Origin of the sequence: Brenneria populi, assembly GCF_036016195.1 — a bacterium.
GTDB lineage: Bacteria > Pseudomonadota > Gammaproteobacteria > Enterobacterales > Enterobacteriaceae > Brenneria > Brenneria populi.
In genome coordinates, this window is sequence record NZ_JAYWTM010000004.1 from 402,367 (window position 1) to 460,037 (window position 57,671).

General features: G+C 56.2%; 49 protein-coding genes, 1 other RNA gene and 1 other annotated feature (1 of these 51 running past the window's edge). Of the genes, 18 read left to right on the forward strand and 32 right to left on the reverse strand.

Going from position 1 to position 57,671, the window contains the following annotated elements; all coding sequences use genetic code 11:
- The 6 genes from VSX58_RS06660 to VSX58_RS06685 all read left to right on the forward strand — a co-directional run.
- Positions 1 to 129: the end of a 5-oxoprolinase subunit PxpA gene (locus tag VSX58_RS06660; protein WP_327617407.1), read on the forward strand. 657 nt of this gene lie to the left of the window's left edge; only the last 129 of its 786 coding nucleotides appear in the window; the start codon falls outside the window, past its left edge; it ends in the stop codon at positions 127 to 129.
- Positions 130 to 149: 20 nt separating this feature from the next.
- Positions 150 to 398: an acetyl-CoA carboxylase gene (locus VSX58_RS06665; protein ID WP_327617408.1), complete on the forward strand. Its 249-nt coding sequence runs from the start codon at positions 150 to 152 to the stop codon at positions 396 to 398.
- 23 nt (positions 399 to 421) lie between these two features.
- The gene (locus tag VSX58_RS06670) at positions 422 to 1,810 is read left to right on the forward strand and encodes an acetyl-CoA carboxylase biotin carboxylase subunit (RefSeq protein WP_327617409.1); all 1,389 of its coding nucleotides are present in this window, start codon (positions 422 to 424) and stop codon (positions 1,808 to 1,810) included.
- A gap of 1 nt (position 1,811) precedes the next feature.
- Positions 1,812 to 2,693, forward strand: a complete 882-nt coding sequence (locus tag VSX58_RS06675) for a 5-oxoprolinase subunit B family protein (RefSeq protein WP_327617410.1) — start codon at positions 1,812 to 1,814, stop codon at positions 2,691 to 2,693.
- Positions 2,683 to 3,660, forward strand: coding sequence for a 5-oxoprolinase subunit C family protein (locus tag VSX58_RS06680; RefSeq protein ID WP_327617411.1), 978 nt, complete (start codon positions 2,683 to 2,685; stop codon positions 3,658 to 3,660). Before VSX58_RS06675 ends, VSX58_RS06680 begins: the two co-directional genes overlap by 11 nt.
- Positions 3,661 to 3,804: 144 nt before the next feature.
- Positions 3,805 to 5,109, forward strand: coding sequence for a purine-cytosine permease family protein (locus VSX58_RS06685; RefSeq protein WP_327617412.1), 1,305 nt, complete (start codon positions 3,805 to 3,807; stop codon positions 5,107 to 5,109).
- A 42-nt stretch (positions 5,110 to 5,151) separates the two neighbouring features.
- Here VSX58_RS06685 and ushA read toward each other — a convergent pair whose 3' ends face one another.
- Positions 5,152 to 6,804 (reverse strand): bifunctional UDP-sugar hydrolase/5'-nucleotidase UshA, encoded by a 1,653-nt coding sequence (gene ushA / locus VSX58_RS06690; RefSeq protein WP_327617413.1) that lies wholly within the window; start codon positions 6,802 to 6,804, stop codon positions 5,152 to 5,154.
- A gap of 345 nt (positions 6,805 to 7,149) precedes the next feature.
- Positions 7,150 to 7,416, reverse strand: coding sequence for a hypothetical protein (locus tag VSX58_RS06695; protein WP_327617414.1), 267 nt, complete (start codon positions 7,414 to 7,416; stop codon positions 7,150 to 7,152).
- A 27-nt stretch (positions 7,417 to 7,443) separates the two neighbouring features.
- On the opposite strand from VSX58_RS06695, the gene ybaL reads away from it, so the two are divergent.
- Entirely contained in the window at positions 7,444 to 9,129 is a 1,686-nt protein-coding gene (gene ybaL / locus VSX58_RS06700; protein ID WP_327617415.1) for a YbaL family putative K(+) efflux transporter, read from the forward strand.
- A gap of 127 nt (positions 9,130 to 9,256) precedes the next feature.
- Here ybaL and VSX58_RS06705 read toward each other — a convergent pair whose 3' ends face one another.
- The 15 genes from VSX58_RS06705 to VSX58_RS06775 form a co-directional block, all read right to left on the reverse strand.
- Positions 9,257 to 10,258, reverse strand: coding sequence for a glycosyl hydrolase family 8 (locus VSX58_RS06705; RefSeq protein ID WP_327617416.1), 1,002 nt, complete (start codon positions 10,256 to 10,258; stop codon positions 9,257 to 9,259).
- Positions 10,259 to 10,275: 17 nt separating this feature from the next.
- Positions 10,276 to 10,770, reverse strand: coding sequence for a cellulose biosynthesis protein BcsD (gene bcsD / locus VSX58_RS06710; protein ID WP_327617417.1), 495 nt, complete (start codon positions 10,768 to 10,770; stop codon positions 10,276 to 10,278).
- A 2-nt stretch (positions 10,771 to 10,772) separates the two neighbouring features.
- Positions 10,773 to 14,723: a cellulose biosynthesis protein BcsC gene (locus VSX58_RS06715; protein ID WP_407654857.1), complete on the reverse strand. Its 3,951-nt coding sequence runs from the start codon at positions 14,721 to 14,723 to the stop codon at positions 10,773 to 10,775.
- 27 nt (positions 14,724 to 14,750) lie between these two features.
- The gene (gene bcsB / locus VSX58_RS06720) at positions 14,751 to 17,225 is read right to left on the reverse strand and encodes a cellulose biosynthesis cyclic di-GMP-binding regulatory protein BcsB (RefSeq protein WP_327617419.1); all 2,475 of its coding nucleotides are present in this window, start codon (positions 17,223 to 17,225) and stop codon (positions 14,751 to 14,753) included.
- The gene (gene bcsA, locus VSX58_RS06725) at positions 17,222 to 19,336 is read right to left on the reverse strand and encodes a UDP-forming cellulose synthase catalytic subunit (RefSeq protein WP_327617420.1); all 2,115 of its coding nucleotides are present in this window, start codon (positions 19,334 to 19,336) and stop codon (positions 17,222 to 17,224) included. Before bcsA ends, bcsB begins: the two co-directional genes overlap by 4 nt.
- A gap of 24 nt (positions 19,337 to 19,360) precedes the next feature.
- Entirely contained in the window at positions 19,361 to 20,164 is an 804-nt protein-coding gene (bcsQ, locus tag VSX58_RS06730; protein WP_327612750.1) for a cellulose biosynthesis protein BcsQ, read from the reverse strand.
- The gene (locus tag VSX58_RS06735; RefSeq protein WP_327617421.1) at positions 20,155 to 20,658 is read right to left on the reverse strand and encodes a hypothetical protein; all 504 of its coding nucleotides are present in this window, start codon (positions 20,656 to 20,658) and stop codon (positions 20,155 to 20,157) included. The genes bcsQ and VSX58_RS06735 overlap by 10 nt, the downstream gene beginning before the upstream one ends.
- 212 nt (positions 20,659 to 20,870) lie before the next feature.
- The gene (gene hemH / locus VSX58_RS06740; RefSeq protein ID WP_327617422.1) at positions 20,871 to 21,851 is read right to left on the reverse strand and encodes a ferrochelatase; all 981 of its coding nucleotides are present in this window, start codon (positions 21,849 to 21,851) and stop codon (positions 20,871 to 20,873) included.
- Between the two features lie 279 nt (positions 21,852 to 22,130).
- A complete protein-coding gene (gene adk / locus VSX58_RS06745; protein WP_327612747.1) occupies positions 22,131 to 22,775 on the reverse strand; it encodes an adenylate kinase in 645 nt (214 codons plus the stop codon).
- A 258-nt stretch (positions 22,776 to 23,033) separates the two neighbouring features.
- Positions 23,034 to 24,917 (reverse strand): molecular chaperone HtpG, encoded by a 1,884-nt coding sequence (gene htpG / locus VSX58_RS06750; RefSeq protein WP_327617541.1) that lies wholly within the window; start codon positions 24,915 to 24,917, stop codon positions 23,034 to 23,036.
- Between the two features lie 177 nt (positions 24,918 to 25,094).
- Positions 25,095 to 25,700, reverse strand: coding sequence for a recombination mediator RecR (gene recR, locus VSX58_RS06755; protein WP_327612746.1), 606 nt, complete (start codon positions 25,698 to 25,700; stop codon positions 25,095 to 25,097).
- A complete protein-coding gene (locus VSX58_RS06760; protein WP_327612745.1) occupies positions 25,700 to 26,029 on the reverse strand; it encodes a YbaB/EbfC family nucleoid-associated protein in 330 nt (109 codons plus the stop codon). The genes recR and VSX58_RS06760 overlap by 1 nt, the downstream gene beginning before the upstream one ends.
- A 40-nt stretch (positions 26,030 to 26,069) precedes the next feature.
- Positions 26,070 to 28,091 carry a DNA polymerase III subunit gamma/tau gene (dnaX, locus tag VSX58_RS06765; protein WP_327617423.1) on the reverse strand — a complete coding sequence of 674 codons (2,022 nt, stop codon included), beginning with the start codon at positions 28,089 to 28,091 and terminating at the stop codon, positions 26,070 to 26,072.
- Positions 26,673 to 26,737 (reverse strand) — a sequence feature (DnaX frameshifting element). (Overlaps the previous gene by 65 nt.)
- 74 nt (positions 28,092 to 28,165) lie before the next feature.
- The gene (gene apt / locus VSX58_RS06770) at positions 28,166 to 28,717 is read right to left on the reverse strand and encodes an adenine phosphoribosyltransferase (protein ID WP_327617542.1); all 552 of its coding nucleotides are present in this window, start codon (positions 28,715 to 28,717) and stop codon (positions 28,166 to 28,168) included.
- 187 nt (positions 28,718 to 28,904) lie between these two features.
- Positions 28,905 to 29,273 carry a DUF454 family protein gene (locus VSX58_RS06775; protein WP_327617543.1) on the reverse strand — a complete coding sequence of 123 codons (369 nt, stop codon included), beginning with the start codon at positions 29,271 to 29,273 and terminating at the stop codon, positions 28,905 to 28,907.
- A gap of 265 nt (positions 29,274 to 29,538) precedes the next feature.
- Between VSX58_RS06775 and priC the strand changes: the two genes are divergently transcribed.
- Both priC and rsmS read left to right on the forward strand, forming a co-directional pair.
- Positions 29,539 to 30,075 carry a primosomal replication protein gene (gene priC, locus VSX58_RS06780; protein WP_327617424.1) on the forward strand — a complete coding sequence of 179 codons (537 nt, stop codon included), beginning with the start codon at positions 29,539 to 29,541 and terminating at the stop codon, positions 30,073 to 30,075.
- Between the two features lie 68 nt (positions 30,076 to 30,143).
- Positions 30,144 to 30,314, forward strand: a complete 171-nt coding sequence (gene rsmS, locus VSX58_RS06785; RefSeq protein ID WP_327617425.1) for a pleiotropic regulatory protein RsmS — start codon at positions 30,144 to 30,146, stop codon at positions 30,312 to 30,314.
- Between the two features lie 24 nt (positions 30,315 to 30,338).
- Here the strand turns inward: rsmS and acrR are convergent, their stop codons facing one another.
- Entirely contained in the window at positions 30,339 to 30,977 is a 639-nt protein-coding gene (gene acrR / locus VSX58_RS06790; RefSeq protein ID WP_327617426.1) for a multidrug efflux transporter transcriptional repressor AcrR, read from the reverse strand.
- 141 nt (positions 30,978 to 31,118) lie between these two features.
- Here acrR and VSX58_RS06795 point away from each other — a divergent pair, with 141 nt between their 5' ends.
- From VSX58_RS06795 to VSX58_RS06820, 6 genes are all read left to right on the forward strand, one after another.
- Complete coding sequence (locus VSX58_RS06795) at positions 31,119 to 32,312, forward strand: efflux RND transporter periplasmic adaptor subunit (protein ID WP_327617427.1); 1,194 nt, start codon at positions 31,119 to 31,121, stop codon at positions 32,310 to 32,312.
- A gap of 16 nt (positions 32,313 to 32,328) precedes the next feature.
- Positions 32,329 to 35,463: an efflux RND transporter permease subunit gene (locus VSX58_RS06800; RefSeq protein ID WP_327617428.1), complete on the forward strand. Its 3,135-nt coding sequence runs from the start codon at positions 32,329 to 32,331 to the stop codon at positions 35,461 to 35,463.
- A gap of 206 nt (positions 35,464 to 35,669) precedes the next feature.
- Positions 35,670 to 35,918, forward strand: a complete 249-nt coding sequence (locus VSX58_RS06805) for a type B 50S ribosomal protein L31 (RefSeq protein WP_327617429.1) — start codon at positions 35,670 to 35,672, stop codon at positions 35,916 to 35,918.
- Between the two features lie 199 nt (positions 35,919 to 36,117).
- Positions 36,118 to 36,261 (forward strand): type B 50S ribosomal protein L36, encoded by a 144-nt coding sequence (ykgO, locus tag VSX58_RS06810; protein ID WP_239781878.1) that lies wholly within the window; start codon positions 36,118 to 36,120, stop codon positions 36,259 to 36,261.
- Between the two features lie 573 nt (positions 36,262 to 36,834).
- Positions 36,835 to 37,203, forward strand: coding sequence for an Hha toxicity modulator TomB (gene tomB / locus VSX58_RS06815; protein WP_327617430.1), 369 nt, complete (start codon positions 36,835 to 36,837; stop codon positions 37,201 to 37,203).
- Between the two features lie 58 nt (positions 37,204 to 37,261).
- Positions 37,262 to 37,465 (forward strand): HHA domain-containing protein, encoded by a 204-nt coding sequence (locus VSX58_RS06820; protein WP_009114000.1) that lies wholly within the window; start codon positions 37,262 to 37,264, stop codon positions 37,463 to 37,465.
- A 516-nt stretch (positions 37,466 to 37,981) separates the two neighbouring features.
- Here the strand turns inward: VSX58_RS06820 and ffs are convergent.
- An RNA gene (ffs, locus tag VSX58_RS06825) (signal recognition particle sRNA small type) lies at positions 37,982 to 38,078 on the reverse strand.
- 162 nt (positions 38,079 to 38,240) lie between these two features.
- On the opposite strand from ffs, the gene VSX58_RS06830 reads away from it, so the two are divergent.
- A complete protein-coding gene (locus tag VSX58_RS06830) occupies positions 38,241 to 38,561 on the forward strand; it encodes an MGMT family protein (RefSeq protein WP_327617432.1) in 321 nt (106 codons plus the stop codon).
- 26 nt (positions 38,562 to 38,587) lie between these two features.
- On the opposite strand, the gene VSX58_RS06835 is transcribed toward VSX58_RS06830, so the two are convergent.
- Positions 38,588 to 39,142, reverse strand: a complete 555-nt coding sequence (locus VSX58_RS06835) for a YbaY family lipoprotein (protein WP_327617433.1) — start codon at positions 39,140 to 39,142, stop codon at positions 38,588 to 38,590.
- 382 nt (positions 39,143 to 39,524) lie between these two features.
- On the opposite strand from VSX58_RS06835, the gene tesB reads away from it, so the two are divergent.
- The gene (gene tesB / locus VSX58_RS06840) at positions 39,525 to 40,388 is read left to right on the forward strand and encodes an acyl-CoA thioesterase II (protein ID WP_327617434.1); all 864 of its coding nucleotides are present in this window, start codon (positions 39,525 to 39,527) and stop codon (positions 40,386 to 40,388) included.
- A 104-nt stretch (positions 40,389 to 40,492) separates the two neighbouring features.
- On the opposite strand, the gene amtB is transcribed toward tesB, so the two are convergent.
- The 5 genes from amtB to VSX58_RS06865 all read right to left on the reverse strand — a co-directional run bounded on the left by amtB (position 40,493) and on the right by VSX58_RS06865 (position 46,699).
- Complete coding sequence (gene amtB, locus VSX58_RS06845) at positions 40,493 to 41,779, reverse strand: ammonium transporter AmtB (RefSeq protein WP_327612732.1); 1,287 nt, start codon at positions 41,777 to 41,779, stop codon at positions 40,493 to 40,495.
- 36 nt (positions 41,780 to 41,815) lie between these two features.
- Entirely contained in the window at positions 41,816 to 42,154 is a 339-nt protein-coding gene (glnK, locus tag VSX58_RS06850; protein WP_002208627.1) for a P-II family nitrogen regulator, read from the reverse strand.
- A gap of 324 nt (positions 42,155 to 42,478) precedes the next feature.
- A complete protein-coding gene (locus tag VSX58_RS06855) occupies positions 42,479 to 44,260 on the reverse strand; it encodes a SmdB family multidrug efflux ABC transporter permease/ATP-binding protein (RefSeq protein WP_327617435.1) in 1,782 nt (593 codons plus the stop codon).
- Positions 44,253 to 46,022: a SmdA family multidrug ABC transporter permease/ATP-binding protein gene (locus tag VSX58_RS06860; protein WP_327617436.1), complete on the reverse strand. Its 1,770-nt coding sequence runs from the start codon at positions 46,020 to 46,022 to the stop codon at positions 44,253 to 44,255. Before VSX58_RS06860 ends, VSX58_RS06855 begins: the two co-directional genes overlap by 8 nt.
- Before the next feature lie 206 nt (positions 46,023 to 46,228).
- A complete protein-coding gene (locus VSX58_RS06865) occupies positions 46,229 to 46,699 on the reverse strand; it encodes an Lrp/AsnC family transcriptional regulator (RefSeq protein WP_327617437.1) in 471 nt (156 codons plus the stop codon).
- 340 nt (positions 46,700 to 47,039) lie between these two features.
- Between VSX58_RS06865 and queC the strand changes: the two genes are divergently transcribed.
- On the forward strand, positions 47,040 to 47,735 hold the full coding sequence (gene queC, locus VSX58_RS06870; protein ID WP_327617438.1) for a 7-cyano-7-deazaguanine synthase QueC: 696 nt from the start codon (positions 47,040 to 47,042) through the stop codon (positions 47,733 to 47,735).
- Positions 47,736 to 47,991: 256 nt separating this feature from the next.
- Here the strand turns inward: queC and VSX58_RS06875 are convergent, their stop codons facing one another.
- The 7 genes from VSX58_RS06875 to tig form a co-directional block, all read right to left on the reverse strand.
- Positions 47,992 to 48,354, reverse strand: coding sequence for a ComEA family DNA-binding protein (locus VSX58_RS06875; protein WP_327617439.1), 363 nt, complete (start codon positions 48,352 to 48,354; stop codon positions 47,992 to 47,994).
- Positions 48,355 to 48,492: 138 nt separating this feature from the next.
- Positions 48,493 to 50,373 (reverse strand): peptidylprolyl isomerase, encoded by a 1,881-nt coding sequence (gene ppiD / locus VSX58_RS06880; RefSeq protein ID WP_327617440.1) that lies wholly within the window; start codon positions 50,371 to 50,373, stop codon positions 48,493 to 48,495.
- 315 nt (positions 50,374 to 50,688) lie between these two features.
- A complete protein-coding gene (gene hupB, locus VSX58_RS06885) occupies positions 50,689 to 50,961 on the reverse strand; it encodes a nucleoid-associated protein HU-beta (RefSeq protein ID WP_005976031.1) in 273 nt (90 codons plus the stop codon).
- Between the two features lie 196 nt (positions 50,962 to 51,157).
- Positions 51,158 to 53,524: an endopeptidase La gene (gene lon, locus VSX58_RS06890; RefSeq protein ID WP_327612725.1), complete on the reverse strand. Its 2,367-nt coding sequence runs from the start codon at positions 53,522 to 53,524 to the stop codon at positions 51,158 to 51,160.
- A gap of 191 nt (positions 53,525 to 53,715) precedes the next feature.
- Entirely contained in the window at positions 53,716 to 54,990 is a 1,275-nt protein-coding gene (gene clpX / locus VSX58_RS06895; RefSeq protein WP_327617442.1) for an ATP-dependent protease ATP-binding subunit ClpX, read from the reverse strand.
- Positions 54,991 to 55,152: 162 nt separating this feature from the next.
- Positions 55,153 to 55,773 (reverse strand): ATP-dependent Clp endopeptidase proteolytic subunit ClpP, encoded by a 621-nt coding sequence (gene clpP, locus VSX58_RS06900; RefSeq protein WP_327612723.1) that lies wholly within the window; start codon positions 55,771 to 55,773, stop codon positions 55,153 to 55,155.
- 405 nt (positions 55,774 to 56,178) lie between these two features.
- On the reverse strand, positions 56,179 to 57,483 hold the full coding sequence (gene tig / locus VSX58_RS06905; RefSeq protein ID WP_327617443.1) for a trigger factor: 1,305 nt from the start codon (positions 57,481 to 57,483) through the stop codon (positions 56,179 to 56,181).
- Positions 57,484 to 57,671: the final 188 nt, after the last annotated feature.

A 57,671-nucleotide genomic window follows, 5' to 3' on the forward strand; every position in this document is an offset into this window, starting at 1 on the left:
GATTCAGTTTGTATTCATAGCGATACGCCGGGGGCGCTGGCATTAATAAAATCCATACGCGAACAGCTTAATAGCGCGGATATTCATGTTAAATCGCCAGCCAGAATAGTTTCTTATCCAACAGAGTAAAAAATTAAGGAAATACTGCAATGAAAGAGTATGAGGTATGTTCTCCTTTACCCGGTATTTTTTACCGCCGCCCCGCGCCGGACGCGGCCGTCTTTATTGAGGAAAAAGATATTGTTAATGAAAATACGGTCATTGGTTTAATTGAAGTCATGAAACAATTCAGCGAAGTTTACGCCGAACAGGCCGGACAATTAATTTCTTTTAATATCAACAACGGCGATGCTGTCGAACCCGGGCAGGTAATAGCCATCATAAAAACCAATATATAACGGCAGCGATGCAGGAGGTAGAGATGGAAACGCCGATAAAAAAACTACTTATCGCCAACCGTGGCGAAATAGCGGTAAGAATTATCCACGCGGCTAAAAGCCTGGGGATCCCAACCGTGGCGGCATGCAGCGACGCGGATGCCGACTCTCTGCCCGCCCGCCTGGCCGACGAGGTCTATATTCTTGGGCCGGCGCGCGCCGACAAAAGCTATTTGAACGCGGATGCGCTGCTCCGGGGCGCCCGCCTCTGCGGCGCCGACGCCATTCATCCGGGGTATGGCTTCCTGGCGGAAAATGCCGACTTCGCTCAAGCGGTGGAACAAGCCGGACTGCGCTTTATCGGCCCGACGCCGCAGACCATCCGCATGATGGGAGATAAAGCCGTCGCCCGGCGCACCGCTCAAGCGGCCGGGGTTGCCGTGGTGCCCGGATCCACCGCCGCGCTGGGTAACATTGATGAGGCGCTGCGCTGCGCCGAAGAGGTGGGTTATCCGCTGCTGATTAAAGCGGCGGCCGGCGGCGGCGGACGCGGTATCCGCGTTGTCGCCGACGCGATGGAACTGGTTCGCGATCTTCCCATCGCGCAGAGCGAATCCAAGGCCGCCTTCGGCTGCGGCGATGTCTATCTGGAACGTTTTATTCCGCATGCCCGGCATATTGAGGTGCAAATACTCGGCGACGGCGAGCGGGTCATCCATCTCTATGAGCGCGAGTGTTCGCTGCAACGGCGGCGACAGAAGATATTTGAGGAGGCCCCCTCGCCGGCGCTCTCTCCCGCTCAGCGCGAGGCCATTTGCCACAGCGCCCTGCAGCTGGCGCAACGGCTGAATTACCGCGGGGCGGGAACCCTGGAATACCTGTTCGATGAAGAGAGCGGCGAATACTATTTTATTGAAATGAATACCCGCATCCAGGTGGAGCACCCGGTGACGGAGATGGTCACGGGCGTCGATCTGGTGCAATGGATGCTGCGTATCGCGCAGGGAGAAAAACTCAGCCTGCGTCAGCAAGATATCGCGCTTAGCGGCAACGCCTGCGAAATGCGCATCAATGCCGAAGATCCGGAGCGCAACTTTTTCCCCTGCCCCGGCGTGGTGGAAAAGCTGCTGTGGCCGCAGGGAGACGGCATCCGCATCGATAGCCATCTCTTCAGCGGTTACCGTATCCCGCCCTATTACGATTCTCTGTTGGCAAAACTGGTGGCGCACGGCGGCGATCGTCAGCAAATGCTGGCGCGTGCGGAGCTGGCGCTGCGGCAATTGCGCCTGACGGGGGTAACCACCACGCAATCGCTTCATCAGTGGCTGATCGCCGACCCCAGGGTGCGCGCCGGGCAGTTTGATACCCACGCGCTGGAAGCGTGGCTGCAAGCGCGCGCACAAACCAAGACGCCGATTTTCCGGGAGGCCTGACATGGAAAACAGCGCAATCCGTTATAGCTTCGGCGGCGACGAGCATCTTTTCGCTGAAATTGACGAATCGATGTCGCTGTCCGCGTTCTTTCGCGGCCTGGCGATCACCCGCGCCGTCGAACAGCGGGCGATCCCCGGCATCCTGGATATCTGCCTGGCGAACGCCTCTTTTCAGATTCGCTTTAACCCGGATGTGGTTGCGCCGGGGGATCTGCTGGAAACGGTCCAAAAGGCGGAAAACCAGGCGCAGACGGTAAGCAGGCTTGAGACGCGCATCATCGAAATTCCGGTGCTATACAACGACCCGTGGACGCGCGAAACGCTGATGCGCTTTCGCGATCGTCATCAGGAGCCGGGTATGACCGATCTGGAGTACGCCGCCAGCATCAATGGTTATCAGGATATCGACGCCTTTATCGAGGCCCACAGCGGCACGCCCTGGTTTGTGTCGATGGTCGGGTTTGTCGCCGGCCTGCCGTTTATGTTCCAGATGGTCGAACAGGAAAAACAGATTCAGGTGCCCAAATATCTGCGCCCGCGCACCGATACGCCGCGCCTGTCGCTGGGACACGGCGGCTGTTTCGGCTGTATTTACTCGGTGCGCGGCGCCGGCGGTTACCAGCTGTTCGGCGTGACCCCCGCCCCCATTTATGACCCGCGGCAGAGTCTGGACTATTTGCGCGAATCGCTGGTGTTTTTCCGCGCCGGGGACATCGTGCAGTTCAAGCCTATCGACCCGCAGCGCTATGAGCGGGATAGACAGGCGGTCGAAGCCGGAACCTTTGACCTGCGTATCCGCCCCGTCACCTTTGAGCTGGATAAATTCGTCGCCGATCCCCTTGACTATAAGCGCTACCTTCAGGAGGTGCTGTATGCAGATTAACGTCCTCAAACCCGGACTGGCGACCTCCGTACAGGATACGGGGCGCGAAGGCTATTACCATCTCGGTATCCCGCCCTCCGGCGCGCTGGATCAATACTCCCTGCGCATGGCGAACCTGCTGGTAGGCAACCCGGCATCCGCCGCCGCGCTAGAAATCACGCTGCTGGGGCCGGAACTGGAGTTTACCGACGCGGGGCTGGCCGCCCTCTGCGGGGCGCAGATGAAACCGCAGTTGGACGGTGTGGAGGTGCCCATGCATACCGTCTTTAGCGTCAAGGCCGGGCAGGTTCTGCGCGTTGGCTACGCCGCGGCGGGCTGCCGCAGCTATCTGGCCGTCGCCGGCGGCATCGACGTTCCCGCCGCGCTGGGGAGCCGCTCGACTTACACGCTGGGCGCGTTGGGCGGGCACCTGGGGCGCCGCCTGGCGGCGAACGATGCGCTTCCCGTCGGCGCGCCGGGGAAAAAAAACCAACCGGGGGCCAGCGTGCCTGAAGATTATCTGCCGACGTTCGGCAAGGATATCGCGCTACGTATGGTGCCCGGGCTGTATATCCATCGCCTCACCCCGGAGGCGGAGGCGCGTTTTTTCGCCGATAGCTGGTCGGTATCGACCGAGGCGGACCGCATCGGCTATCGGCTGAAAGGCGGCGCTCCGCTGGCCTTCCGTCCCCGCACGCCGCCGTTTGGCGCCGGCTCCGACCCCTCCAATATCGTCGATGCCTGCTATCCCATCGGTTCGATACAGGTGCCCGGCGGACTGGAGCCGATAGTCCTGTTGCGCGATGCGGTTTCCGGCGGCGGTTATATGACGCTGGGTACGGTCATCAGCGCCGACCTGGATATCATCGGACAGCTGCAGCCCAATAATCGCGTACGTTTTATTCCGATCTCGCTAAAAGAAGCAATGGAAGCGCGGCGGCAATATCGCCGGCGCCTGGATCGCCTTGAACATTTCCTGGCGAACTGAATCTACACGCACCGAACGTCTCTCCCATTGGTTTTGGCATGCGTCGATACGGCGGGCCTGACCGCTCCAATGCCGATGGCGACGTTCTCAATCGGGCGCGCACCGCCGTTCGGCAAGGCGCGGCCCGGTTTCTGGAGGTATGCAATGGCTGATTTATCGCAAATTGAAGACGCGCATAACGTCACATCCGCCGAAACGGTCACCGACGCGGAGCGCATGGGGAAACTCTCCCTGACGATGGCCTGGTGGGCCGTATGCAGCGCCCTATTTTATATCGTGGTCGGGGCATCGCTGGCGCAGAGCTATGGCGCCAAGAACGCCATTATCGGCATGGCGCTGTCGGTCATCAGCTATGGCCTGGTAAACGCGGCGATTAGCCGTTTTGCCGTCCGCAGCGGTTTATCGGTCGCGCTCTTCTCCAATCAGCTATTCGGACACCTCGGCTCCGCGCTCGCTACGCTGATTTTCTTTTCGACCGCCATCTACTACGCGGTGTTTGAAGGGGCGGTGATCGCCTACGCCATCAATCATCTCTTCCCGCAGCTGGCCTACTACTGGGCGGCGCTAATCGTAGTGTTATACAGCGTGCCGCTGATTTTCGGCAGCGTACAGCACTGGCTGGATAAATTTAACGGCATTTTGCTGCCCTTCTATCTAATCGGCCTGCTGATCACCGTATTGGTCGCCGTCAACCACTATGGCTATCAGCCGCAATGGCTGAATTTCGGTCCCGAATCTCCGCCGGCCTACGGGTGGTGGAACTGCTTCACCTACTATATGGGGGTGTGGATCCTGATGATGTATACCTTCGATTATGCCCGTTTCGGCAAACGGCAAGACGGCGATTATCATGCGCGGTTTAACTTCGGCATGCCGTTCTACCTGATTACCTTTCTGCTTAACGGCGTGGCGGGCATTTATCTGGTCAGCAGTTTTCAACAGCAGGGCGGCGTGAGCGAGGTCGCGGTGGTGGTGGCGATACTGAATCTGCTGGGATTATGGGGATTGCTGTTCGTGTGGATCACGCAGACGCGCATTAACACCGCCAATTATTATCTGGCGACGGTAAATATGCAGGTATTCTTCGATCGATTATTTCGCATCCGTTATCGAAAGATCGTCTGGGCGTGCATCGTCGGCGCGGTGGTGTATCTATTGATGCTGGCGGATATTTTCGCCTACATACTGCAAGCGTTGGCGTATCAGGGCGTGTTTGTCGTGGCGTGGGTCGGCGTGGCGCTGGGGCATATTTTTTCCGGCGCGCGGACGCCCCCGCGGCATACCGAACGGACGTTCAATGTTTCCGGGCTTAGCGCCTGGTTTGGCAGCGTGGCCGCCGGCATCGCGCTGATGCATAGCGGCGAAGCGGCGCAATCCTTTTCCGCGCCCGTTACCTTCGCCGTCGCCTTACTCCTGTACAGTTTCTGGCCGCGTCAGAAACCAGCGTAAATCAAGCGGACCGGGCAAGCCCGGTCCTGTCTGCTGGGGCGGTTACTTATAAACAATCTCGCCTTTCGGCTCGTAGGCTTTGGCATCCAGCGGCGAGTGCTTCTCGATATACTGTTTCAGCACGTCCGCATCGATAAAGCCGGTGTTCACATAGCCGGGGAGGCTGTCGATGCGCGGATACGCATCGCCGCCCATGGCGTTAAAGTTCAGCGTCGACATGCGATAAACCTTATCCGCCTGCAAGGGTTCGCCTTTAATTTTGACATCCTGCACGCCTTTGCCGTCCGCCGTCAGGCTGACGTTAAGCAACTGCGCATAGCCGCCGGAATCCACCACTTTGTTCGCCACAACGGCCAGGTACTTCTCGACCTCGCTGCCTTTCATATCGACGTAGACCAGCGTATTGGCGAACGGCTGCACTTTCAGCACGTCTTTATAGGTAATATCGCCGGGCTCGATCGAATCACGAATGCCGCCGCCGCTCATAACGGCAAAGTCGGCGTTCGCGCGCTCAAGCTGCGCGGTCAACAGTAAACGGGCCAGGTTGGTCTGACGGAAGCGAACCTGCTTGCGATCGCCGTCCAGATTGCCGACGACGCTGCCCACCTTCACTTCAAGCTGCTGGTGTCCTTTCTCTTGGAACGGCGTCAGCATTTTCATCATCGAAGAATCCTGGGCGATCTCCTGGGTATAGAAGACCCGCTCGGTTTTGCCGTCCGCCGTTTCGACCTTCTTCTTCAGGTTGACCGGGATCAGCTGATAGTGTTCAAGCTTCAGTTCGCCGTTGCGGAAGGTGAAATCCGCGCGGCCGACATATTTGCCCCATTCGTGAGCCTGAACGATCCAGACGCCGTTCTGGCGATCCGGCGCGCAGGGCGTGCCCGGCACATAATCCGCCTGTTTTTTATTCTCGCTGGCCATGCAGACCGGATCCTGCGAGTGCCCGCCGACGATCATATCCAGATAACCGGCGGGAATGCTGCGCGCCATTTCAACATCGCCAGGCGCATTGGAGCCGTGATTGCCGTTGTCATAGTGGCCCATATGCGTCGCGGCGATAATCACATCGGGCTTTTCGTTTTTGCGCAACGCCTCGACGACCAGCTTCACTTCCTGCGCCGGCTTACGAAACTCCATATCGGTGAAATACTCAGGATTGCCCAATTTGGCCGTATCGTCGGTGGTCAGGCCGATAACGGCGATTTTAACCCCTTGTTTGTCAAATAGCGCGTATGGCTTGAATAACCGTTGATTGGTGCTCTTTTGATAAATGTTGGCGGAAAGCAGCGGGAAATTCGCCCATTTTTCCTGCTGCCTCAGTACGGAAAGCGGGTTGTCGAACTCATGGTTGCCCAGCGCCATCGCATCGTAACCCACCATGCTCATGCCGCGGAAATCGGGTTCGGCGTCCTGTAAATCCGATTCGGGCACCCCGGTGTTGATATCCCCTCCGGACAGCAGCAGCACGCTGCCGCCCTCGGCGGCGACCTCCTGGCGAATCTTATCGACCAGGGTTTTTTGCGCCGCCAAGCCATACTCGCCATGATCGTTATGCCAGAAATGGCCATGATGATCGTTAGTATGAAGAATGGTGATGGAATAAGTTTTATCCTTCTCCCAGGCCATGGCGCCGTACGGCGCCGACACCAGGGATACCGCCAACGCGCAGCCCAGCGCCCGTGTGGAAAAACGCATGAAAAATCTCCATGGATTAAAAATACTATGCGGAAACTTTACCTGAGCGGAGCGGTAAAGCCAATGGGAAGCCGGCGGCGGCGTCGCCATCGTTCCGCCACCAACGATTTATAGTAGGGGAACATGATGAACAAATCATAATGGCGGATTCATTGCCTGTCTTCAGGCTGTCACGAACTTTTCATAATATGGAAACTTCATCCGAATAACCCTGTATCAGGCCTTTTATTCCCGCTTTTCTACGCTTTTCAAACGGCTGCTGGCGTTTTTTTGCTCGCCGGTCGCAATAATCAGCGGGCAAACGCGTTAAGATATCGGCTTGGCGTTGTTAATTACGCATGTTTATCAATGCTTATCTGAAGAAACCATGGCGAAATCTGTGTCATCATGAGAATAGGCTGATAAGCCAATATTTTTAGCAAAATACCTATTTTTCCCAAGCAACATTTCTCCATATACAATAGAATTTAACCATATAGGTTTCAAAGAGCAGGAAGGCGACAGCTGAACGCCCCACTCGCCGGGAACGAATTTTTCCAGCAGGCCAAGCGTCGGGAAATCTGCAACTCTGCGATTTGAAATACGAAAGGGATAAGAAGTCCGCTCGTTCACGTTTCATTCAGGGTAAAAGGAGTCGGGATGCATGCTGCAACACCTCTAATTTCAACGATTGCCGGGGGGCTTGTTCTCGCCTTCCTTCTTGGTATTCTGGCGAACCGCCTGCGCATCTCTCCCCTTGTCGGCTACCTGGTCGCCGGCGTGCTGGTCGGGCCTTTTACCCCGGGATTTGTCGCCGATACCTCACTGGCGCCGGAATTGGCCGAACTCGGCGTCATTTTGTTGATGTTTGGCGTGGGGTTGCACTTTTCCCTGAAAGACCTCATGGCGGTGAAATCGATCGCCATTCCCGGCGCCATCGCCCAGATCGCGGTGGCGACGCTGCTCGGCATCGGACTCTCCACCATGCTGGGCTGGAGCCTGCCGAACGGCCTGGTCTTCGGCCTCTGCCTTTCAACGGCCAGTACCGTCGTCTTGCTACGGGCGCTGGAAGAGCGACAGCTTATCGACAGCCAGCGCGGCCAAATCGCCATCGGCTGGCTGATCGTGGAAGATCTGGCGATGGTGCTGACGCTGGTTCTGCTGCCCGCCTTCGGCGATATGATCGGTTCGGAACACGCCGATACCGGCAAGCTACTGCGCGACCTGGCGTGGACCATCGGTAAAGTCATCGCGTTCATCACGCTGATGATTGTCGTGGGCCGCCGTTTAGTTCCCTGGGTGCTGGCCAAAAGCGCCAGCACCGGCTCCCGCGAGCTATTTACGCTGGCCGTGCTCGCCATGGCGCTGGGCATCGCCTTTGGCGCGGTGAAGCTGTTTGACGTCTCCTTCGCGCTGGGCGCGTTCTTTGCCGGCGTGGTGCTGAACGAGTCCGAACTCAGCCAGCGCGCCGCGCACGATACGCTGCCGCTGCGCGATGCCTTCGCCGTACTGTTCTTCGTCTCCGTCGGCATGCTGTTCGACCCGATGATTCTGATTAACGATCCGCTTGCGGTGCTGGTTACGCTGGCGATCATCGTTTTCGGCAAATCGGCCGCCGCGTTTGCGCTGGTGCGACTTTTCGGCCACTCCAAACGGACGGCGCTGACCATTTCCGCCAGCCTGGCGCAAATCGGGGAGTTCGCCTTTATTCTCGCCGGTCTGGGGATCGCGCTGGGCTTACTCTCCGAAGAGGGGCGCAGCCTGGTATTGGCCGGCGCGATCCTCTCCATCATGCTTAACCCGATTCTCTTTACCCTCCTCGAACGCTATTTGGCTAAAAATGAGACCATTGAAGAACAGATAGTGGAAGAGGCGATCGAAGAGGAGAAGCAAATCCCCGTCGATATGTGCAACCACGCGCTTTTGGTCGGCTATGGACGGGTCGGCAGCCTGATCGGCGCCAAACTTCATCAGGAAGGCATCCCGGTCGTGGTGATAGAAAATTCGCGCGCGCGCGTCGATGCGCTGCGTGAACAGGGCATCAAGGCGGTGCTCGGCAACGCCGCGAAGCCGGAGATTATGGAAATCGCCCGGCTGGACTGCGCCCGCTGGCTATTGCTGACCATCCCTAACGGCTATGAAGCCGGGGAAATCGTCGCCGCGGCGCGTGAAAAACGCGCCGATTTGGAAATTATCGCCCGCGCGCATTATGACGACGAGGTCAGCTACATTACCGAACACGGCGCCAATCAGGTCGTCATGGGCGAGCGGGAGATCGCCAACAGCATGATTACCCTGCTCAAGCTTGAAGACGCGCCGGCGGCGCCTCAGGAATGTCCGATCTGATATGCCAAAGGCGGGCTGCCGCCCGCCTTTGCATAATGTCTTCCCCCGGATTAACGGCAAAAAACGCCACGACGTCCTACCGCTGCGGATATGGAGATGACGCAGAGAGAAAAGCGCCAGCCTTCGGCTAACGAATCGCCCACCAGGCCAGCTGATGCAGACTGGCCGAATAGTAATCCTCCTGCGGCTGTAATTGGTCGCTCACCTGACCATTCTGCCCCAGCGTAATATCGCGGATCGCCATCATTCCTCCGCTAAGCGGATATTCGGCCCGTTCGCCGCTGACCACATCGATCCACGCCGGCGTCTTTTCGCGTTCAAAACGCTGCCAGTAGAGGCTAAACGGCGCCAGCGCGCGATTATCGGCGTGCGCCCAGCGCAGATAAAGCGGAATGCGCACCGCGTCGAAGCCAAAGCGCGCCGGCCAGCCTTCGGCCGGCGTCAGCTTACCGTTAATATTCAGCGCCACCCAATCGACGGGCAGCCGCGGCCGGCCGAAGGCCATCTGCTCCAGCAGACGCAGCGCGTCCCGCTGCAGGTCTTGCCACACTTTTAAATGGCTGTCGCGATAGAAGGCCTGCCAGGCCGGAAACAGGAAATAGGACGGATTGAGCACGATGGAGCTGGTGTGATTAAAGCCGCTCATGCCGGGCAGCATCACCCGATAGCCGGCGAAAGAGATCACCGTGTTTTTGATCAGCGCCGCCTGAATGCGGCGCGATTCGACGCGGTAATCCGCCAACTGCCATTTATCAGCGGCCAGCAGCAGCGCCCAGGCAATCAGCGTATCGCCGTCGGAGGCATTGTTTTTATCGCTGACTTTCTCCGCGGCGGCCGGATCGTAACGCCAACAGAACAGACCGCTGCTCGGCTGATACAGTGTGGTTTTGGTCCAGCGCCACAGGCTGTCGAAGGCTGCCCGATCGTCATTGAACACCGCCAGCAGCAGGGTAAAGCCCTGCCCTTCGGTATGGCTAATGTTATGGTTGCCGGTATCCGCCACCCGGCCTTCCGGCAGAACAAAACGCTGTTTGAACTGACTCCAGCCGCTATCCTGCGCCCACGCGTTGCAGGACAGCACCCCCAATAACAGTAATAACGAAACGCCTTTCATCCAATACCTGGGCATACCCATCGCTCCTAGCGTTACAAGCCGTTTTTATAAAGAAAGAGTAACGTGTCTCCTGGTAGGCTCCCCGGCTGCCAACGCACGGCGACATAGGGATGCCCGCCCTGGGATTGCAGCCATTCGCCGTAAACGCCCTCCAGCACGCAGGCGAAGGCCCGGCGCCAGCTCTGCTCTTCGTTTTGCCGCTGTTCCGACGCCAGCGCCGTCGGCCACGCCTGGTGCAGCAGCGTTAATGCCTGCGCGTCAGGCTCGAGCCTGACGCACCCCCAGTCGAATTCCGCCAGCCGCTGGTTGATGCGATCTTCCAGCTCGCCCAGCGTCAGGCTGGCGGCAAGGGGATAGCGTCGGGCGAACTGCTTGCCGGCCAGGCGCAGAAAGGCGCAGGCGTCGTTCTCGTCCGCATCGGAAAAAATAGCGGAGAAAACCACCTGCAACAGATCCTGCCAGCCCGGCTTTTGCTGCCTGTACTGATAATACTCAAGCTGCTGCGCCGCGGGGTCATACGCTTGCATAGTTATTTCCCATCCAGTAGGTATCTGAAATAGACCAGGGCGGTACTCTCGGAGTAATCGCCGAAGGTATCGTAACCGGCCTGGCCGCCGATGATCATGTTTTTATTGAGCTTATAGCTGCCCTCGGCTTTCAGGTTATAGCCGATCCCGCTCTGGCTCTTGCCGGCATACCAGGCCTCCGAACCATAGCCTGCGGCGACCAGCGCCTCCAGGTCGGACTGCAGATCCGCATTGTTCGGGAAGTAGGCGCTCTCTTTTTGCGAGTATGACTGATAACCGACTGAGCCGCCGAGTTTATAGCTCCAGCTATCGTACTGCTGGCTATACTCCACCGGGAACGACACGCTGATGTAGTCCTGCGGGCTGAAGTAGCCGCCCTGGCCGTAGCTGAAATAGCTCAGGTTTTTGGAAAAATCCATATAGCTGACGTTAACGCCCAGCTTAAGCTCCCGATCGTCATAGCGGTAAGGGCGGATATACACCCCCGATGAGGTAGTCAGCCCCTTGTTGCTGGCGACGTTATCGCCGAGATAGCTGTAATAGCCCAGCCCGGTATAGAAGCCGGCGTCGCCGTTGTCGTAGCCGAGATTGACGCTGCCGCCGTTGCGCGTGACCGCGCCCCATTTTTTGCCCTTGTACTTATCATAGGCGCCGACGTACGACAGCAGGCTGTCGGTCACCGGGCGCCGCTCGGCGTTCAGGGTCAGCGTGGTGTAGTCGCTGAGCTTCGGCGACCACTGCGCGCCGCCGACCAACGAACTCATATCCTGCCCCAGCGGCGTGGTGCCGATATCCGCCTTATAGCTGTCGCCGGCCAGCGCCAGATTAAGCTCTACGCCGTTGGCTTTTTGCGCGCCGGGCGAGCCGGCGTTATAGCTATCGGGGTCAAGGTTAATGATTTCGGAATACGCCTCACAGCTGGTACTGGTCGAGGCGCCGCAGGTATTGGCGTTGTAGAGTGTCTGCATATACTGCTGGAGCTCGCCGAACGTCATCGTTGAGCTCAGGCCGCTGAGTGATAAGGTATTTAACGCATCGGTCACTACCTTTTTAGCCGCCTCCGCCCGCTCCAGCGCGCCGGTGCCGAAACGGTTGCTGGTGGTGCCGGTCGGCGTGCCGGCGTTCAGCGTTACCGGCGTCACGCTAAAACTCAGGCGCGACGTGTCGAAAGGCACGCCGGAGAGCGTAAGCGGCGCTTTCGCCTCCGTCAGTTTGCTCAACCCGTTCTCCCCGTCGCGTCCGCGCACGCTGACGTTGCCCTGCGCCCAGCTGGCCTCGCGCCCCTGCACCTCATCAAGCAGGCGATCCACCTGACGCAGCGTCGCGTCCTGCGCGCTGTCGGCGGCGGTCGGCGTCGCGCCGGCGCGCAGATCATAGCGGCTATCCGCCTGACGCTGGGACAGTTGCCAGGGCAGCACCATACCGTAGGCCGACGGACTGCGGCCGGTGCGGCTCTGCTGGTTAATAAACGGATTGTCGGTGATCGGCAGCCCGGCAATCGTCGCGCTGCCGTCGGCGCCCTGCAGGCCGATCATCTTCCCTTTAGCCGAACGCAGCAGCGCCAGCGCCTGTTGACGATCGCCTTGCGCCTGCGCCACGCGCGCCGCCAGCAGCAGACGCTCCGGCGTACGCTCCCCGGTCATGCCGGCCATCAGCGTCTTAGCCCGCGCCACATCGTTATTGGCCAGCGCGACATTCACCGCGCCTTCGCGCGCCTGCTGATTTTGCGCGTCGCGCTGCAGCAGGTAATCATAGACCTGGCCGGCCTCGCGATTCATTTTGCCGGACTGATAGAGCCGGCCCATCGCCAGCATCAGGTCGTCGTTGCGGGGATCCTGCTGCAGGGCGACGATCAGCTTGTCGTAGGCAAGCGCGTACTGCCCCTGTTCGCGCAGCCTATCCGCCTCGTTGATCGTAGATCCGGTGCGCAAGCGGCTGATATCCACCGGCGAACTACGGCTCTGGATGGCGGGATTATTCAGCCAGGCGTCGGCCTCCGCGCTCAGCCCCGCCTGATTCAGTACGTTAAGCTGGGCGGCATAGTCGCCGACGCTGCCCTGCACGCCGTTTTGCATATTGCGCCGCACCAGCTGTACCGCGCCGGCGCTATCGCCGGCCTGCTGCAGCGCCAGCGCCAGATTACCGAGATCCGCCGGCGCGTCGGGCGGCGTTTGCGCCAGCTCATTCAGAAGCGCGGCCGCCGCCGCGCGGTTGCCCTGCGCCAGATAACCGCGCGCCTGCGTCATGTTCTGATTGAACTGCACGCGTCTGGCCAGCGTCGCCATCTCTCTGGTTCGCCGGGCGGGCGCGACGCGCTCCATCAGCGCGCCGGCCTCCGCCCAGCGTTGGTTTTCGGCGGCGAACAGGGCGGCCACGTACAGACTTTCGCCGGCGGCGCCCGGCTGACCGAGCGGCGCGATAACGCCCTCCGCCTGCGCGTCATTGCCCTGCCGTTGCAGAATACGCGCCATATCCAGCCGCACCCAGGGGTTGTCGGGCTGCCTCTGCCGCGCCTGCTGCAACAGCGCTAGCGCGCGTTCGGCGCTGCCGGACTGCATGGCCAGCGCAGCGTCGCGCCGCAGAGGCTCGACGCTGACGGCGCCCGCGGCGCTCTGCGGCCGCAGATTGTCGGGCAGGCTTTGCCACACCTGCTGCGCTTCGGCCGTTTTTTTCTGCTGCTGCAGACTGTAATACAGGCCGAGACGCGCATCGTTATTGCCCGCCGACGCGGTGAGAATGTCCCGGTAGCGCTGTTCCGCCGCCGCCGCGTCCCCCTTGCGCCGCAGCAGATCGGCGCTGAACAGCCGGGCGGAGATGCCCCGTTCGCCGCTCTGCCGTTCGAGCGGTTCGCTCAGCGCCAGCGCCTCATCAAGCGAGCCGCCGGCCGCGGTCATTTTCGCCTTATTAAGCTCGGCATAAAAACGCGCGTCCTGCGCCAGCTCCACCCAGCGTTCGCGGTTCGCCCCGCCGATATTTATCGCCTGATTGAGGTAATTTTCCGCGCCGATAAAGTCTTCGTTGCGCAGGGCGATAAAGCCCAGACCGGCCAGCGCATCGGCATCCTGCGGTTTTTGCGCCAGCAGCGCGTCGAACTGGCTCTTCGCCGAGCGCAGGTCGCCGCGCTGTAGCGCCGCATACGCCTGCCCGAGACCGATGCCGGCCAAATGGCGTTCATAATGCGCAGGGACTTCCCGATCGCCGGGGTTGCGCCGCTGATAGTCGCGATAAAGGGGTTCATCGCCGGCCTGCGGCGTCATCCACAGCAGAGCCTGCTTCAACGCGGGATCGGCGCCGGCGACGTTCTGCGCCGCCAGCGCGGCCAGGCGGTTGACGCCCTCGCGCCGGGTAGTTTCGTCATAGGTCAGTATGCGCGCCAGCGCCAGTTGCACCGCCCTGTCGCCGGGATGCGCGCTCAACCAGCGTTGCAGACCGCTAATGGCCTCCGGGCGCGACGCGGGCAGGCCGGCCAGGGTCTGATAGTATTCGACCGCCAGGCTATCCAGCGGCTGCTCCCCCTTAAACAGGGCGCGATAGCTGTTGACGGCACCGGTCAGATTGCCCTGGGCCGCCAGCTGACGGGCGCGGGCCAACTGAGCGGGAGGAATCGACGTCAGGGCGCGCGCTCTATCCAACTCGTCGAGCCTGCTGTCGCCGGGCGACAGGGCCACCAGCTTCTGGCGCCAGGATTGCGCCGCCGCCGCGTCGCCGTTCTGCTGGGCGTACAGCGCCAGCAGGTAGAGCGCTTCGGTGTTCTTCGGCTCGACTTCCAGAATTTTATGCAGCGCCTCGTTGGCCAGGTCGCCATGGGCCTTTTCGTGCCAGTACGCCGCCTGATCCAGCAGCGCCTTAATCGCCTGACCGTTCTCCGCCGCCGAAGCCGCAACCGGCAGCATGACGATGCCTGCCATCGTCAGACAGCGCGCTCTCCACCCCATTTTTCGCTTCATTTTCATCATTCCAGGTACCTGCGCGTAGGCTGATTAAACCGACCCGTCGGGCGTATTGCTTTTATTCTGCCGGGCTAAACGCCGTTGCGCATGGCGGCTCAGCAGCCGGTACAGCGGAATACCGAGCAGCACGGAAACCAGCGCGGCGAGCAACGATAGGATCACCGCATGCTGATTGGCATACCAGACCACCATCAGATACCAGGGCATCTGTCCGTCAGGATAGCGCGAACTGACGCTGAAACTCCTCACCCCGCCATCGGATGTGATTACCGCCATATCTCCGCGAATGCCGGCATTAATCGCCGCCGAGTTCAGATCGTTATCGATCTGTTCAAGCTGCCTGTCGCTGCTGCCGGTAGCCACCACCACCAGGCGATTCGACGACCAGGGAGACGGAAAGCTGAGAAAACCGCGCCACTCGCCGATTGAAGAGAGATAACGGTCGGCGGCCAGATATTGCGATGACCACTGGCCGGATAAATAGCGCGCGAGTTTGTCGCGCATCGAGGGCGTTTTCAAAGCGAGCCGCTGACCATCAATATGATAAGGAGAAGCGCTCAGCAATTGGTTCATCAGTTCGCTCTGGGTTAACGAGGCGACGATCAGCACATCGCTGTCGGCCAGCGCGGAAACATTGTTCTGCAGCCCCAGATTCACCCGTATATGACTGACGGCGAGGCCGGTCGCGTTGCCGGCGCGCGCGGCCAGATTGAGCAGAGTGCCGATCTCCGCCGCGTCGGGCTCTTCGGCCAGCACCACCTGAGTCTGGGAAAAGTCGGCCATCTTGCTGAACGGAAAAGCCGCCCCGACGTAATAGGAGAGGTTGGGCAGCATGGAAAAATGGTGAGAACCGCTGAGATCTATCGTGGAACCGCCGTCTATCGTGCTTTTAATGTTGCCGCTGCGCAGCACGGCGCACGGGGTGCCCGGTTTGTGCTTGATGTTGTGGTACAGCTCCATCTGGTTATCGCCATAAATCAGATAGGGCGCCAGCGCCAGCTCATAGCTTTCCTGGCGGGTATCCCCGCCCAGCCGATGCCACGCCGACTCCAGCAGACCCATTTTATTCACCGGCAGGTTGCGTAAAAAGGTGCCGTTCAGCGAAACGTTCAGCAGCGATGCGTCTTCGTCGATCCAGCTTTCGGTCGGGAAACGGTAATTGATGCGCACCGGAATATTTTGCCCGTCCCACATAAACAGATCGGGCGCGGCGCGGAAATTGATATGAATACTGTCATGATACAGCCCCTCGGCGATCAGATCGCCCGGTTCGCCCACCAGCTCGCGAAAGGTAACCGGGCGTTCGGTATTGATCCAGCGCGGCGCATCGTAAAGCTGGCGCGGCGGAATGCTCTGGCTCTGCACCAGCAGACGATCCTGACCGGCGGGAAGGCCCGCGCTCGTCAGCCGGTAAGCCGCCTGGCGCAGCTCATCTCCGTTGCGCCCGGTCACCAGCAGGAGCTTATAAATCGGATTAAGCGGGTTATCCATGACCCGGATCGCCGCGCCGTCGTCGGCCGGAATGGTCAGATCGGCGACCGTTTCCCCGGCCAGGGCGAAGATGATGGCGTTATTCTCCGGCAGCGCGTTCTGATAAACCGGGAAGTCAATATTGCGGTAATTGGCGCGGATGCCGAGGAAAGAAGCGACGATCGTCGCCGCGGTAATGGCCTGCGCCGAAGGCTTGGCGCCGAACACCACCGGAATGGCGCTTTTCCCCATCACCATCGGATCGAAGAAAGGACGCGGGAAATAGCCCAGATCTTTATCAATATTCAGCAGTTGATTAGTCAGCTCAATACGGGTTTCCGGCAGGATGCCGAGCTGGTAGCGGTTTTCATCGCCCGCTTCGCACAGTGAATCGGTCGGGGTATGAACGCTAAAGCTCAGGTTGTTATTGCTGACCACCATCGCCGCCGGGATATCCAGTTCATAGGTATTCTCGGCGGACGACGCGCCCGCCAGCGGTATAGCGCCCAGCGGCTGGCCGTTGAGCATCAGATAGAGCTGATTCCCTTCCTTCGCCAACATGGCCGAAGCGCTGAACGTCAGATAGAGCTTCGCCTGAGTCACCACCTGACCGTAAGGCAAAGTGAAGCGGACTCCGGACTGCATCTGCCCGCCTCTCAGGGTTAGCCCGTTGCGCTGCCCCATGTCGGCGATGCTGATCGCATAGTTATCGATCTGGCTTAGCCGCTTCTCGCCCGCCCCGTCGCCGTTCTGCGCAGCCGGCGCGAGCGGCGTCGGCGACGCGGCCGCCGCGGCGTTCTGCCGCTGCTCGTCCGGCGCTAACGGCGCTTGCGGAGCGGCCGGATCGTTATTAAGCGGCGGCAGCGGCGGGAGATCGAGCGGCAGAACAGAGGCCTCGGCGGAGGTTGAGGCGGGCAACGCCGTCGGCTGCCGGGCCGACAACGGCGGCATCGCCGCCAGCCCGCAAATAACCAGCAATACGCGGCACAGCCGCGACGGCCGCGCTCCGATAAACAGCAGTCGAGGGCCCATCATACCGCGTCACCCTGCGCATCATCGGTTTTAGCCGCCGCGTTGACGGGCTTCTTGCGGCGTTTGTCGCCGCGCATAGCGAACCAAAACAGTTCCAGCACGCAGCGAACGATCCCCAGCAGCGATTTGAGCGGCTTATCCTGCGGATAAGGCGGATTCAACCAGGCATCGGCCCGGGTCAGCACCACCCGCACCAGTTCCCGCCGCTTCGATAGCGGCATGTCTTCAAACTTCAGCTGCAAAATCTCATCGCTGGCGTCGATAACCTGCACCGGAATACAAACCGCGCCGGAGTGCAGCAGCAGTTCGACCTCTTCTATCTGGTCGGTCTTATAACGCTGGTCGGGCGTAACCAGACGCACGCCGCCCATGGAAAGGTTCAGCGTATGCGTGCGCAGAGAAATGCCGCTGGCAAAATGCACAATAGCCGGAATATTGGCATCGATACGGATAGTCTGACGCACCTGACGGGTTTCCCGCGCGGTGGCGACGGCCGCCAGCAGAATCAGCACATTGAAACTGGCCCAGAATATATTGAGGAAAATAACCTCTGGGCTCATGCCGCTATAGTGCTCCAACAGGGTGCGCGCGCTTCCCCAAATAATCCCGAGAACCAGCAGAATAATGACGATGATATGCGGCCGAACGATATTGAAGTCAAAGTAGCCCTCCTCCAGCAGCCGCCCTTTATCGGTAACGTTGAACTTGCCGCGTTTGGGGGAAAACAGCGTGACCAGCGTCGGAATGATGATATGGAACATGATCACCGTATCGTAGATCTCCCCCCAGAACGAATAGCGGTGGCGCCCGTTGATGCGCGAGCTGGCGTAGATCGACAAAACCAGATGCGGCACAACGTAGGCGAAGATCATGGACGCGGAGGAAGCGATAATATTCTGGTTAAACAGCAGGTAGGCCAGCGGGGCGGTAACGAAAACCAGACGCGGCAAGCCGTACTGATAATAGAGCATGGAGTTGAGATAGCAGATGCGCTGCTGCCACTTCAGCCCGCGCCCCAGCAGCGGATTATCCACGCGGAAAATCTGCGTCATGCCGCGCGCCCAGCGGGTGCGCTGAATGATATGCAGCGCCAGACGCTCCGTGGCCAGCCCGGCGGCGAGCGGAATGGCCAGAAACGCGGCGTGCCAGCCGCGGCGCTGCAGCTTGAGCGATGTGTGGGCATCCTCGGTGACCGTTTCGACCGCGAATCCGCCGATATCTTCCAGCGCGCGGCGGCGAATCACCGCGCAGGAACCGCTGAACGACGTGGCGTCCCAGTTATCGTTGCCCTGCTGAATCGGGCCATAGAACAGGTCGTTTTCGCCGGGGACGTTACGGGCGACGGAGAGATTGCGCTCGAACGGATCCGGCGAATAGAAGTAGTGCGGCGTTTGAATCAGCGCCAGCTTCGGATCGGTCAGGAAACCGCCCAGCGTAGCCTGCAGAAACGCGCGCGTGGCGACATGGTCGCAATCGAAAATACAGATCAGCTCCCCCTGGGTCAGGGTCATGGCATGATTCAGGTTGCCCGCCTTGGCGTGCTTATTATCGTTGCGGGTAATGTAGCCGACGCCGGCGTCGGCGGCAAACACCGCGAACTCGCTGCGTTTGCCGTCGTCCAGCAGATAAACTTTGATTTTATCCCTTGGGTAATCAATACATTGCGCGGCAAGCACCGTATCGCGCACCACGCTCAGGCTTTCGTTGTAGGTAGGGATATAGACATCGACCGTCGGCCACAGTCGGGTATCCGACGGCAGAGGTTCGATAGTGCGCTGCAGAGGCCAGCTGGTTTGCACATAGCTGAGAAGCATCATCACCCAGGCGTATAGCTCGGCGAGAAATAGCCCGGTGCCCAGTATCGTTTCAATGACAGAGTTAAAATAGAGCGTCTCGGTCGCGCGCCAGTAGATATAGCGCGAGGACATTAAAAAACACATCACCATGATGATGATATTGATTTTGCGGCTGCGCGAACGCCCGAGCAAGAAAACGGTGGCGATAGAAATTAGCCCGAAAACAAACTGCTTATCGCTATCCATCGGCGTGATGATAATAACCAGAATGAGCGGCGACAGCAGCAGTACCAGCAATGGAAAAAGAAATTTATTCATTTTTTTGCTTGCCTGACGAGATAATTAGTAAAGATGGTGTTGCGGCGCTGAATAAAACTCCCCGCCGCCGACATTGACCTCAAGAATGGCCGCGACTTTTTTACTAATCAGATCGATATCGAAGGCGGCGGCGGACACCGGGCTGAATTGATGAATAGACTGCTGCGACGCGTTGGCTTCCGGCACGCACTCATCACGGTGAATAGAGCCGAGCAGCCTATCCCCCAGGCGCTGTTCGAGAAACAGCGTGACGTCGCGGCTAAGCGAGCGACGCATATCGCTCTGATTTACAATGTAATATTCCCGCTCTTTGCTATTAAGGGGAGAGCCAAGAAACTGATGGTTTTCCATCTGCGGCAGCAGCGAAAGCGAGGCGGTATCCGCCAGCATGACCACGATGTGCATATCCGCCAGCTCGCGGGTCGCCTGCAGCGCCGGCGCCGGGCCGGGAGGGAAATCGGCGATCACCACCATATCGGGGTAGCCCAGCACGCTGTTTAAACCGCGCTGGATAAAATATTCGTCATTGCCGATCGCCTGTTCGAAGGCCGTCCGCTGTTCCTGCGTGGTTTCGCCATAGGGCAAAACGAATAGGTTGGAGTGCGCCTTAAGGATAAACTGCCCCCAGTCGGATGCGGAAGTGGCCTGCGCCACGTATCCGCGCCCGTCCGACATCGGCACGCCGAAATGCAAACGCAGGGCATTTTGTACGTCAAAATCGACGGCCAGCACTTTGAGACCGCTGCTGGCCAGCGTCCATGCCAGATTGGCTACCACCGTGGTTTTCCCTACGCCCCCCTTGGGGGAGCACACACAAACTAGCGGCATAATGCAATGGTCTCTAACAGTGATTTCAGCGGAGTATTGCGCCGTTTGTCATTTTCATCCACGGACGCGCTTTTTTGTCTGAACAGGCCGCGAAAACGCGGTGATTCATCGGCGTTGCGGGGGGCGTCGACGGTTGCCGTCGATGCCGGAGCCGGGGTCGGCGCGGGCTGGCTCGGCGCTGCGGTTGGTTCGGCGGAGGCGGCGGGCTGGGGGGCGGCAGGGCGGCTGGCCGACAGCTGCTGGCTTACAGCCTGGAGCAGAGAGGCGGAGCGAAACTCCTCCTTCTTCGCCGGAACCGGCCTGGTCGGAGGGCCGCCTGTTCTTTGCCGAGCCGCGTCATCGGCGGCGTCGGCGCCATTCGCGCCGGCGACCTGCTCCAGAATCGCCCATTTTTGCGAAGGCCGGAATCCATCGCTTTCGGAGGTGTCTTTATAATCAACCTGCTCCAGATTCAGCTTTTCCTTGAATTGCTTAATATCGTCATAACTATTCATACACCATCCAGAGAAGCATATATTACCTAATCATTAATGCCGTATGCATTATGCGCAAGGAGGGAATATGGCCGACCTGATATTTTTCCGAGGTTTTATTTTTTCAACCTTTGCAAAAATACATAATCCCACACTATCTAAAATTTAGCACACAATGCTGAAAACATCAGCGATTCAGTGACGTAATAATGCTGAATTTTTTCTTTATAAATTTATTTTTTTTCCAGCGAACGCATCCCCTTCTCCACCAGACTCTCCAGTAGATCGATATGCGGCCGATCGTCGTTTAGCGCCGGAATATAGGCGTACGACTCCCCGCCCGCGTGCAGAAAGATCTCTTTATTCTGCTCCTGGATCTCCTCCAGCGTTTCCAGACAGTCCGCGGCAAAGCCGGGACACATAATCTGAACGTGCTTCACGCCCTGCCCCGGCAAATCTTTCAGCGTCTCGTCCGTATAGGGAGTCAGCCAGGGCTCGCGGCCAAAGCGCGACTGGAAGGTCACCAGCGCCTTCTCTGGCGCCAGACCCAGCGCCGCAATCAACGCCCTGCTCGTCGCCATACAGCGCTGCGGATAATCATCGCCTTCGCTGGCATAACGAACCGGGATGCCGTGAAAAGAGAGCACCAGCCGGTCCGGCTCGCCGCGCTCGGCGAATGAGCGCTCCACCCGGGCTTTCAGCGCGGCGATATAGCCCGGGTCTTCGGCATAATCCCGAATAAAATGAATGGCGGGCAGCTGGCGATAGCGCGCCAGCGCTCTGGACAGCCCATCCCAGACCGACGCCGTCGTCGAACAGGAGTACTGCGGATACATCGGCAAAACAACCAGCTGCGTAACGCCCTGAGCCAGCAGTTTATCCAGCGCCTCCCCCAGGCTGGGCGAGCCATAGCTCATCCCCAGCTCAACCGGAATACCGGGGATGCGGCTCGCCAGCGCCCGCTGCTGGCGGCGGCTGATAACCAGCAGCGGCGAACCGTCCTCCATCCAGATGGAGCGATAAAGTTTCGCCACGCGCGGCGCGCGCCTGGGCAGAATCACGCCCCGCAGCAGCGGCTGCCACAGCAGGCGCGAGGTATCCACCACGCGCCTATCGCTTAAAAATTCCGCCAGATAGCGCTTCACCGCGCGTGGGGTCGGCGCATCGGGCGTACCGAGATTCACCATCAACACGCCATACTTCTGTTGCGTCATTACTGCTTTCCTCTTATGGGCAAGCCGGTTGTCCCGCGGCTATCTGTATGATTAGATTTTCTATTGTAGCGAAAAACAGGGGATAAAAATTGAAAGATAGCGACATTGAAATCAATGTTATCAATAGGGAAAAACAAAGACTGTAACGAAAAGACGGGCGGCGCGACGGCAATGAGGGGTTAAGAGAGGAAGCGGCCGCTTGATTGTATGAGATAAAGCATCTGCGGGGGGCGCCGCACTGCATTTCGACGCCCCCGCTAGCGCGCTCGGCTGGGAGGGTTAGCCCAGGATCGTTGCCAACTCGGCGCGAATCTCCGCCACTTTGCGCGTTCCGTCCACCTTCACGTAGCGAGTACGGCCGATCTCCGCTTCCTTCTGGTAATAGGATACCAGCGGCGCGGTCTGCTGATGGTACTCCACCAGACGTTTACGGACCGTCTCTTCCCGATCGTCTTTACGCGTGACCAGCTCTTCGCCGGTTACATCGTCTTTGCCCTCCGCCTGCGGAGGATTAAATTTCACATGGTAGACGCGGCCGGAGGCCGGATGCACGCGACGGCCGACGATACGCTCGACGATCAGCTCATCGGGCACCGCAAACTCGATAACGTAATCCACATCGATGCCGGCTTCCTTCATCGCATCAGCCTGGGGAATCGTACGCGGAAAGCCATCCAGCAGAAAACCGTTGCGGCAATCTTCCTGAGTAATACGCTCTTTCACCAGGGCAATAACCAGTTCATCGGTAACCAGTTTGCCGGCATCCATGATCTCCTTGGCCTGTTTCCCCAGTTCGCTACCGGCCTTTACCGCCGCACGCAGCATGTCGCCGGTAGAAATCTGCGGAATACCGTATTTTTCCATGATGAATTGAGCTTGAGTCCCCTTGCCTGCGCCCGGAGCGCCCAGCAGAATAATACGCATCGCGTAAATCCCCTTGAGTATTTATAAAATAAATTTGAAAAACGCTAAACCATACCATTCCGCACCATTATCCTCAAGGAACGGGCTCGTTTCAGCCTGGCGACGGCAAAAGAAAAGCGCGGTTTACCGGCCGCGAAGCGCGGCGAAAAATGTTCGGCGACGCGGAGAAATGGCTATGGAGGGTGCGGGAATTGAGGAAAAACAGCGGAAGAACCGCCCCGGCCCAGGCGCGCGCCATAAGCCGGGAGCGGATGCGAATCAGGCGCTCAGCAGCTGATTCATACGGCGGATAAACTGGTTTGGATCGTCCAGCGTGCCGCGTTCGGCCAGCAAAGCCTGATCCAGCAGCAGTTCAACCCATTCGGCGAACCGCGCATCGTCGCTGACGTCGGACGCGCGTTTAACCAGCGCGTGCTCCGGGTTCAGTTCGAAAATATATTTCACTTCCGGCGCCTGCTGCCCGGCGGCGGCGAACAGCTTCGCCATCTGGGTGCTCATTTCGTTGGCGTCGGTGGTGACGATCGCCGGCGTATCGGTCAAACGGTGCGTCAGACGCACCTCCTTCACCCGATCGCCCAGCAGCTTTTTCACCCGCTCAACAAAAGGCTCCAGCGCTTTTTCGGCTTCTTTCTGCGCGTCATTTTCTTCATCGACCAGTTTGTCCAGCGATTCATCCGCCTTGCTGACCGACTGGAATTGCTTACCGTCAAACTCCGTCAGGTAGCTCATCATCCATTCATCGATGCGATCGGAAAGCAGCAGCACCTCAATGCCTTTTTTGCGGAACAGCTCCAGGTGCGGGCTGCTCTTCGCCGCGGCATAGCTATCGGCGGTGATGTAATAGATCTTCTCCTGCCCTTCCACCATACGGCCGACATATTCTTCCAGCGATACGGTCTGCGCGGAGCTATCATTATGCGTGCTGGCGAAACGCAGCAGCTTGGCGATCGCTTCGCGGTTGGCGGTATCTTCGGCCGGTCCCTCTTTCAGCACCAGACCGAACTGCTGCCAGAATTTCTGATATTTTTCCGTATCGTCTTTCGCCAGTTTCTCCAGCATCTGCAGTACGCGTTTGGTCAGCGCGTTGCGCAGATTCTGCGTCACGCGGCTGTCTTGCAGGATTTCGCGGGAGACGTTCAGCGGAAGATCGTTGGAGTCGATCAGCCCGCGCACAAAACGCAGGTAGTTCGGCATAAACTGTTCGGCGTCATCCATGATGAATACGCGCTGTACATACAGCTTCAGACCGTGCTTATGATCGCGATTCCACATATCCCACGGCGCCTGGGAGGGAATGTACAGCAGGCTGGTATACTCCTGTTTCCCTTCAACGCGGTTGTGGCTCCAGGCCAGCGGGTCGGTAAAATCGTGGGCGATGTGTTTGTAGAACTCGGTATACTCCTCATCGCTGACTTCGGATTTACTGCGCGTCCACAGCGCCTGGGCTTTGTTGATCTTTTCCCAGCTTACCGTGGCTTCGCCGCCTTCCTCTTCGCTTTCATGGCGCGTTTCGATCTCGACCGGCAGGGCGATATGGTCGGAGTATTTGCTGATGATGGAGCGTACCCGCCACTCGTCAAGAAACTCATCCTCGCCTTCGCGCAGGTGCAGGGTAATTTCGGTACCGCGATCTTCTTTGGTGATGTCGGCAATGGTGTAATCGCCTTCGCCGGCGGACTCCCAGAATACCCCTTGATCGGGTTCTGCGCCCGCGGCACGGGTGCGTACGGTGACTTTATCGGCAACGATAAACGCCGAGTAGAACCCGACGCCGAACTGGCCGATCAGCTGGCTGTCTTTTACCTGATCGGAGCCCATCGACTCCAAAAAGGCTTTGGTGCCCGATTTGGCGATAGTGCCGAGGTTGTCGATCACCTCGTCGCGGGTCATGCCGATGCCGTTATCGGAAATGGTCAGAGTACGTTTTTCTTTATCGGTGGAAACGCGCACGCGCAGTTCGCCGTCGCCCGCGTACAGCTCCGGCGCGGACAGCGCGCGAAAACGTAATTTATCTGCCGCATCGGAGGCGTTGGAGATCAGCTCACGTAAAAAGATTTCTTTATTGGAATACAGTGAATGGATCATCAAGTGCAGCAGCTGCTTTACTTCAGACTGGAATCCGCGGGTTTCTTGGCCTTTCATACTCATTGGTGCTTACCTCAATCCTAATATTATTCAGGCTGATTAAACTGACGATGAGCATGAGATGGGGATAGGCGGCGACGATTTCAAGGGGCAGGAAAAGACCGAACGGAGAAAAAGCGTAAAGAAATGAAGCGATAGAGGGGCCGTCGGGCAGAAGCCCCGGCGGCCGCGGCATCAGAATTTGAAAGGCTGGCGCCCCGCCAGCGAGTGGGACAGCGTGGTGCCGTCCACCATTTCCAGTTCGCCGCCGACGGGCACCCCGTGGGCGATGCGGCTGGCCATAACCCCGTACTGCGCGCACAGTTCGGCGATATAGTTGGCGGTGGCTTCGCCTTCCACCGTCGGATTGGTGGCCAGAATCACTTCGCTGATGGATTCGCTTTCCAGGCGCTCTTCCAGCCGGCCCAAACCGATATCATCCGGACCGATGCCGTCCAGCGGCGACAGATGCCCCATCAGCACAAAATAGCGCCCGGAGAACTGTCCGGTCTGTTCGATGGCATGAATATCCGCCGGGCTCTCCACCACGCAAATCTGCCCCGATTGCTGACGCCTGGGGTTCGCACAGATGGAGCACACCTCCTGCTCGGTGAAAGTGCGGCAGTCGGCGCAGTGGCCGATTTCAGACATCGCCCGGGTCAGCGCCTGCGCCAGGCGCATGCCCCCGCTGCGATCGCGCTGCAACAGGTGAAAAACCATGCGTTGGGCCGATTTCGGCCCAACGCCCGGCAAACAGCGCAGCGCTTCAAGAAGCGCTTCGAGAAGCGGACTGGTTTGCATCAGAACGGCATCTTAAAGCCCGGCGGCAGCTGCATGCCGCTGGAGACCGACGCCATTTTTTCTTTCTGCGTTTCGGCGATACGGCGGGCGGCGTCGTTAAATGCAGCGGCGATCAAATCCTCCAGCATCTCTTTGTCGTCTTCCATCAGGCTGGGATCAATCTCCACCCGGCGGCAGTTATGCGAGCCGTTGATGGTGATTTTGACCAGCCCCGCGCCCGACTCCCCGGTGACCTCCAGATTGGCAATCTCTTCCTGCATCTGCTGCATTTTTTCCTGCATCTGCTGAGCCTGCTTCATCAGATTGCCGATTCCACCTTTACCAAACATAATTTTCTCTCTATCGCTTCGGGCTGCGCACTCGCAGCGGTTAAACAGGGCGGATACTTTCTTCGTCCAGTTCCGCATCAAAGAAACGCCGCAGCGTCTGAATCGTATTATCCGTCATAATCGACCGGCGCGCCTGCGCCAGCTTTTCTTCATAAATCGCCTGACGCCACTCCAGCGGCGTCAGCGCCGACGGGTCGTCATCTTCCGTCACCAACAGTTCAATAGGACTGCCGTAGTGCGCGGCCAACGCGTCTGCTAGGGTTTTCTGCGCCGCCGGTGAATTGAGGTGGCGCTGGGAAGAACGCAGATGCAGATGTATTTTACCGGCTTGCGGACACTCCCTGAAGGCGTTTAACGCCAGCTGTTGTACCAGTTTCGGCAGCGTCAGGCGATTAATTTCAGCCGCCCACTCGTCGCGCTCCAGCGACTCTTCCGCTAAACGGGCCGCCAGCTCAGGCGTTTTTTCATGCTCCAGCGCGGAACGCAGCGCCTTCGGCGTGGCGACGTCGGCCTTGACCTCTTCTACTTTATTCTGCGCCCGCCAGCGATAGGCCTCCGGTTTTTTCGCCGCCGCAGCGTCGTCTTGCGAACTCTTCCGCCGGACGCCGCGCTCGGTTACCGAGGCCAGCCGTTCAAGCGCCGAGTTTGCCGGCCGCGTTTTATTGGACGCCGCCGGTTCAGCTTTTTTTGGCGGGGTTGCCCCCTGTTTTCGCAGCAGTTGACTACGCGCCTGTAAAAGCTGCGAGGTGGCGTCGGAAAGCCCGCCATCAGACGGCGCCGCCCGTTGGTCAAAAGCGGCGGCGCGCTCGTCGGGATAAGGAGGGCCGCCCGCGTCTTCTTCGCGCACGGGCGAACGCGGCGGCGCGGCGCTTGATGAAAGGACCGATTGCGCCGACGCCATACCGGCCGGCGCGGGTTGCGGCGCGACATCAGTCTGCGCCGCGGGCAAAACCGGCGCCGGCGCTTCGATAACCTGCTTCGGGTGGAAAGCCAGCGCGCGCAGCAGCGTCATCTCAACGCCCATGCGGCGATCCGGCGCGTAAGGAAGCTCTTTACGGCCGATCAGCAGCGTCTGGTAATAGAGCTGCACATCCGCGGGCGGCAGTGCTCTGGCCAGATCCCGCAAACGGGCTTCCACCGCCGCATAGTCATTGCTCAGCGCACTCGGCAGCAACTGCACCATCGCAACGCGATGCAACAGCGTCAGGGTTTCGACCAACAGCGACTCCCAGTCAACGCCGCGCGCCGCCGCCTGATCGAGCAGAGACATCACCTTGGCGCCGTCGGCCTGCACCAGGGCTTCAATCATCGCCAGCGGCTGTTCATCATCCAGCGTGCCCAACATCTGGCTGACCGAGGCGGTCGTCACCTGCCCCTGCCCCATGGCGATCGCCTGATCGGCGAGGCTTAGCGCGTCGCGCAGGCTGCCGTCGGCGGCGCGGGCCAGCAACTGCAGCGCCCGGGGCTCGCTCGCCAGATTTTCCGCCTGCAACACCTTCTCTAAGTGCGCCCGGATTTGCTCGACATCCAGCGCCTTAAGATGGAATTGCAGGCAGCGCGACAGAATCGTCACCGGCAGTTTTTGCGGATCGGTGGTGGCCAGCAGGAATTTTACGTGCGGCGGCGGCTCTTCTAGCGTCTTCAGCAGCGCATTAAAACTGTGGCGGGACAACATGTGAACTTCATCGATGAGATACACTTTGAAACGCCCGCGCGCCGGGGCGTACTGCACGTTATCCAGCAGGTCGCGGGTATCTTCAACCTTGGTGCGCGAAGCCGCATCAATTTCGATTAAGTCGACAAAGCGCCCCTGCTCGATTTCACGACAGTTATCGCACTGCCCGCAGGGCGTCGCCGTCACCCCTTGTTTACAGTTGAGCCCTTTCGCCAACAGGCGGGCGATGGTGGTTTTCCCGACGCCGCGCGTGCCGGAAAACAGATAGGCGTGATGGATTCTGCCTAGGGAAAGGCCATTGGCTAATGCGGTCAGGACATGCTCCTGACCGACGACATCAGCAAAGGTTTGGGGACGCCACTTACGGGCAAGAACCTGATAGCTCATCAATACCGCAACAGTCGAGTTATTGAGGAGGCCATGCTAACACAGCCGCGCGGGTATCCGCGAGACCGTTATGATTAATGACCGGGGAAGTCAACCAGGCTATGGCAGCTTACGCCCAGGGCTTCCAGACGCTGGACGCCGCCCAGATCGAACAGATTGATCACAAATGCGGCGTCGGTTACCGTTCCGCCTAAACGACGAATCAGCTTTACCGTGGCCTCGACCGTTCCGCCGGTCGCCAGCAGGTCGTCGATCACCAGCACATTATCATCGACCCCGATCGCATCCGAGTGAATTTCCAGGGAGTCCGAGCCATATTCCAGTTCATAGCTTTCGCTGATGGTCGGAGGCGGCAGCTTGCCCGGTTTACGCACCGGCACAAACCCGACGCCCAGCGCCAGAGCCACCGGCGCGCCGAACAAAAAGCCGCGCGCCTCGGTGCCCGCCACTTTAGTAATGCCGCTATCGCGATAACGGTTTGCCAGCATCTCAATACTGGCCGCATAGGCTGGTGCATTTTCCAGCAAACTTGTCACATCACGGAACAGTATGCCCGCCTTCGGATAATCGGGAATGCTTTTGATGCTGTTTTTAATCAATTCTGACTGCTGCGCAGTTGAGGTCATCATATCTGTGCCTGATAAAACGTACTGATAATACAAATGCCGGCCGCGACCAACCTATTACGGCCCGGCATTACCTGAGACGAAATGCCCGCGTCTGCAACAGGAAAGCGGCGGTCCGCGCACGAAAACGCTCAAATCTAGTCAAACTGGCCATTAAATGCAACAGTCCCTACGATTCGGCGGGTAATTATCGATCCGGTTCGACGACGGGCAGACGCAGCATAAAGGTCAGCAGAATCGTCATAATGACCAATAAGAGCACTCTTATCCAGATAATCTTAATCAGCCAGAGCGAGAGGGAAAAAGTCAGTAAAATCACGACGACGGCTTTCCATTTCGCCCCCGGAGGCAAAGCCCGATGCCGCTGCCAGTGACGCAGATATCCGCCGAACCAGGAGCGATAAAGCAACCAGTGGTGGAAGCGCGGCGACGAGCGGGCAAAGCACCAGGCCGCCAATAATAAAAAAGGCGTGGTCGGCAACAACGGCAATACCACGCCTAGCGTCGCCAAAACAACAGCGCCCCACCCCATGACAATCAGCAATGCGCGATACATATTCACCTTTAGCCAATCACTCTTATTGGGCAAATAAAGCGTCACCCGGCGTTGATACTCTAACATCAATAGCGACGGCTTGTTAATCGCGGCTATCATTACCTATGGCAAGCCGGCGCCCCCTGACGCATCGATATTGATTGGGTATGAATTGCCGTTGGATGGTCATATCAGCGGAAGGAGCAAAGCGCATCATATTTTAATATGATTAACGCATCGTCCTGAAAAACAGATGGCCGCATTTCGGCAATCAATAAGGAACAGTGTGAATACTCACAAACTATTGCTGGCGCTTGAACAACAGATTGATGCTCTGGCCAAAGCGAGCGAACCGCTGGCGGATAAACCCGTTGCGCAGTCGCGCTTCGATCGGCAGCTGTTTAGCTGCTATGGCACGAGATTAAAAGACTATTTCAATGAAGTGACCCGGAATTTGCAATCCATCCGCCAGTTGGTCTCCGAGCAACGCACCGATCGCGTTGCGTTCATGGCGGAAAAACTGGTGCGGCAAATTACGGCGCTGCAACGCGAACTGGCGACCCAACCCCTGCGACGCCGGGAACAGACGGTAGAGGCCGCGCCGCAGGATCTTTATCACCGACTGGCGGAACATCAGGATTATGAGCGGCGTTTGCTATCAATGATTCATGACAGAGAGAGCCTGCTCAACGATCAAACAAGCCTCAGTGAACAGCGGCGGCTGCAAAGAGAGTTGGCGGCGCTTGAAGGACGACTAGCGCGCTGCCGTCAGGCGCTGGCGCGTCTGGAGCGCGCGATCGAACGTAAAGAACAGGGGTTTTAGATTTCGCTGATATGCCTTGATCCTCTGCGAAATCTGAAGAAATGCGTACGTGAACAGAGGGGACAGCTATGTCGCTAGAAAATGCGGATCCAGAAATCAAACTGGCGGTCGACCTTATTATGCTATTGGAAGATAACGACATCGAACCGCAAATTGCGCTGGCCGCGCTGGAAATAGTGCGCCGGGACTTCCAGAAAAAAGCGCGGCAAAAAGACGGCGCCGAAACGGCGAAGAAGTAGGCGACGGGGACGAAGGCATCCTCCTCAGTTTGCGCAGCGCAACGATTTGCTGCAATGCAGCATATCAATAAAGGCGTCAACCAGTTCGGGGGCGTCTTGATTAAGATCGAAACTTTCCGGCATGAATAACCAATTTTCCATCAAACCGGTAAAATAAGCGCGTAACGTAATAGCCGCGCGGCGGGGATGGATATCTTCAGGCAGCAACCCCATGCCGATACAACGAATTAAATAAGCTTCAATCTCAGCATAGCAACCGAGATAGTATTCTTTACGCGCATTGAGCGACGGCAGCATTTCACCGACAAACTCGCATTTATGACAGATAATTTCCATCATCGAGCGCCACTGCCTATCGCTTACCGTTAAACGAAGCATATAAATCAATAATTCGCGCATCACGCGGAGTGGATTATCAGGAAATTTTGTCTGATACTCTATTTCAAAATCGCTGAGCTTCGACTCGGCCTGTATCCATATTTCATCAAACAGTTTGGCTTTATTTTTAAAGTGCCAATAAATGGCGCCGCGGGTCACCCCCGCCGCCATGGCGATATCGGCCAGCGATGTCGCGGACACGCCGCGCTCTGAGAATACGCTTAACGCAGCGTTAAGTATCTGTTGTCTGGTCTCTTGGGCTTGTTGTTTGGTTTTTCGTGCCATATCGCTGTATTTAAAAGAAAGTATGATTTACATACATTCGAGTATGTATGTACCATAGCATGAAGATAAAATTATCGCAGCAATGGGTTTTAAAGCGCGTGATCCATTGGTCAATTCAAATCGGATACTTGAGGTTTATCTATGAACAAAAACAGAGGGCTAACGCCTCTGGCGGCAGTTCTGATGCTTTCTGGCGGCTTAATTCTCGCAGGATGTGATAATAGCGGAGAACAACAATCCGGAGCGCAGCAATCAGCACCCGAAGTCGGTATTGTGACATTGAAAACCCAGGCGTTTAACGTAACGACGGATTTGCCAGGTCGCACCAGCGCCTATCGGATTGCGGAAGTCCGCCCTCAGGTCGGCGGTATTATCCTGAAACGCAACTTTGTCGAAGGCAGCGACATTCAGGCCGGTTCATCGTTGTATCAAATTGATCCCGCGCCTTATCAGGCTGACTATAACAGCGCCAAAGGCTCATTGGCCCAGGCTCAGGCCAGCGCTGAAATTGCCAGGCTGACGGTTAACCGTTACAAACCATTGCTGGGAACCAACTACGTCAGCAAGCAGGATTACGATCAGGCCGTTGCGACATCCCGCCAGGCGGATGCCAGCGTACAGGCGGCGCAGGCCTCGGTGGATAACGCAAAAATCAACCTTGCCTATACCAAAGTTATCGCCCCGATCTCCGGCCGCGTGGGCAAATCCACGGTGACCGAAGGCGCGCTGGTTTCCAGCGGTCAAGCCACCGCGTTAACCACGGTACAGCAGCTCGATCCGATTTACGTCGATGTAACCCAGTCAAGCAACGATTTCCTGCGGCTGAAAAAAGAGCTGGAAAACGGCACGCTGAAACAGAGCGAAGGCAAGGCTAACGTCCGCCTGCTGTTGGAAAACGGTGCCGAATATGCTCAGCCGGGCACGCTGGAATTTTCCGACGTCACCGTAGACGAAACGACCGGCTCTATTACCCTGCGGGCTATTTTCCCCAATCCGCAGCATGACCTTTTACCCGGCATGTTCGTCCGCGCCCGTCTGGATTCCGGCGTGCAGAACGACGCGCTGCTGGTTCCGCAAATGGGCATTACCCGTAATGCGCGTGGAGAGGCAACCGCAATGGTCATCGGCGAAGGCGATAAGGTCGAGGTGCGCAACGTGACCACATCGCAAGCGGTCGGCAATAAATGGCTGGTCGTCGACGGTTTGAAAGCGGGCGATCGCATCATCGTCACCGGTTTGCAAAAAATTAAGCCTGGCATACCGGTAACAGGCAAAGAAGTCGCTCAAGAGAACGAGCAGCCCCAGCAATCGCAGACTGAACCCGCGAAGTCTTAACAGGAGCCGGTAATTCATGGCTAAGTTTTTTATAGATAGACCCATTTTTGCATGGGTAATCGCCATTGTGGTGATGTTGGCCGGCGCGCTGTCGATTGTGCAATTGCCTATCGCGCAATATCCGACAATCGCGCCTCCGGCAATCGAAATTACGGCAACCTACCCGGGTGCGGATGCGTCAACGCTGCAGGACTCCGTGACGCAGGTTATCGAACAAAATATGAACGGCATCGATAATCTGATGTATATGTCGTCCAGCAGCGACTCATCGGGTACGGTTCAGATTACGCTGACCTTTGAGGCGGGAACCAACCCCGATATTGCCCAGGTTCAGGTACAGAACAAACTTCAGTTGGCGACGCCGTTGCTGCCGCAGGAAGTTCAACAGCAAGGCGTGCAGGTTCAGAAGTCGAGCAGCAGCTTTTTGATGGTGGCCGCCTTCATCAGCAGCAGTAGCGAAATGACGCAGCAGGATATCGCCGACTATGTGGCCGCCAATGTGCAAGACCCGATCAGCCGTACCAACGGCGTCGGTGATGTGCAGCTCTTCGGCGCGCAATATGCCATGCGTATCTGGCTGGATCCGAACAAACTGAATAACTATCAGTTGACGACCGGCGACGTGACTACCGCCATCACGGTACAAAATAACCAGATTGCCTCCGGTCAGCTTGGCGGAACGCCGCCGGTCGCCGGGCAGCAGTTGAACGCCTCGATCATCGCGCAAACGCGGCTGAAATCGCCGGAAGAGTTCTCCCAAATTCTCCTGAAGGTGAACGCAGACGGTTCGCAGGTACGCCTGAAAGATGTGGCGCGCGTCGAGCTCGGCGCGGAAAGTTATGACGTTATCGCCCGCTATAACGGCCAGCCGGCGGCCGGTATCGGGATTAAGCTGGCGACCGGCGCCAACGCGTTGGATACCGCTTCGGCGGTGAAAAGCGAGTTATCCCGGTTGCAAGAGTTTTTCCCTAGCGGGCTGAGCGTGGTTTACCCCTACGACACGACGCCATTCGTTAAAATCTCCATTAACGAGGTGGTGAAAACGCTGATAGAAGCTATCGTGCTGGTATTCCTGGTGATGTACCTCTTCCTGCAGAACTTCCGCGCGACGCTGATTCCAACCATCGCCGTGCCTGTCGTGCTGCTGGGTACTTTCGCCATCATTGCGGCTTTCGGTTACTCCATCAACACCCTGACCATGTTTGGGATGGTGCTCGCCATCGGCCTATTGGTGGATGACGCCATCGTGGTGGTGGAGAACGTCGAGCGCGTAATGGTGGAGGACGGGCTTCCGCCTAAAGAGGCCACCAAAAAATCGATGGAGCAGATACAGGGCGCCCTGGTCGGGATAGCGCTGGTTCTCTCTGCGGTGTTTGTGCCGATGGCCTTTACCGGCGGTTCAACCGGCGCCATTTACCGTCAGTTCTCCATCACCATCGTTTCCGCGATGGCGCTCTCGGTCATGGTCGCCTTGATTTTAACCCCGGCGCTTTGCGCCACGCTGTTAAAACCGATCGCCAAGGGCGACCACGGCGAGAAAAAAGGGTTCTTCGGCTGGTTTAACCGGCTGTTTGAGAAGAGTACGCACCACTACACCGACAGCATCGCCAACATTCTGCGCAGCACGGGCCGATATCTGGTGGTCTATCTGCTGATTGTCGTCGGACTGGCGTTTCTGTTCACGCGTTTGCCCAGTTCCTTCCTGCCCGAAGAGGATCAGGGGGTTCTGCTCAATCTCGTGCAGCTCCCCGCCGGGGCGACACAGGAAAATACGCAGAAAGTGTTGGATACGTTGACCAAACATTATCTGGAAAATGAGAAAAATACCGTCAACTCGGTCTTTACCGTCAATGGCTTCGGCTTCTCAGGCCGCGGACAGAACGCCGGTCTGGCGTTCGCCAGTCTGAAAGACTGGAGTGAGCGCGAAGGCTCCGAAAACAAAGTCGCCGCTATCGCCGCTCGCGCCAACGCCGCTTTTAGCAAGATTAAAGAGGGTATTGTTATCGCGACCAACGTTCCGGCGATTATCGAATTGGGAACGGCGACAGGTTTTGACTTCCAGTTAATCGATCAGGCTAACCTTGGGCATGAAAAACTGACCCAGGCGCGTAATCAACTGTTGGGCATGGCTGCGCAGCGGCCGGATATGCTGGTTCAGGTTCGCCCGAACGGTCTGGAAGATACCCCGCAGTTCCGGCTTGATATCGACCATGAAAAAGCACAGGCGCTGGGCGTCTCGCTGTCGGATATCAATGCCACGCTGGCAACGGTGCTGGGCGGAACCTATGTAAACGACTTTACCGACCGCGGCCGGGTGAAGAAAGTGTACGTGCAGGGGGATGCGAAGTTCCGCATGCTGCCAGACGACATTAAAAACTGGTATGTCCGCGGCAGCAGCGGACAAATGGTGCCCTTCTCTTCCTTCACACAAAGTCACTGGGAATACGGCTCTCCGCGTCTGGAGCGCTATAACGGCCAGCCCTCCATGCAGATACAGGGCGAGGCGGCGCCGGGCAAAAGTACCGGTGAAGCCATGGCGCTGATGGAAGAGTTTGTCACCAAGTTACCGACAGGCATTGGCTACGAATGGACGGGGATGTCCTATCAGGAACGGCTATCCGGCAACCAGGCTCCGGCCTTGTACACGATATCCCTGATTGTGGTTTTCCTATGTCTGGCGGCTCTGTACGAAAGCTGGTCGATTCCCTTCTCGGTTATGCTGGTCGTACCTTTGGGTATTCTGGGGGCCGTGGTTGCCGCATCCATGCGCGGCCTGGAAAACGACGTCTACTTTAAGGTCGGTCTGCTGACGACCATAGGGCTATCGGCGAAAAACGCCATACTGATAGTCGAATTCGCCAAGGACCTGATGGAAAAAGAGGGTAAGGGTTTGATTGAGGCGACGCTGGATGCGGTACGTATGCGTTTACGCCCAATTCTAATGACCTCTCTTGCCTTTATCCTCGGGGTCGTGCCGCTGGTTATCAGCACCGGCGCAGGTTCCGGCGCGCAGAACGCAGTAGGTACTGGCGTTATGGGGGGGATGATTACCGCCACCGTATTGGCTATTTTCTTCGTGCCCGTGTTCTTCGTGGTGGTTCGCCGCCGCTTTAGTAAGAAACATGAAGAAACAGAGTCTCACCATCAGTAGTTAGCACCCCGATACCGCGCTTCTTCAAAGGCCGCGCTTGCGGCCTTTTTTATTCCCTCCCCTCATTACTTTTTCATCCTGTTATTTCCGCAGGCCGAATTTCATATATGGACACCCATATCCTTACAAATACAAAGGTTGATTGAGGAAATGAAAAAGCGCAATATATAGTTATGTTATAACATAACAAATAAAGCGAGAGAAATATGAAAACAGGCATCCATCCAGATTATCGGACGGTGGTATTTCACGATACCAGCGCCGATACGTACTATAGAATCGGCTCAACCATCAAAACCGATCGCGCCATCGAACTGGACGGCGTCAGCTACCCCTACGTCACCGTTGACGTCTCCTCCGCCTCCCACCCTTACTATACCGGGAAGCAGAAAGAGTACGCCAAAGAGGGCAGCACCGCGCGTTTCCAGCAGCGCTTTGGCAAATTTTTCAAATAATACGCCGATAGCTTTCAACGCTGCGCTGCCGCCTGACGCAAACCACGCCAAGCCAGGCGCCAAAAGCACGCGAAAACGGAAATGACGCATTTGCCTGAAGCCGACGCCGGCGTGCAGCTACCGCGCCGCCGAGGGCAAATGTCATGAAAGATCTCTATCGCCGTAACCAGACAGATGACAGCTAAAGAGGAATATCCAGATGCAGGTACTTAGCTCCTTACGATCGGCCAAAAATCGTCATAAAGACTGCGTAGTCGTACGCCGTCGCGGGCGTATCTATGTGATATGCAAAACCAACCCGCGCTTTAAAGCGGTGCAAGGCAGGAAAAAGAAGAAGGGGTAACCTTTTCCGTAACAATCTTCTACAGCTCTGTTATATATGTAACAGAGCTTTTTTGTTTTTCAAATAAAAACAATAGGATAAAAAACACTCCGTTGATACATATCTTTACACTACCCCTACCTCGCCCCCTTTCTTAAGTTATGAAATCATCGCCTATATACAAATTAATTTAATAGGCTAATATTATGGTTATTCCGAAACTATTCCGCTGTTAGAATTTTTGTGATTTAATCCCGATAAATAGCGTCGAAAACCTTATCTAATGTCCGCGAATCTTCCCGACTCTTTTGCTATAGTTATATACGGAATGGCCCGATACGTATCAAAATGGCATAATGTAAGCGTCCCTTGTTTTCATTAAAATGGAAAGATACTCTGTCGACATCAAGCGGGAGGTGTAAAACCATTGTGGACTGAATTGTGGTTGTTTACAGCCAGCGCGCCGAGCGCTCGCGTGTAGGCATCATGATTGTAGAAACATGGTTAAGGCTATTCTCTTATGAGTTTGTCAGTCTGCTGTTGCCAAGAGTTAACCTCAGTAGCACTGAATAACGGCTTAACGGAGGGATTGATATGGATGAGTACACTCCTAAACATTATGATATTGCCCAACTCAGATTCTTATGTGAGAATCTATGCGACGAAAGCATAGCAACGTTAGGCGATAGCAGCCATGGCTGGGTCAATGACCCGACATCTGCGATCAATCTCCAATTAAATGAACTTATTGAGCATATCGCTACATTTATTCTCACATTTAAAATAAAATATCCTGACGATAGTGAACTTTCTCAGCGGGTCGAAAAGTATTTAGATGACACCTATGTGTTGTTTAGCAACTACGGTATCAATGATGCTGAATTGCGCGGATGGAAGAAATCTAAAGAAAGATTATTCGGAATGTTCTCAGAACCGGGTATCTGTACGCCCGCTAAAACTTAAGCAATAATTTATCTTATATATTTATTAACCACCAGGTACTGTTAGCATAAAGGCCAACATGAAAAAAATCGATTATTTGATGCGTTTGCGTAAATGCACCACCATAGACACGCTGGAACGTGTTATTGAGAAAAACAAGTATGAACTCTCCAATGACGAACTGGAGATGTTCTATTCCGCAGCGGATCACCGTCTGGCAGAGCTGACGATGAACAAACTTTATGACAAGGTTCCTACCGCGGTATGGAAATACGTCCGTTAATTCTTCTACGCAAGGTATACAGGCGTTGATATAAATTAGACTCATTGTGCCGATGTCATTATCGGCCTTTGTTTTTTATTGTCTTTTTAACGTATTAATAAAACAACAGTTGTAACAAAGTGTATTTCATATAATGTAAATAATTAGAATACTGAGTTTTTAAAAATAGCTAATCCGCTATCATCTATCTCCCCTTAGCAATATCGTTAAAAACCCATTAAAGTAATTATGGTTATTCCATCCCGCCTTATACCCGGTGAGTTGTTGCGTAGAGATATCCTACACGCGTTAATCGAAGCGTTATCCAGACCCCAAAGTTATCGGCCCACGGCCATAGCCAACGATTATCGCTCCTTGAGCAAATGAGGAAGCCGGCATTGCAGAATGCGAAAATGAGAGGGCAACCGCGCATATGGAAAGTTACGTCTCGGCAACGTCAGGTTTGAGCGATAGGAGGATATCCAGGCGCTTTTTTGCATAGGAAACGGGGAATTCGCAGGAAGAAATGGGTGGGGGCCCTGCCAGCTGCATCCCGGCACACGCATTTCCTGCTGCGGCTGCTTCCTTCCGGACCTGACCGAGTTCACAAGATAGCGTTGCGGGAGAACCGACAGGGCCCCCATTGACAGCTCTAATTAAATATTCATTATCATAGAGCGGTGGGCATTATGGGTGATGGGCAATTCAATTGCAAGCTAACACACGCCAACCGTTGTTTTCTTACCCAGCATAAGATACCACTACCGATTGACATACAAAATACAAGGCTCTGTTGATGACAGGAGAAATGGACGGATTTCAACAACGCGTTTTTCAGATTGTGGCCGCAATCCCCTACGGGAAAATAGCGACCTATGGAGACGTAGCGCTAATGGCCGGCTCCCCTCGCGCCGCGAGGCAAGTTGGCGGCGTCCTGAAACGTTTACCCAAAGGCAGCAAGCTCCCTTGGCATCGGGTCATCAACCGAAAAGGTGAAATATCCCTTATCGGCGGCGACCATCAGCGTCAAAAGTCAGCGTTGCAGGCCGAGGGGGTTATCTTTAACCGACATGGAAAGATCGATCTCGCGACCTTTCGCTGGCGGTACGTGCCATGACATCATGGCACGCGCTACGTATACCGCTACTGAAAGGGTTGTACCGGTTGCGATGACGGCAGCATTTTTGACGGCGCAGGCGCCGAAGCTTCTGTTCTATGCACCGGTAACGGCACGGACTCAACGGGAACCAGAACCAGATCGGCATGATTCACGCCATTGACCACCGCGGGTAAAACATTTTCCGTCACCATGACCACTCTGTTGTTTATCGCAATTGCCGCGCTGAGTAAGATGCGGGCATGAGGCTGAATATCAGCCGGGTTATACGGCAACGTAAACGCGAAGGGCGCCTGCTTCCCTTCGGTGCGGGTCACACGCTGGCCGATGACTTTTGAAGGCGCGTCTGACAATGACGCGTCGGATAACGTGACCGTCAATACCGCATCGGCCGGTAAGGCAATGCGCTGACGAATATTCACCGTTCCGCTGACGGCAGGCAATGCCAGCACGGGGCGTTGCCCCGAGGCGGCGGCTACCGGCGTCCCGGTCTCAGGAGAAACGCCCTGATTCCCCTTCTCCACGCAGGCGGTCAGAGCCATCGATAACGTTACATAGCCTAAAGTATGCCAAAATTTCATTTCGGTCAGTCTCCTTTGTTATTGCCAGACTGCCGGCATCAGAAAAACCGGCGTTCGCTTATCCCGATACATTTCGAAGTGCGGAAAGCCCAGATGCCAGCAACTTGAAAAATGAAAGGGTATAAATAGTATGGGTCACGAATAGAATAGTTGGTGGTGCAAGATTCTGATATTTTCCTGATATACCCTAAAATAATTCGAGCTGCGGAATAAAAACGCCGAACGCGTTTTCCCACAGCGCTTGGTGAGCCCCATGGATGGGCGGGCAATCCAAACAACGCCCATGCGACTTAAATCATGGCGGGAATAAAATGGCTAAACCTACTGACGTCACCCCGCTAGCCCTTAAGTTAAACCACGCTTAACCCATGAGGCCGATACCATGAGCCAGGCACTGCAAGACCTTCTCGCTCTCCTCAATCTGGAAAAAATTGAGGAAGGGTTATTCCGGGGACAAAGTGATGATTTAGGGCTGCGCCAGGTATTTGGCGGGCAGGTGGTAAGCCAGGCCATGTCGGCGGCCAAACAGACGGTGCCGGAAGATCGCCGCATCCACTCATTTCACAGCTACTTTCTATTACCCGGAGATAGCCGGAAAGCCATTATTTACGATGTGGAAAATCTGCGCGACGGCAATAGCTTTAGCGCCCGTCGCGTCAAGGCCGTTCAGAACGGCAAACCGATATTTTATATGACGGCATCGTTTCAAAACCAGGAAGCGGGGTTTGAACATCAAAATGTGATGCCCGTCGTCACGCCGCCTGAAGCGCTCAGGTCAGAGCAGGACATTGCGCAGAGCATGGCGCATGCATTGCCGCCGCAATTCCGTGACAAATTTACCCGCCCTCGCCCCATTGAGTTTCGTCCCGTCAGGTTTTATAACCCGCTTAAAGGGGAAGTGGCGGAACCGCTACGCCACGTCTGGTGTCGCGCCAACGGCCCATTACCCGACGATGAACGACTCCATCAATATCTGCTTGGCTACACCTCCGACTGCCATTTTTTGTTAACGGCACTACAACCGCACGGCGTTGGTTTTCTGGACCCCGGAATGCAAGTCGCCACCATCGATCACTCGATGTGGTTTCATCGGCCTTTCCGACTGGATGATTGGCTGCTGTACGCCGTAGAGAGCACCTCCGCGTCAGGCGCCAGAGGCTTTGTCCGCGGACAATTCTATACCCGGGAGGGCGTGCTGGTCGCATCCAGCGTGCAGGAGGGAGTAATACGTCGCTATTCCGATTAATGTCGCCGAGAGCCAGGTTCAGCGCCGCCAGCGGCGGCCATAATAAAAAACAGGGCGCGGAGTTAACCGGCGCCCTGTTTATCAACGAAGATTCAGATTAGCGCTTACTGGTTGTAAGCATTCTCGCCATGGCTGTTGACGTCCAGACCTTCGCGTTCTTGCTCTTCCGGCACACGCAGGCCGACGACCATATCGGCAATTTTGAACGCGATGAAAGAGACCACGCCAGTCCATACGAAGCAGACGATTACGCTGAACAGCTGTACCCAAACCTGATGGGCCATCGTTACGCCTTCCGCATAACCTACGCCGCCCAGAGACGCGGAGGTGAATACGCCGGTCAGGATACAACCGACGATGCCGCAAACGCCATGAACGCCGAACACGTCGCACGGGTCATCAACACGTAGCCATCTTTTCAGTACGGTCACGCCCCACAGTCCGGCGATACCGGCAGCGATGCCGATGATCAGGCCGCCGCCGACGCCGACGAAACCCGCCGCAGGCGTAATCGCCACCAAACCGGCGATACAACCCGAACATGCGCCCAGCAAAGAAGGCTTGCCGCGCACCATCCACTCGCCGACGACCCAGGCCAGGATAGCGGCGGCGGTAGCGACAACCGTATTCAGGAAGGCCAGACCGGCGATTTCGTTCGCCGCCCCGGCGGAACCGGCGTTAAAACCGAACCAGCCGATGTAGAGAACCGCCGTACCGATAAAGACCATCGGCAGATTGTGCGGTTTAAGCGCCTCTTTACCGAAACCGGCGCGTTTGCCCAGCAGATAAGCGCCGACCAGGCCCGCTACCGCGGCGTTAATATGCACCACCGTACCGCCGGCGAAGTCCAGAGCGCCGTCAGCGGCCAGATAACCGCCGCCCCAGACCATGTGGGTCATCGGCAGGTAAGAGAAAGTCAGCCACAGCGCGACAAAAATCAGTACCGCGGAGAAGCGGACGCGTTCGGCAATGGCGCCGACGATCAGGCCCACGGTGATACAGGCGAAAGATGCCTGATATGCAACGTGGATATACTGATAAAACGTGCCGGTGATTGAATCGATGGCAATCCCTTTCAGCATAAAGCTGGAGAAACCGCCGAAGAAGGCGTTGCCTTCGCTAAAGGCCAGGCTATAGCCGTAGATAACCCATAAGACGCACACCAGCGCGAAAGAGACTATCACCTGCGACAGCATGGAAAGTACGTTCTTAGAACGAATCAAACCGCCATAAAACAGCGCGATCCCGGGTATAGTCATAAAGAGTACCAACGCGGTACAAATCATAATAAAAGCGTTATCTGCTTTATCGATCGTCGGCGCCGCAGCCATAGCCCAAGACGGGAGCAATGCGGCCACACCAAGACCCAATGAGGAGACAAGTTTTTTCATTTTCATCCATCCCTATTTGCCAATCTAAGTCAGGCGTTAAAGTGCGGCTTCGTCGGTTTCGCCAGTACGAATACGAATAACCCTTTGTAATTCAGCGACAAAAATTTTGCCGTCACCAATTTTTCCGGTATAGGCCGCTTTACTGATTACATCAATGACTTCATCCAGTTGATCATCCGCTATCGCGATGTCAATTTTCACTTTAGGTAAAAAGTTAACGCTATATTCCGCGCCGCGATACAGTTCAGCATGCCCTTTCTGACGTCCGAACCCTTTAACTTCAGTGACCGTCAGTCCCTGAATGCCGACGGAAGATAACGCTTCACGCACATCTTCCAGCTTGAATGGTTTTATTACCACAGTAACCAGTTTCATTGATCATCCCCCTAACCGTTAAGTCCAGACTTACGCCTGCCGCTATCTCGGATTTCCATCATTTCGAATTATCTTCACGCAATGAATAAGCAAAGGATGTGCCATAAATGATTTATCTGACGGATATCAGTCAGGAGAACGCGGTTAAGGTCCGTTAACGGCGGACAATCCGCCATCGGGGAAAGGAAAGCTAAAAAAGCGGGGCAGCGAGCGCACCACACTGGTGCGCGTCGGGTAAATTTGGTGCATGAGAGCTAAAAACAGAATGAATATGCTTAGTGATGGTGCGAAGCAACCCATCGTCATCCGCTGTCGACGCGTCCGTTACGACACGGTGGCCGACTCAGGCGTTTCCGCCGCCGCCAGCTCTTCCCCCGCCAGCTGCAACTGGTACATCTGATAATAACGCCCCTGGCGACGCAGCAGCTGCCCGTGGGTGCCCTGCTCAACGGCCTGTCCATGATGAAGCACCATAATTGTGTCGGCCTCGACAATTGTCGACAGGCGATGGGCAATAACGATTAACGTCGTTCGATCCCGAATAATATTCAGCGCCTTTTGCACCGCCTGTTCGGTGCCGGAGTCAATGTTCGCCGTCGCTTCATCCAGTATCAGAATCTTTGGCGTTTGCACCAATACCCGGGCAATCGCCAACAGCTGTTTCTGCCCTGTCGATAGATTGTTCCCCTGCTCTCCTATCGGGGTATGCAACCCATCGGGAAACGCGCGCACCAGCGCAGAGAGCTGAACAATATCAAGCACGCGCCACACCTCGTCCTCGCTGATATCGCGCCCCAGCGTGACGTTGGTATACATCGATTCGGCCAATACCACGGGGTCCTGCTGCACCATGGCTACATTCTGGCGCAACGCCCGGTGCGACAGCGTTTGCAGCGGGCGGCCGTCCAACCGGATCTCACCCGCGTCAGGACGGTAATATCCCATCAACAGGTTAGCCAAGGTACTCTTGCCGCTGCCGGTATGACCGACCAGCGCCACAAAACCCCGCTCCGGCACGGCCAGCGAGATATGCTGCAGAACCTTTTTTCCCGAACCATAAGAGAAAGAGACATCGTCAATCTCGACACGTCCGTGAGCGAGCGCTCGCTCATCGGCGCCATACCCCTGCTGCGCGCCATCCATCAGTTCAAAAATGCGTTCACCGGCGACGACGGCCTGCTGCAGCATGGATTGCTGCGTCGTCATCTCAATCAGCGGTTCATTCAAACGCCCAAGGTAATTAATAAACGCGTAAAGCACCCCGACGCCGACCGAACCGACGGAGCTGAAGCCGAATTGCATCAGCAACCCGCACAGCACCAGCGCCGAAAACAGGCTGAGCAACGGGCGCAAGAGAAAGCCATCGAGACGCAGCGTTTCCATCCGCGCCCGATAATGCGCCCAGCTGGCGCCGCTCAGCCGCTCGCCGAACCGGGCCTGCTGACGGAATTGCTGGATCACGCCCATGCCGTTGATAATTTCATTAAAACCGTCGTTAATGTCCGCCAGATACCCCCGCATCCGGCGCACGATCGGCGTGCTGTAACGCTGATAAACCAGCATGACGATTAACACCGCGGGGAAAATAGTCAGCGCGACCAGCGCCATCCGCCAATCAAGGCTGAACATCGCCACCAGCATGGCGCCAATCAACGCGGCGCTGCGCAATGCGGTCGACACTACCATGACATACAGATCCTTCACCACTTCCGTGTCGTTGGTTACGCGCGAGATCAACTGCCCTACCGGCTGGGTGTCAAAGGTACTGAGCGGCTGCCGCAGCGCGGCGTCCATCACGTCAATGCGCAACTGCTGCACCACGCCGACCGCCACCCGATTAAACAACAACGCCTGAAGATAGTGCAGCATCGCCGCCAAAATCTGTAACAGCAGATAGGCGGCGGCTAACCCCGCCGCCAAAGCCAGGGGAAACTCCCCTTTCGCAACCAGATCATCAAGAAAGTAGCTGACCAGAACGGGGCCGGAAACTTCGGCCGCTGCGGCTATCCATAGCATCAGGACGCCCTGCGTCAATGGCTTTCGCCACGGCGAGGCATAGGACAGCAGGCGCTTTAATGTGGGCCAAAGCTGTTTAGGGTTATTCATCCGCGTCCCCCTCGGCCGGCGGCGCGTCATCCAGCGCGGCTTCTAATTGTTGATAGCGATACATATCCCGATACCAGCCGGATTGGGCGACAAGCTCCCGATGATCGCCCCGCTGTACCGCGCGCCCACGCTGCAGTACCAAAATCTCGTTCGCTTCCGTCAGGGCAGAGAGGCGATGGGCGCTGATAATCAGCGTTCGCCGCTCCCCCCACTGCTTAAGATTTTGCAGGATATGGTGTTCCGTCCGACCGTCAACGGCGGATAATGCGTCATCCAGAATCAAAATCTCAGCTTCCAACAATAACGCGCGCGCGATGGCGATCCGCTGTTTCTGACCACCGGACAACATAACGCCGCGCTCCCCGACTTCGGTATCGTAGCCTTGCGGAAGCCGCAAAATATCATCATGCACGCAGGCAAGGCGCGCCGCACCTTCAATCTGCCGCCGGGTCGCATCCGGTCGTCCCAGAGAGATATTGTTTGCGACCGTATCGGAAAAGAGGAAAGGAGTTTGCCCCACGACGGCAAAGCGATGGCGCAACTCATCCAGACGAATAGCGGGTAAAGGGAGATCGTGGTAGCGAATATCGCCCGAATGAATATCAAAATGGCGCAGCAGCAGCGCCAGTAGCGTACTTTTGCCCGACCCCGTCGGGCCGCACAGCCCCAGCATTTGCCCAGGCTGCAGCGTAAAATGCACCTCTTTTAACGCACAGCCGGCGCTTTCGGGGTAATGAAACTGATGAATATTGACGGCCAGCGCGCCGCGTCCGTCAGGCAAGGACAGCGTGCCGTCGGTAACGACCGTCTGTTCCGCCATCAGCTGACGGATCCGGCTGTATGCCGCGCTTCCGCGCTCGACGATATTGAACATCCATGCCAACGCCAGCATCGGCCATATCATCAGGCCAAGGTACATAACAAAACTGGTTAACATGCCCAGCGTCAGCGAGCCATGAACCACCATCCAACTGCCCCAGCCGATGGCCAGAAGATGCGACAGCCCGATAGCGATATAGATTGTGGGATTGAAGCGCGCATCGACCCGCGCGACATACATGTTTTTAACGCCGGCCTCCTCCGCGACCTGAGCAAACCGCGCTGATTGATAATCCTCCAGGCCGAACGATTTAATCATGCGAATGCTGGTCAAACTCTCCTGCGCCTGATCGTTAAGCGAGGAGAATGCCGCCTGGGCCGATTTAAAGCGATGATGCAGTTGGGTGCCGTAATGTTTGATGATCAGCGCCATAATCGGCATCGGCAACAGCGCCAGCAGCGTCAGCTGCCAGCTAATCTGGGTACACATAATGACCAGCACGGCGCACCCCATGACCATGGAGTCGACCAGCGTTAAAACCCCTTCGCCGGCGGCGAACACCACCCGGTCAACGTCATTGGTGGCAAGCGCCATCAAGTCGCCCGTGCGATGACGTAAATAAAAGGCAGGATGCTGCCGGCTGAGCTGACGGTAAAAATCCTCACGCAGCTCCACCGCCAGTTGATAAGACGCGCCAAACAGCAATACGCGCCACACGCACCGCAATAGATAAACCATCACGGCGGTAAGCAACATAAGGCCGACCCACTGCATGACCTTGGCCGTTGTCATATTGTGCTGCGTCACGCCATCCACCACCACCCCGACCAGTTTGGGCGGCAATAGCTGCAGTATGGCAATGACAATCAACAAAAACACCGCGCCTACATAGCGCCGCCATTCCCGGCGAAAATACCAGCTTAGTTGAGCAAATAGTCTCACGCAGTTTTGCTTCCAATGTTCAAGGGCGGGCATAAACCCGGAAAATGATGATACGGAACGCGATGGCCGATAAGTTATATCCCTTTCATATTTCAAACTGCGGATGCGCTGGCTCCGTCACTCGCCCATCGATGAAGCTCGCCCCGTTGGGGCTGCCGCAAGCGCCGTGCAAAAACGCATTTAGCGTTTTTATCCTGCTGCTCGAATTATTTGGGGTAAAGCGATAACGGCAATGCCGTCGTGTACTTGATGCGCTCCATGGCAAAGCTGGATGTCACATCCACCAGACCGGGGATGCCGTTCACCAGCCGCTTATAAAAATCATCATAGCTTTTCATATCGGCGACCTGCACCTGCATCAGATAATCATACTCTCCAGCCATGCGATAGAAAGATAATACTTCAGGCATTTCCGACACGACGCTGGTGAACGTTTGATACCAGACGCTGTTATGTTGCTGGGTTTTCAACAGTACAAACGCCGTTAATCCCAATCCCAGCCGTTCATTATCCAGCAACGCGACCCGCGCCCGGATGTAGCCCGCCTCCTCCAGACGCTTCAATCTTTTCCAGCAGGGCGTCGACGTCAGATTCACCGAATCAGCCAGCGTCTGCAGTGAAAGCGTGCAGTCCTGTTGCAATAAACTCAATAGGGTACGATCTATCTTATCTAACATAGTGCCGTTCCATAGGAAATTTTTCTCCAATTTCCCCGCATTACAGATAAAAAGGCAACTTATTTCGGCGGCGGGTTAATCGAACGCCGCCATTGCGGCCTACAGCAACCGACATCATAACAAATCCGCCGGATGCAGACTTGCCCCCTGAGTCCTGAGTCGCGGCTCTGGAGAGTCTTCGCGGAATAGCGCGCGAAGAGTATAAGCAGGCCGATAGGCCTGCCGCCGACAGCGATAACGGCGGCCCGCTGAATGACAACGATTTTTCAGGTAACATATCGGTTTTATGCCCCAACACACTGTCCCGTTTAGGTTCCAATTGCATTAAGGTGAATGAAAAATGAAGCGCGCGGTCGTCGTTTTTAGCGGTGGACAAGATTCCACCACCTGTCTGATCCAGGCTGTGAAGCACTATGATGAAGTTCACTGTATCACCTTCGATTACGGGCAGCGTCACCGTGCGGAAATCGATATAGCCCGAACGCTCTCGCAGCAACTCGGCGCAGCGGCGCATAAGGTTCTGGATGTCGGTTTATTGAATGAACTTGCCGCCAGCAGTCTGACGCGCGACAACATTCCCGTTCCTGACTATGACGGCGATGCGCAAGGGCTGCCCAGCACCTTTGTCCCTGGCCGAAATATTCTTTTCCTGACGCTGGCGTCTATCTATGCCTACCAGGTTGGCGCGCAGGCCGTGATTACCGGCGTCTGCGAAACCGACTTCTCCGGTTATCCGGACTGTCGAGACGAATTCGTCAAGGCTTTGAATCAGGCTGTCATTCTGGGCACGGCCCGCGACATTCATTTTGTTACCCCCTTGATGTGGCTAAACAAGGCGGAAACCTGGGCGCTGGCGGACTACTATCAGCAGTTGGACACCGTTCGTTATCACACCCTAACCTGTTACAACGGCATTAAAGGCGATGGATGCGGCCATTGCGCCGCCTGTCACCTGCGGGCCAACGGCTTGCAGGCGTATCAGCGCGACCCGGCCGGCGTCATGACGGCGCTAAAGCGGAAAACCGGTCTGCAATAATCACTCGCGGCAGTGAAAAGCAGGCAAGACCCATACCCTTTATACTCGTCATTCTCCAGACCGCAGCCACGTTGGCTCTGCGGCGGTTCGAATTATTTAGAGTATACGGCCTGCCTGTAACGCTATTCATCCCTGCCAGACGTCAAGTTGCATATGCGCTGGCTTTGTTACTCGCCCCATCCGCGGGGCTCGCCCCGCTGGGGACGGAGCCGGTAGGAGAACGGGCGGCCGGCGAGACTGCCGTCGGCGCAGCGCATCACAGTTTCAAACGCGACAGATTACGTTCAACCAGAGCGGCGCCTATTCCCGGCACCTCCTGCAGCTGCTCTATGTGCGTAAAAGGGCCGTTTTGCTCGCGGTAACTGACGATCGCCTCCGCCTTTTTCAGACCGACGCCGTTCATCGCCTGCGCCAGTTCCTGCGCGGTTGCGGTGTTAATACTTACCTCGTCTTCGTCGGCGGCGGAAAGCGGCGCCTTTTCCGCCTTCGGCGAAGCCGGCTCGGACCTTACCACGCCGTCCGCTTTTTCGGCTTTTGACGCCGCCTGCGCCAGAAATGGCGCCCCGGACAACCCCATCCCGAGAATCAGGCAAAGCGTCTTTATTCCTGACTTTTTCATGCTGTGTCCTCCATGTGTTTGACAGCACGACCACCTTGCCGCAGGTCCGATTTCACCGCAAACCGCTTTCTCTGAATGTGGAAAAGGCCGCGAAAGCGGCCTTTTGTTGTTGCAACGGTTTGCAAATTTATGCGCGGCTTATTGCTGCTCCTGAGCGGCGGCGCCCATTTTAATTTTGGCTTCGCTGCGCAAGCTAATCAGCAGCGCATCGAACAGCGACCCTACCGAGCTTTGCTGTACCTGACCGGCGAACTGCTCTTTCTGCTGGTCGGTCAACTGATGCGGCGTCACGTTGTCCAGCGCCACCAACACCACGTTGCCGGCCTGATCCTGACTAATTCCGTAAGAGGGTTTATCCTTGGCCGGATGCGGCAGAGCAAAAACAGACTCGGCCATCACATCCCCTTGCGACAGGGAAGAGAGGGTTTTGGGCTCGCTAAAATTCAGCTTCGCCGCTTTAAGCGCGTCGTCCTTCCCTTGCTTCAGCTCGGCCAGAATTTTTTCAGCGTCCAGGCGCGCCTGCTGTTCCGCTTTCTGGCGCTTGACGGTTTCAATCACCCGATCGCGCACCTGATCCAGCGGACGCGTGCTTTCCGCTTTATGATCGGTAACCCGCACGACGAAAGCACGATCGCCATCAACGCCGATCACGTCGGAGTTGCTTCCCGGGCTACCGTTTTCACCCATTAAGCCGCCGTCGAAAATCGCCTGAGTAACCGGCTGGAAATTCAGAGCGGCGGGAACCTGCTCGCGGGTAAACCAGTCGGTCTGCGTCGCTTTCACGCCGGAGACCTCTTCGGCTGACGCCAAAGACTCGTTGTCGTTGCTGGCGGCCTCGCTGACTTTTTGCTGCAAAGCAAAATATTCATCAAGCGCTTTTTCGTGCTTAACCTTGGCGGCGACCTCGTCACGCACATCGTTCAGCGCTTTAATCTTAGCGGGCTGGATATCGTCAAGGCGTACGATCAAATATCCCACGGAGGATTTGATCGCCGAAGAGAGCTGTCCTTTCTCGGTCAGATTCGCCTGTTTAAGATCGTCAACGATAGAGTTTTCATCCATCCATCCCAGCTCCCCGCCGTTGCGACGAGAAATGGGGTCCGTCGACTTTTCCTTCGCCAACGCCGCGAAGTCGGCACCTTGTTTCAGCGCATCCAGGACCGACTGCGCGTCCGCTTCGGTTTTTACCTGAATGATGCTGAGCTTCTTGCGGGCCGGCTGGGTATAGTCGCTTTTGTTTTTTTCATAAAAATCAGCGATGGCCGCGTCATCGACCACGACTTTATCCATCAGGCTCGCCGCATCCAGCATGATATAGCTGACCTTGAACGCTTCCGGCGCAATGAAACGGCTCTTATTCTGATCGTAATAGTTTTGCACCTCTTCATCAGAAGCGGTTTGCACTTTGGCTTTGGCGTCAATATCAATCGTCGCCAGGCGAACAACCCGATCCTGAGCGGCAAGCTTGACCAGATTGTCGATCTCCAGCGGCAGGATGAACGACGTATCGCCAATCCCGCGAATCAGCTGCTGAGAGGTTAATTGCTTACGCAGCAACTCGGCATATCCGTCAGGCGTCAAACCCAGGCGGCGCACCTGATCGAGGTATTTTTCATTATCAAAACGGTTATTCGTCTGGAATGCCGGAACAGCAAAAATCGCCTGCTTGATTTGCTCGTCGCTGATGCTCAGCTCTAACGTGTCGGCATATTGATCCAACAGGGCTTCATCAATGAGCTGGGAGAGCGCCTGCCTGCGCAGTTGCTGCATATAGCCTTCATTACTCGCCAGAATAGAAAAGTTTTCGCCCAATGCGTTTTGCTGGCGGTTGCGCTCGTTCTGTACGGCCTGTTCAAGCTGGGCGCGGGAGATCTCCTGCCCGTTAACCTTCGCGGCGTAGTTTCCGGAACCCCCGATAAGATAATCGCCTACGCCGGTTAAAACGAACGATGCAATGATCAAGGCAAGAATAATTTTGAGCACGACGTTATTAGCGGCCGCGCGTAAATTGTCCATCATAATGTGACAACACTCCGCTGTAGAATGAATAACACTCCCTGCGCTGGTAAAACCATGCGTCCTCCACCAACAAGGCTAGGGCGAGTTTAATCTTTGTCTGACAATAGTAACCTGAATGCCCCCCGCTAAAAAACATCAGGGATGCTCTTTAACGTCGCGCGCGGCGGCTTTGCGCGTAACGGGCGGGACAGCCCGCCATAATAATAAAAGGCACATCATAAAATGATGCGCCTCGTATCTTACCCTACCAACATCTTTGCGTCAGGTAATGTTTGGCGGCGCAGCGTACTACACGCCAACCCCGTGACGTAATAATCAGTTAACGGCGTCTTTCAGCGTTTTACCGGCGCGGAAGCCAGGCACTTTCGCTGCCGGGATACTGATTTCTTTGCCGGTTTGCGGGTTACGGCCGGTGCGGGCGGCACGTTCACGCACAGAGAAAGTACCGAAACCAACCAGAGCAACGTCATCCCCTTCTTTCAGAGATTCGGTTACGGAACCAATAATCGCATCTAACACACGTCCTGCCGCTGCTTTGGAAATGTCGGCATCTGCAGCAATTTTGTCGATCAATTGTGACTTGTTCACTCTCTCATCCCCTTTGGAATTCTGTGGTCGCGCTGAAATTCCCAAAACACGACACCAAATTTATAACAATCCTGTCAGACCTTAGCAAGTTACAGCTAAAACCAACAGTGCTCTAACTTAGCGGTACAAAAAAAAGCTGGCAAGCACGATTTCACTTACCAGCTCTGATTTTCTCAAGGGTTTTTGCGATATATCACTATTCCGCCCCGGCCGCAGCGGTAACGACCTGCATGCCATACGGCGCATTCTGCAGCGCCAGCGACAAGACCTCCTCGATCCGTTTCACCGGATGGATGTCCAGGTCGGCAATCACGTTTTGCGGAATGTCTTCAAGATCGCGCTTGTTATCATCCGGAATCAATACCGTTTTGATGCCGCCGCGGTGGGCGGCCAGCAGCTTCTCTTTCAGACCGCCGATTGGCAGCACCAGGCCGCGCAGGGTAATTTCCCCCGTCATGGCGACATCGGCGCGCACCGGATTCCCCGTCAGACAGGAAACCAGCGCGGTACACATCGCAATCCCGGCGCTCGGACCATCTTTAGGCGTCGCTCCTTCTGGCACATGCACGTGGATATCGCGTTTTTCATAGAAATCCGCATTGATCCCCAGCTTATCGGCCCTGGCCCGCACCACGGTAAGCGCGGCCTGAATCGACTCCTGCATCACCTCGCCCAATGACCCGGTATACGTCAGCTTGCCTTTGCCGGGAACGCAGGCGGTTTCAATAGTCAACAGATCGCCGCCGACCTCCGTCCACGCCAGCCCGGTCACCTGACCGACGCGGTTTTCATCATCCGCCCGGCCGTAATCGAAGCGCTGTACGCCAAGAAAATCCTTGAGGTTATCGCCCGCGATGCGGATATGCTTGACCGATTTATCCATCAGCAGCGTTTTCACCGCTTTCCGGCACAGCTTGGAAATTTCTCTCTCCAGACTACGTACGCCGGCTTCGCGCGTGTAGTAACGGATAATGCCGACAATCGCGCTGTCATCCACCGACAGCTCGCCTTTTTTCAGCGCATTGCGTTCAATCTGCTTCGGCAGAAGGTGCTGTTTGGCAATATTCAGCTTCTCGTCTTCGGTGTAGCCGGAAAGACGGATCACTTCCATACGGTCAAGCAGCGGGGCGGGAATATTCATCGAGTTGGAGGTAGCGACGAACATCACGTCCGACAGATCGTAATCGACTTCCAAATAGTGGTCGTTAAACGCCACGTTCTGTTCCGGATCCAGCACTTCCAGCAATGCCGAGGCGGGATCGCCGCGCATATCGGAAGACATTTTGTCGATCTCATCCAACAGGAACAGCGGGTTTTTCACCCCGACCTTCGCCATCTTCTGGATCAATTTCCCCGGCATCGAGCCGATATAGGTACGGCGGTGACCGCGGATTTCCGCTTCGTCGCGCACCCCGCCCAGCGCCATACGCACGTACTGGCGGCCGGTCGCCTTGGCGATGGACTGCCCTAAAGAGGTTTTCCCCACCCCCGGAGGCCCGACCAGACACAGGATCGGCCCTTTGATCTTGCTGACGCGACTCTGAACCGCCAGATATTCCAGAATGCGCTCTTTAACGCGCTCCAGGCCGTAATGGTCGGTATCCAGCATCTCCTGCGCCTTGCGCAAATCTTTCTTCACTTTGCTGCGCGCGTTCCAAGGAACCTGCACCATCCAGTCGATATAGCTGCGCACCACCGTCGCTTCGGCGGACATCGGAGACATCATCTTCAGCTTTTGCAGTTCCGCTTCGGTTTTTTCGCGCGCTTCCTTCGGCATTTTCGCCGCTTCAATCTTGCGCTTCAGCGCTTCATGTTCGTCCGGCGCATCATCCATCTCGCCGAGCTCTTTCTGAATCGCCTTCATTTGCTCATTCAGATAATACTCGCGCTGGCTCTTCTCCATCTGTTTCTTGACGCGGCTGCGGATTCGCTTCTCAACCTGCAACAGGTCGATTTCCGACTCCATCATCGCCATCAGGTACTCCAAACGCTCCGTGATATCGGACATTTCAAGCACCGACTGCTTATCCGCCAGCTTCAGCGGCATATGGGCGGCGATGGTGTCCGCCAGGCGCGCGGCGTCGTCAATGCTGTTCAGCGACGTCAGCACTTCCGGCGGGATCTTCTTGTTCAGCTTGATGTATCCCTCGAACTGATTGATGGCCGTGCGCATCAGAACTTCCTGCTCGCGCTCATCAATCGCCGGGGAATCAAGATATTCCGCCTGCGCGGTGAAGTGTTCTCCGCTGTCGGACAGCGTCGTGATGCGCGCACGCTGTAGCCCTTCAACCAGCACTTTCACCGTGCCGTCCGGCAGTTTCAGCATTTGCAGAATCGAGGCTACCGTCCCTACCGAGAAAAGATCGTTAATACTCGGCTCATCCGTTGAGGCCTCTTTCTGCGCCACCAGCATGATCTTCTTATCATGATCCATTGCGGCTTCAAGGCAACGAATTGACTTTTCCCGACCAACAAACAACGGAATCACCATGTGCGGATAAACCACCACATCGCGCAACGGCAATACGGGGATTTCTATGCGTTCGGAACGCTCAGGGTTCATAGAGCTCTCTCTTAGTTTCGTTTCCGCCAGGTTAAGGGAATCTCGTGAAACGCGAACTTCACGGGTTTCACCAAATAGGTAATTGAGTATATGGGGATAAATATCTTACATTCAACGGTCAGAATACGCGTAAAAGAGAATGGGGGATAAAATCCCCCATTATTGGCCTTTCAAGACTATTTTTTGGTTAACTATTCGCCGGAAGCCTGCTGGGCTTCATGCTTACCGTAGATCAGCAGGGGTTCGGATTGACCCGCAATAACGGATTCGTCAATCACCACCTTATCGACGCTTTCCAGCGACGGCAGATCGTACATCGTATCCAGCAACGCGGCCTCTACGATCGAACGCAACCCGCGGGCGCCGGTCTTACGCGCCATCGCTTTCTTGGCGATCGCCGTCAGCGCTTCATCGCGGAACTCCAGCTCCACCCCTTCCAGATTGAACAGCGCCTGGTACTGTTTGGTCAGCGCATTTTTCGGTTCACGCAAAATCTGAATCAGCGCATCTTCGCTCAGCTCTCTCAGCGTCGCGACCACCGGCAAACGACCGATAAATTCGGGAATCAGGCCGAACTTGATTAAATCGCCGGGTTCGACCTGGCCCAACAGTTCGCCTTCCGTCGATTTTTCCGCCTCTCCTTTCACCGTCGCGCCGAAACCGATGCCGCGACCGGTGTCGGTACGCTGTTCGATAACCTTATCCAGCCCGGCGAACGCGCCGCCGCAAATGAAGAGGATCTTGGAAGTATCGACCTGCAAGAACTCTTGCTGAGGATGCTTGCGCCCGCCCTGCGGCGGAACGGCGGCGATAGTGCCTTCGATCAGCTTCAGCAGCGCCTGCTGCACGCCTTCGCCGGACACGTCGCGGGTAATCGACGGGTTGTCGGACTTGCGTGAAATTTTGTCGATTTCATCAATATAGACAATCCCGCGCTGCGCCTTCTGCACATCGTAGTCGCATTTTTGCAGCAGCTTCTGAATGATATTCTCAACGTCCTCGCCCACATAACCGGCTTCGGTCAACGTGGTCGCATCGGCCATAGTAAAGGGAACATCAAGGAAGCGCGCCAGCGTTTCCGCCAGCAATGTTTTACCGCTGCCGGTGGGGCCGATGAGCAAAATATTGCTTTTACCCAATTCGATGCCGTTGCTGCTGTCACCGTTGCGTAACCGTTTATAGTGATTATATACCGCAACCGCCAGCACCTTCTTGGCCTGCTCCTGACCGATAACGTAATCGTCGAGATGACGACGAATTTCGTGCGGCGTCGGCAGCGCGCTGCGCTCACGATGCGGGGACACTTCTTTAATTTCTTCGCGAATAATGTCGTTACATAAGTCAACACATTCATCGCAGATATACACTGACGGCCCGGCAATCAGCTTGCGTACTTCATGCTGGCTTTTGCCGCAGAAAGAGCAGTACAGCAACTTTCCTGAACCGTCTTTGCGCTTATCTGTCATCAGTAAACCTCTTCTTAGTCTTTTGCCCGCAGGCCAACCACAGCGATATCGCTACAGCGAACGCCGACATTTATAGCCAATACGCGCAAGCATACACAGCACAACAGACTATCGGTCGAACACTGATTTTCAGCCACTATAAACTGCTCACATCGCAACACATCAATGACGATTAGTGAATACAGAATCTACCAGACCGTAGTCTACCGCCTCGCTGGCGGAGAGGAAACGGTCGCGCTCGGTGTCTCTTTCTATCACTTCAAGAGGCTGACCCGTATGTTTAGCCATCAGTTCATTCATTCTGGCTTTTACTTTCAATATTTCTTTGGCATGGATTTCAATATCCGTCGCCTGTCCCTGGAATCCGCCCAGCGGCTGGTGAATCATTACCCGCGAATTGGGCAGACAGATACGTTTGCCTTTAGCGCCGGCGGCCAGCAGGAACGACCCCATGGAACAAGCCTGACCCATACAGATGGTGCTCACGTCCGGCTTGATGAACTGCATGGTATCGTAGATGGACATGCCGGCGGTAATCACGCCGCCAGGAGAATTGATGTACAAAAAGATATCTTTTTCCGGATTTTCGGCTTCCAGAAACAGCATCTGGGCGACGATCAAATTCGCCATATGATCTTCGACCTGACCGGTCAGGAAGATAATCCGTTCTTTAAGCAGACGGGAATAAATATCGTAAGAACGTTCCCCACGAGAGGTTTGCTCAACCACCATCGGCACCAAAGCCATATGCGGTGCTTGTCTTTCTTCGTCACTGTATGACATTCACGTCTCCTAAATAAAATACGTCCGGCACTCTTTATCTTATCGCCCGATTCTACTTTAGATAAATGATGATGACCATGCCGATGCCTTCGGTTCATTCACCCAAGGGACAACGCGCAATTAGCCGGGGATCCCTAACGGCGCCTCTCTTTCTCTATTCGTATCTGGGGTATCCGCGCCGTTTTTCAAGCTTACACTATCCATTGTTTTACATTAAAGCGTTATCGCCAATAACTTCCCGACCGGCCAGCGCGCGGTTCTCTTTTATGGTAGTGCAATTTAAGGCGTTGCGTCGTAAAACAAAGCGATGATTAGGCTATCATTTAAATAGAAAAAACCCGCGCCATAAGGCCGCGGGCTTCTTCAACCGAGGGGGGTTCTCCCCTGAAACAGCAAAAGCGATGCTTATGCGGTCGCAGTCTGATTCATCAGGTCATTAAAGCCGACTGATTTTTCTACCACTTTCGCCTTGGCAAGCAGCGTTTCAACCGCTTGTTCTTCCAGAGCGACGTTGCGCATGTTGTTCATCAGTTCTTTGTTTTTGCTGTAGAACTCGATGACTTCCTGCGGGTCTTCATAGGCGGAGGCCATTTCGTCGATCAGCGCTTTCACGCGATCTTCGTCCGCTTTCAGCTCGTTGGCGCTGATTACTTCACCCAGCAACAGGCCGATAACCACACGGCGTTTGGCCTGCTCTTCAAACAGTTCGCGTGGCAGTTCCAGCGCCTGTTTTTCGTTGCCGCCGAAACGCTGTGCGGCCTGACGGCGCAGAACGTCGATTTCGCCGTCGATCAGCGCAGCCGGAACGTCGATTTCGTTCGCTTTGATCAGGCCGTCCAGAACCTGGGTTTTCACACGGTTGCGTACCGCGCCTTTCAGTTCGCGCTCCATATTTTTGCGCACTTCAGCGCGCAGACCTTCCAAAGAGCCGTCCTCTACGCCGAAACGTTTGATGAACTCTTCGGTCAGCTCAGGCAGTTCGCGCTCTTCGACTTTCTTCAGCACGATAGCGAATTTGGCCGCTTTACCTTTCAGGTTTTCCGCGTGATAGTCTTCAGGGAAGTTCACGTCAATCGTGAACTCTTCCCCGGCTTTGTGACCGACGACGCCATCTTCAAAACCCGGAATCATGCGGCCCTGGCCCATCGCTAGTACGAAGTCGGAAGCTTTACCGCCTTCAAACTCTTCGCCATCGACGGAACCGGTGAAATCAATAGTCACGCGATCTTCAGCCGTTGCGGCGCCGTCGCTCTCTTTCCAGGTCGCCTGCTGTTTACGCAGCGTTTCCAGCATGGCGTCGACATCGGAGTCCGTCACTTCGACGACCGGTTTTTCAACCTCGATCGACTCCAGATCTTTCAGCTCGACTTCCGGATACACTTCGAATTCAACGGAGTAAGTGAAATCGCCGCCCACTTGATATTCACCCGGAACATAGTTCGGCGCACCAACTGGGTTAATCTTTTCTTTGATGATGGCATCAACGAAATTACGCTGCATCAAATCACTCAGCACGTCCTGACGCACGGATGCACCATAACGCTGAGCAACAATATTCATCGGCACTTTGCCTTTGCGAAAGCCGTCAATACGTACTTTTTTGGCCACGTTGACCAGCTCGCTCTTAACTGCACTCTCAATGCTGTCAGCAGCAACGGTAATCGTTACACGGCGCCCAAGGCCTTGAGTGGTTTCAACAGAAACTTGCATCTTGTTACCTCAAAAAATCACAGTGCTCGGTCAACCCCAAAACTATTCTCACAACAGCAAAGCTCGATTCCAAACAGGCGCCGGAAGGCGCGCGCCGGAAAAAAACCTTACAGAACCGGGACGGCCATCACGCGGTTGCCAACCCCTTGTTCCCTGTAGTCAGAAGCGTCCCGAATACATTCCGGAAA

Bases quoted from the DNA above. Each gene is read 5' to 3' on its own strand.
- rsmS (WP_327617425.1), top strand. From the start codon at position 30,144: ATGTCGCTAGAAAATGCGGATCCAGAAATCAAACTGGCGGTCGACCTT.
- apt (WP_327617542.1), bottom strand. From the start codon at position 28,717: ATGACCTCAACTGCGCAGCAGTCAGAATTGATTAAAAACAGCATCAAA.
- dnaX (WP_327617423.1), bottom strand. From the start codon at position 28,091: ATGAGCTATCAGGTTCTTGCCCGTAAGTGGCGTCCCCAAACCTTTGCT.
- VSX58_RS06675 (WP_327617410.1), top strand. From the start codon at position 1,812: ATGGAAAACAGCGCAATCCGTTATAGCTTCGGCGGCGACGAGCATCTT.
- VSX58_RS06805 (WP_327617429.1), top strand. From the start codon at position 35,670: ATGAAAACAGGCATCCATCCAGATTATCGGACGGTGGTATTTCACGAT.
- VSX58_RS06795 (WP_327617427.1), top strand. From the start codon at position 31,119: ATGAACAAAAACAGAGGGCTAACGCCTCTGGCGGCAGTTCTGATGCTT.
- lon (WP_327612725.1), bottom strand. From the start codon at position 53,524: ATGAACCCTGAGCGTTCCGAACGCATAGAAATCCCCGTATTGCCGTTG.
- bcsA (WP_327617420.1), bottom strand. From the start codon at position 19,336: ATGAATAAATTTCTTTTTCCATTGCTGGTACTGCTGCTGTCGCCGCTC.
- adk (WP_327612747.1), bottom strand. From the start codon at position 22,775: ATGCGTATTATTCTGCTGGGCGCTCCGGGCGCAGGCAAGGGGACTCAA.
- VSX58_RS06855 (WP_327617435.1), bottom strand. From the start codon at position 44,260: ATGAATAACCCTAAACAGCTTTGGCCCACATTAAAGCGCCTGCTGTCC.
- VSX58_RS06685 (WP_327617412.1), top strand. From the start codon at position 3,805: ATGGCTGATTTATCGCAAATTGAAGACGCGCATAACGTCACATCCGCC.
- VSX58_RS06705 (WP_327617416.1), bottom strand. From the start codon at position 10,258: ATGCCCAGGTATTGGATGAAAGGCGTTTCGTTATTACTGTTATTGGGG.
- hemH (WP_327617422.1), bottom strand. From the start codon at position 21,851: ATGACGCAACAGAAGTATGGCGTGTTGATGGTGAATCTCGGTACGCCC.
- VSX58_RS06830 (WP_327617432.1), top strand. From the start codon at position 38,241: ATGACAGGAGAAATGGACGGATTTCAACAACGCGTTTTTCAGATTGTG.
- bcsQ (WP_327612750.1), bottom strand. From the start codon at position 20,164: ATGCCGCTAGTTTGTGTGTGCTCCCCCAAGGGGGGCGTAGGGAAAACC.
- VSX58_RS06835 (WP_327617433.1), bottom strand. From the start codon at position 39,142: ATGAAATTTTGGCATACTTTAGGCTATGTAACGTTATCGATGGCTCTG.
- tig (WP_327617443.1), bottom strand. From the start codon at position 57,483: ATGCAAGTTTCTGTTGAAACCACTCAAGGCCTTGGGCGCCGTGTAACG.
- htpG (WP_327617541.1), bottom strand. From the start codon at position 24,917: ATGAAAGGCCAAGAAACCCGCGGATTCCAGTCTGAAGTAAAGCAGCTG.
- ybaL (WP_327617415.1), top strand. From the start codon at position 7,444: ATGCATGCTGCAACACCTCTAATTTCAACGATTGCCGGGGGGCTTGTT.
- bcsB (WP_327617419.1), bottom strand. From the start codon at position 17,225: ATGATGGGCCCTCGACTGCTGTTTATCGGAGCGCGGCCGTCGCGGCTG.
- VSX58_RS06800 (WP_327617428.1), top strand. From the start codon at position 32,329: ATGGCTAAGTTTTTTATAGATAGACCCATTTTTGCATGGGTAATCGCC.
- VSX58_RS06715 (WP_407654857.1), bottom strand. From the start codon at position 14,723: ATGAAAATGAAGCGAAAAATGGGGTGGAGAGCGCGCTGTCTGACGATG.
- queC (WP_327617438.1), top strand. From the start codon at position 47,040: ATGAAGCGCGCGGTCGTCGTTTTTAGCGGTGGACAAGATTCCACCACC.
- VSX58_RS06865 (WP_327617437.1), bottom strand. From the start codon at position 46,699: ATGTTAGATAAGATAGATCGTACCCTATTGAGTTTATTGCAACAGGAC.
- tomB (WP_327617430.1), top strand. From the start codon at position 36,835: ATGGATGAGTACACTCCTAAACATTATGATATTGCCCAACTCAGATTC.
- ushA (WP_327617413.1), bottom strand. From the start codon at position 6,804: ATGCGTTTTTCCACACGGGCGCTGGGCTGCGCGTTGGCGGTATCCCTG.
- VSX58_RS06760 (WP_327612745.1), bottom strand. From the start codon at position 26,029: ATGTTTGGTAAAGGTGGAATCGGCAATCTGATGAAGCAGGCTCAGCAG.
- VSX58_RS06735 (WP_327617421.1), bottom strand. From the start codon at position 20,658: ATGAATAGTTATGACGATATTAAGCAATTCAAGGAAAAGCTGAATCTG.
- bcsD (WP_327617417.1), bottom strand. From the start codon at position 10,770: ATGCAAGCGTATGACCCCGCGGCGCAGCAGCTTGAGTATTATCAGTAC.
- ppiD (WP_327617440.1), bottom strand. From the start codon at position 50,373: ATGATGGACAATTTACGCGCGGCCGCTAATAACGTCGTGCTCAAAATT.
- glnK (WP_002208627.1), bottom strand. From the start codon at position 42,154: ATGAAACTGGTTACTGTGGTAATAAAACCATTCAAGCTGGAAGATGTG.
- acrR (WP_327617426.1), bottom strand. From the start codon at position 30,977: ATGGCACGAAAAACCAAACAACAAGCCCAAGAGACCAGACAACAGATA.
- tesB (WP_327617434.1), top strand. From the start codon at position 39,525: ATGAGCCAGGCACTGCAAGACCTTCTCGCTCTCCTCAATCTGGAAAAA.
- VSX58_RS06775 (WP_327617543.1), bottom strand. From the start codon at position 29,273: ATGTATCGCGCATTGCTGATTGTCATGGGGTGGGGCGCTGTTGTTTTG.
- VSX58_RS06875 (WP_327617439.1), bottom strand. From the start codon at position 48,354: ATGAAAAAGTCAGGAATAAAGACGCTTTGCCTGATTCTCGGGATGGGG.
- VSX58_RS06665 (WP_327617408.1), top strand. From the start codon at position 150: ATGAAAGAGTATGAGGTATGTTCTCCTTTACCCGGTATTTTTTACCGC.
- recR (WP_327612746.1), bottom strand. From the start codon at position 25,700: ATGCAAACCAGTCCGCTTCTCGAAGCGCTTCTTGAAGCGCTGCGCTGT.
- clpP (WP_327612723.1), bottom strand. From the start codon at position 55,773: ATGTCATACAGTGACGAAGAAAGACAAGCACCGCATATGGCTTTGGTG.
- amtB (WP_327612732.1), bottom strand. From the start codon at position 41,779: ATGAAAAAACTTGTCTCCTCATTGGGTCTTGGTGTGGCCGCATTGCTC.
- ykgO (WP_239781878.1), top strand. From the start codon at position 36,118: ATGCAGGTACTTAGCTCCTTACGATCGGCCAAAAATCGTCATAAAGAC.
- clpX (WP_327617442.1), bottom strand. From the start codon at position 54,990: ATGACAGATAAGCGCAAAGACGGTTCAGGAAAGTTGCTGTACTGCTCT.
- VSX58_RS06670 (WP_327617409.1), top strand. From the start codon at position 422: ATGGAAACGCCGATAAAAAAACTACTTATCGCCAACCGTGGCGAAATA.
- VSX58_RS06680 (WP_327617411.1), top strand. From the start codon at position 2,683: ATGCAGATTAACGTCCTCAAACCCGGACTGGCGACCTCCGTACAGGAT.
- VSX58_RS06820 (WP_009114000.1), top strand. From the start codon at position 37,262: ATGAAAAAAATCGATTATTTGATGCGTTTGCGTAAATGCACCACCATA.